47 protein-coding genes, 1 tRNA gene and 2 pseudogenes (1 of these 50 running past the window's edge) are annotated in these 57671 nt (G+C 73.5%); 24 read left to right on the forward strand and 26 right to left on the reverse strand.

The features are described from left to right. The coding region (locus tag ACSNOH_RS07185) for a carbohydrate ABC transporter permease (protein ID WP_436720356.1) at window positions 1-849 on the forward strand (849 nt) is incomplete at its 5' end. A gap of 48 nt (window positions 850-897) precedes the next feature. Further along, window positions 898-2286 carry a GH1 family beta-glucosidase gene (locus tag ACSNOH_RS07190; protein ID WP_436720357.1) on the forward strand — a complete coding sequence of 463 codons (1389 nt, stop codon included), beginning with the start codon at window positions 898-900 and terminating at the stop codon, window positions 2284-2286. A gap of 79 nt (window positions 2287-2365) precedes the next feature. Here ACSNOH_RS07190 and ACSNOH_RS07195 read toward each other — a convergent pair whose 3' ends face one another. Both ACSNOH_RS07195 and ACSNOH_RS07200 read right to left on the reverse strand, forming a co-directional pair. Continuing rightward, window positions 2366-3235, reverse strand: coding sequence for a spermidine synthase (locus tag ACSNOH_RS07195; RefSeq protein WP_436720358.1), 870 nt, complete (start codon window positions 3233-3235; stop codon window positions 2366-2368). 44 nt (window positions 3236-3279) lie between these two features. Beyond that, a complete protein-coding gene (locus tag ACSNOH_RS07200; protein WP_436720359.1) occupies window positions 3280-3726 on the reverse strand; it encodes a hypothetical protein in 447 nt (148 codons plus the stop codon). A 221-nt stretch (window positions 3727-3947) separates the two neighbouring features. On the opposite strand from ACSNOH_RS07200, the gene ACSNOH_RS07205 reads away from it, so the two are divergent. Next, window positions 3948-5276, forward strand: coding sequence for a tetratricopeptide repeat protein (locus ACSNOH_RS07205; RefSeq protein ID WP_436720360.1), 1329 nt, complete (start codon window positions 3948-3950; stop codon window positions 5274-5276). 119 nt (window positions 5277-5395) lie between these two features. Here the strand turns inward: ACSNOH_RS07205 and ACSNOH_RS07210 are convergent. From ACSNOH_RS07210 to ACSNOH_RS07225, 4 genes are all read right to left on the reverse strand, one after another. Then, window positions 5396-5468, reverse strand: a tRNA-His gene (locus tag ACSNOH_RS07210). Window positions 5469-5575: 107 nt separating this feature from the next. Next, a complete protein-coding gene (orn, locus tag ACSNOH_RS07215) occupies window positions 5576-6181 on the reverse strand; it encodes an oligoribonuclease (protein ID WP_436720361.1) in 606 nt (201 codons plus the stop codon). Window positions 6182-6186: 5 nt separating this feature from the next. Further along, window positions 6187-7569 carry a helix-turn-helix domain-containing protein gene (locus ACSNOH_RS07220; RefSeq protein WP_436720362.1) on the reverse strand — a complete coding sequence of 461 codons (1383 nt, stop codon included), beginning with the start codon at window positions 7567-7569 and terminating at the stop codon, window positions 6187-6189. Window positions 7570-8025: 456 nt separating this feature from the next. After that, on the reverse strand, window positions 8026-8358 hold the full coding sequence (locus tag ACSNOH_RS07225; RefSeq protein WP_436720363.1) for a hypothetical protein: 333 nt from the start codon (window positions 8356-8358) through the stop codon (window positions 8026-8028). Window positions 8359-8738: 380 nt separating this feature from the next. Here ACSNOH_RS07225 and ACSNOH_RS07230 point away from each other — a divergent pair, with 380 nt between their 5' ends. Next, entirely contained in the window at window positions 8739-9260 is a 522-nt protein-coding gene (locus ACSNOH_RS07230; protein ID WP_030369762.1) for a universal stress protein, read from the forward strand. Between the two features lie 319 nt (window positions 9261-9579). On the opposite strand, the gene glmS is transcribed toward ACSNOH_RS07230, so the two are convergent. From glmS to ACSNOH_RS07245, 3 genes are all read right to left on the reverse strand, one after another. Further along, window positions 9580-11400 carry a glutamine--fructose-6-phosphate transaminase (isomerizing) gene (gene glmS / locus ACSNOH_RS07235; RefSeq protein WP_436720364.1) on the reverse strand — a complete coding sequence of 607 codons (1821 nt, stop codon included), beginning with the start codon at window positions 11398-11400 and terminating at the stop codon, window positions 9580-9582. A 94-nt stretch (window positions 11401-11494) separates the two neighbouring features. Then, on the reverse strand, window positions 11495-11770 hold the full coding sequence (locus tag ACSNOH_RS07240; RefSeq protein ID WP_058044351.1) for a hypothetical protein: 276 nt from the start codon (window positions 11768-11770) through the stop codon (window positions 11495-11497). A 97-nt stretch (window positions 11771-11867) separates the two neighbouring features. Then, a complete protein-coding gene (locus ACSNOH_RS07245; protein ID WP_436720365.1) occupies window positions 11868-12770 on the reverse strand; it encodes a DUF4429 domain-containing protein in 903 nt (300 codons plus the stop codon). Window positions 12771-12989: 219 nt separating this feature from the next. Here ACSNOH_RS07245 and ACSNOH_RS07250 point away from each other — a divergent pair, with 219 nt between their 5' ends. Beyond that, the gene (locus ACSNOH_RS07250) at window positions 12990-14630 is read left to right on the forward strand and encodes a beta-N-acetylhexosaminidase (protein WP_436720366.1); all 1641 of its coding nucleotides are present in this window, start codon (window positions 12990-12992) and stop codon (window positions 14628-14630) included. A gap of 552 nt (window positions 14631-15182) precedes the next feature. Here the strand turns inward: ACSNOH_RS07250 and ACSNOH_RS07255 are convergent. From ACSNOH_RS07255 to ACSNOH_RS07270, 4 genes are read right to left on the reverse strand one after another with little or no spacing between them, the layout of a single operon-like run. Continuing rightward, window positions 15183-16343, reverse strand: a complete 1161-nt coding sequence (locus ACSNOH_RS07255) for an acyl-CoA dehydrogenase family protein (protein WP_436720400.1) — start codon at window positions 16341-16343, stop codon at window positions 15183-15185. 9 nt (window positions 16344-16352) lie between these two features. Further along, complete coding sequence (locus ACSNOH_RS07260) at window positions 16353-17291, reverse strand: hydroxymethylglutaryl-CoA lyase (protein ID WP_436720367.1); 939 nt, start codon at window positions 17289-17291, stop codon at window positions 16353-16355. Beyond that, on the reverse strand, window positions 17288-19360 hold the full coding sequence (locus tag ACSNOH_RS07265) for a biotin carboxylase N-terminal domain-containing protein (protein WP_436720368.1): 2073 nt from the start codon (window positions 19358-19360) through the stop codon (window positions 17288-17290). Before ACSNOH_RS07265 ends, ACSNOH_RS07260 begins: the two co-directional genes overlap by 4 nt. A gap of 8 nt (window positions 19361-19368) precedes the next feature. Continuing rightward, window positions 19369-21000 carry a carboxyl transferase domain-containing protein gene (locus ACSNOH_RS07270; RefSeq protein ID WP_436720369.1) on the reverse strand — a complete coding sequence of 544 codons (1632 nt, stop codon included), beginning with the start codon at window positions 20998-21000 and terminating at the stop codon, window positions 19369-19371. A gap of 119 nt (window positions 21001-21119) precedes the next feature. Between ACSNOH_RS07270 and ACSNOH_RS07275 the strand changes: the two genes are divergently transcribed. The 4 genes from ACSNOH_RS07275 to ACSNOH_RS07290 all read left to right on the forward strand — a co-directional run bounded on the left by ACSNOH_RS07275 (window position 21120) and on the right by ACSNOH_RS07290 (window position 24366). Continuing rightward, window positions 21120-21758 carry an SACE_7040 family transcriptional regulator gene (locus ACSNOH_RS07275; RefSeq protein ID WP_436720370.1) on the forward strand — a complete coding sequence of 213 codons (639 nt, stop codon included), beginning with the start codon at window positions 21120-21122 and terminating at the stop codon, window positions 21756-21758. A 171-nt stretch (window positions 21759-21929) separates the two neighbouring features. Further along, the gene (locus tag ACSNOH_RS07280; protein ID WP_436720371.1) at window positions 21930-23087 is read left to right on the forward strand and encodes an acyl-CoA dehydrogenase family protein; all 1158 of its coding nucleotides are present in this window, start codon (window positions 21930-21932) and stop codon (window positions 23085-23087) included. A gap of 23 nt (window positions 23088-23110) precedes the next feature. Further along, window positions 23111-24034 (forward strand): acyl-CoA thioesterase II, encoded by a 924-nt coding sequence (gene tesB, locus ACSNOH_RS07285; RefSeq protein WP_436720372.1) that lies wholly within the window; start codon window positions 23111-23113, stop codon window positions 24032-24034. Between the two features lie 86 nt (window positions 24035-24120). Further along, window positions 24121-24366 (forward strand): hypothetical protein, encoded by a 246-nt coding sequence (locus tag ACSNOH_RS07290; protein WP_436720373.1) that lies wholly within the window; start codon window positions 24121-24123, stop codon window positions 24364-24366. Here the strand turns inward: ACSNOH_RS07290 and ACSNOH_RS07295 are convergent. Next, window positions 24363-25151: a phosphatase gene (locus ACSNOH_RS07295; RefSeq protein WP_436720374.1), complete on the reverse strand. Its 789-nt coding sequence runs from the start codon at window positions 25149-25151 to the stop codon at window positions 24363-24365. The genes ACSNOH_RS07290 and ACSNOH_RS07295 overlap by 4 nt on opposite strands. Window positions 25152-25330: 179 nt before the next feature. Here ACSNOH_RS07295 and speB point away from each other — a divergent pair, with 179 nt between their 5' ends. The 5 genes from speB (at window position 25331) to ACSNOH_RS07320 (ending at window position 34276) form a co-directional block, all read left to right on the forward strand. Next, on the forward strand, window positions 25331-26302 hold the full coding sequence (gene speB, locus ACSNOH_RS07300; protein ID WP_436720375.1) for an agmatinase: 972 nt from the start codon (window positions 25331-25333) through the stop codon (window positions 26300-26302). 320 nt (window positions 26303-26622) lie between these two features. Next, complete coding sequence (gene kdpB, locus ACSNOH_RS07305; protein ID WP_436720401.1) at window positions 26623-28605, forward strand: potassium-transporting ATPase subunit KdpB; 1983 nt, start codon at window positions 26623-26625, stop codon at window positions 28603-28605. A 116-nt stretch (window positions 28606-28721) separates the two neighbouring features. Further along, window positions 28722-29804: an esterase-like activity of phytase family protein gene (locus tag ACSNOH_RS07310; protein WP_436720376.1), complete on the forward strand. Its 1083-nt coding sequence runs from the start codon at window positions 28722-28724 to the stop codon at window positions 29802-29804. 115 nt (window positions 29805-29919) lie between these two features. Beyond that, window positions 29920-33618 carry an ABC transporter ATP-binding protein gene (locus ACSNOH_RS07315; RefSeq protein WP_436720377.1) on the forward strand — a complete coding sequence of 1233 codons (3699 nt, stop codon included), beginning with the start codon at window positions 29920-29922 and terminating at the stop codon, window positions 33616-33618. A 76-nt stretch (window positions 33619-33694) separates the two neighbouring features. Then, complete coding sequence (locus tag ACSNOH_RS07320; RefSeq protein ID WP_436720378.1) at window positions 33695-34276, forward strand: dihydrofolate reductase family protein; 582 nt, start codon at window positions 33695-33697, stop codon at window positions 34274-34276. Here ACSNOH_RS07320 and ACSNOH_RS07325 read toward each other — a convergent pair. Continuing rightward, the gene (locus ACSNOH_RS07325; protein ID WP_436720379.1) at window positions 34260-34658 is read right to left on the reverse strand and encodes a winged helix-turn-helix transcriptional regulator; all 399 of its coding nucleotides are present in this window, start codon (window positions 34656-34658) and stop codon (window positions 34260-34262) included. The two genes, ACSNOH_RS07320 and ACSNOH_RS07325, sit on opposite strands and share 17 nt — an antisense overlap. 161 nt (window positions 34659-34819) lie before the next feature. Between ACSNOH_RS07325 and ACSNOH_RS07330 the strand changes: the two genes are divergently transcribed. Further along, window positions 34820-35785: an NADP-dependent oxidoreductase gene (locus ACSNOH_RS07330; protein WP_436720380.1), complete on the forward strand. Its 966-nt coding sequence runs from the start codon at window positions 34820-34822 to the stop codon at window positions 35783-35785. A 72-nt stretch (window positions 35786-35857) separates the two neighbouring features. Next, a complete protein-coding gene (locus ACSNOH_RS07335; protein WP_436720381.1) occupies window positions 35858-37282 on the forward strand; it encodes a S28 family serine protease in 1425 nt (474 codons plus the stop codon). 22 nt (window positions 37283-37304) lie between these two features. Here ACSNOH_RS07335 and ACSNOH_RS07340 read toward each other — a convergent pair whose 3' ends face one another. The 3 genes from ACSNOH_RS07340 to ACSNOH_RS07350 form a co-directional block, all read right to left on the reverse strand. Beyond that, window positions 37305-37925 carry a hypothetical protein gene (locus tag ACSNOH_RS07340; protein ID WP_436720382.1) on the reverse strand — a complete coding sequence of 207 codons (621 nt, stop codon included), beginning with the start codon at window positions 37923-37925 and terminating at the stop codon, window positions 37305-37307. A 361-nt stretch (window positions 37926-38286) separates the two neighbouring features. Continuing rightward, window positions 38287-38907 carry a TetR/AcrR family transcriptional regulator gene (locus ACSNOH_RS07345; protein WP_436720383.1) on the reverse strand — a complete coding sequence of 207 codons (621 nt, stop codon included), beginning with the start codon at window positions 38905-38907 and terminating at the stop codon, window positions 38287-38289. 72 nt (window positions 38908-38979) lie between these two features. Continuing rightward, on the reverse strand, window positions 38980-39885 hold the full coding sequence (locus ACSNOH_RS07350; protein ID WP_436720384.1) for a LysR family transcriptional regulator: 906 nt from the start codon (window positions 39883-39885) through the stop codon (window positions 38980-38982). Between the two features lie 90 nt (window positions 39886-39975). Between ACSNOH_RS07350 and ACSNOH_RS07355 the strand changes: the two genes are divergently transcribed. Then, window positions 39976-40950: an EamA family transporter gene (locus ACSNOH_RS07355; protein ID WP_436720385.1), complete on the forward strand. Its 975-nt coding sequence runs from the start codon at window positions 39976-39978 to the stop codon at window positions 40948-40950. On the opposite strand, the pseudogene ACSNOH_RS07360 reads toward ACSNOH_RS07355, so the two are convergent. After that, window positions 40832-41614, reverse strand: a pseudogene (locus ACSNOH_RS07360) (sugar phosphate isomerase/epimerase family protein); the annotation flags it as partial. The gene ACSNOH_RS07355 and the pseudogene ACSNOH_RS07360 sit on opposite strands and share 119 nt — an antisense overlap. Window positions 41615-42004: 390 nt before the next feature. Between ACSNOH_RS07360 and recD2 the strand changes: the two are divergent. Both recD2 and ACSNOH_RS07370 read left to right on the forward strand, forming a co-directional pair. Then, window positions 42005-44233 carry an SF1B family DNA helicase RecD2 gene (gene recD2, locus ACSNOH_RS07365; protein WP_436720386.1) on the forward strand — a complete coding sequence of 743 codons (2229 nt, stop codon included), beginning with the start codon at window positions 42005-42007 and terminating at the stop codon, window positions 44231-44233. A gap of 265 nt (window positions 44234-44498) precedes the next feature. Further along, window positions 44499-45785 (forward strand): citrate synthase, encoded by a 1287-nt coding sequence (locus tag ACSNOH_RS07370; RefSeq protein WP_436720387.1) that lies wholly within the window; start codon window positions 44499-44501, stop codon window positions 45783-45785. 506 nt (window positions 45786-46291) lie between these two features. Here the strand turns inward: ACSNOH_RS07370 and ACSNOH_RS07375 are convergent. The 5 genes from ACSNOH_RS07375 to ACSNOH_RS07395 form a co-directional block, all read right to left on the reverse strand. Then, window positions 46292-46558 carry a heavy-metal-associated domain-containing protein gene (locus ACSNOH_RS07375; protein WP_436720388.1) on the reverse strand — a complete coding sequence of 89 codons (267 nt, stop codon included), beginning with the start codon at window positions 46556-46558 and terminating at the stop codon, window positions 46292-46294. A gap of 127 nt (window positions 46559-46685) precedes the next feature. Beyond that, complete coding sequence (locus ACSNOH_RS07380) at window positions 46686-46892, reverse strand: helix-turn-helix transcriptional regulator (RefSeq protein WP_194960169.1); 207 nt, start codon at window positions 46890-46892, stop codon at window positions 46686-46688. Window positions 46893-47098: 206 nt separating this feature from the next. After that, complete coding sequence (locus ACSNOH_RS07385) at window positions 47099-48109, reverse strand: Gfo/Idh/MocA family protein (protein WP_436720389.1); 1011 nt, start codon at window positions 48107-48109, stop codon at window positions 47099-47101. Between the two features lie 97 nt (window positions 48110-48206). Continuing rightward, entirely contained in the window at window positions 48207-49280 is a 1074-nt protein-coding gene (locus ACSNOH_RS07390) for a Gfo/Idh/MocA family protein (protein ID WP_436720390.1), read from the reverse strand. A gap of 18 nt (window positions 49281-49298) precedes the next feature. Beyond that, window positions 49299-50219: a sugar phosphate isomerase/epimerase family protein gene (locus tag ACSNOH_RS07395; protein WP_436720391.1), complete on the reverse strand. Its 921-nt coding sequence runs from the start codon at window positions 50217-50219 to the stop codon at window positions 49299-49301. Window positions 50220-50402: 183 nt separating this feature from the next. Here ACSNOH_RS07395 and iolC point away from each other — a divergent pair. The 3 genes and pseudogenes from iolC to ACSNOH_RS07410 form a co-directional block, all read left to right on the forward strand. Next, window positions 50403-51404: pseudogene (iolC, locus tag ACSNOH_RS07400) on the forward strand (5-dehydro-2-deoxygluconokinase); the annotation flags it as partial. 425 nt (window positions 51405-51829) lie between these two features. Beyond that, a complete protein-coding gene (locus ACSNOH_RS07405; protein WP_436720392.1) occupies window positions 51830-52708 on the forward strand; it encodes a Cgl0159 family (beta/alpha)8-fold protein in 879 nt (292 codons plus the stop codon). A gap of 105 nt (window positions 52709-52813) precedes the next feature. Beyond that, window positions 52814-53494 carry a ScbR family autoregulator-binding transcription factor gene (locus ACSNOH_RS07410; protein ID WP_436720393.1) on the forward strand — a complete coding sequence of 227 codons (681 nt, stop codon included), beginning with the start codon at window positions 52814-52816 and terminating at the stop codon, window positions 53492-53494. Between the two features lie 31 nt (window positions 53495-53525). Here the strand turns inward: ACSNOH_RS07410 and ACSNOH_RS07415 are convergent, their stop codons facing one another. Continuing rightward, a complete protein-coding gene (locus tag ACSNOH_RS07415; RefSeq protein ID WP_436720394.1) occupies window positions 53526-54728 on the reverse strand; it encodes a sensor histidine kinase in 1203 nt (400 codons plus the stop codon). Between the two features lie 191 nt (window positions 54729-54919). Continuing rightward, entirely contained in the window at window positions 54920-55612 is a 693-nt protein-coding gene (locus ACSNOH_RS07420) for a ScbR family autoregulator-binding transcription factor (RefSeq protein ID WP_436720395.1), read from the reverse strand. 447 nt (window positions 55613-56059) lie between these two features. Between ACSNOH_RS07420 and ACSNOH_RS07425 the strand changes: the two genes are divergently transcribed. Together ACSNOH_RS07425 and ACSNOH_RS07430 are read left to right on the forward strand one after the other, a co-directional pair. Then, window positions 56060-56944 (forward strand): response regulator transcription factor, encoded by an 885-nt coding sequence (locus ACSNOH_RS07425; RefSeq protein ID WP_436720396.1) that lies wholly within the window; start codon window positions 56060-56062, stop codon window positions 56942-56944. Between the two features lie 249 nt (window positions 56945-57193). Then, window positions 57194-57671, forward strand: partial view of an acyltransferase domain-containing protein gene (locus tag ACSNOH_RS07430; protein ID WP_436720397.1) — the start only. It continues 1070 nt past the right edge of the window; 478 of the gene's 1548 nt are visible here — the first part of the coding sequence; the start codon lies at window positions 57194-57196; the stop codon falls past the right edge of the window.

Below are 57671 nucleotides of genomic sequence, written 5' to 3' on the forward strand. Positions count from 1 at the left end.
ACCCCCGCCACCGCCCGCACCCGCGCCGGCCGCCAGCTGCACGGCGGCCCCCTGACCTACGCCGTGCTCGCCGTCTTCACCGCGGGCTCGCTCTTCCCCCTCGTGTGGACGGCCGTCACCGCCTCGCGCGACAACATGCGCCTCGCGAAGACCCCGCCGCCCTTCTGGTTCGGCACCCGGCTCGCCGAGAACGCCGCCACCGCGTGGACCGAGGCCAACATGGGCCTCGCCCTCCTCAACACCCTGCTCGTCGCCGGCACCGTCGCCCTCGGCACGGTGCTCTTCTGCACCGTCGCCGGATTCGCCTTCGCCAAGCTGAAGTTCCGCTTCAGCGGCGCACTGCTGCTCCTGACGATCGGCACCATGATGGTCCCGCCGCAGCTCAGCGTCGTGCCCCTGTTCATGGTCGTCGCCGAGCTCAAGTGGACCAACGAGCTCCAGTCGGTGATCCTGCCCACCCTCGTCAGCGCCTTCGGCGTCTTCTTCATGCGCCAGTACCTGCTGGAGGCGCTCCCGGGCGAGCTCGTCGAGGCCGCCCGCGTCGACGGCGCCAGCAGCCTGCGCATCATCTGGCACGTCGTCTTCCCCGTCGCCCGGCCCGCGATGGCCGTGCTCGCCATGCTCTCCTTCGTCCAGGCCTGGAACGACTTCTTCTGGCCGATCATCGCCCTCACCCAGGAGAACCCCACCGTGCAGGTGGCCCTCACGGGCCTCGGCCGCGGCTACGTCCCCGACCAGGCCGTGATCATGGCCGGGGCGCTGCTGGGCACCCTTCCGCTGCTGCTCGCCTTCACCCTCTTCGGCAAACAGATCGTCGGCGGCATCATGCGGGGCGCCGTCAAGGGCTGACCTCCGCGCCGCTCCCTTCACCTCGCCCCCACCTCCAGGGAGACCCCGATGACCGTGAACTTCCCGCCCGGCTTCCTCTGGGGCACCGCCACCGCCGCCTACCAGGTCGAGGGCGCGCCGCACGCGGCCGGCCGCACCCCCTCCATCTGGGACACCTTCTCCCACACCCCCGGCAGGACCCTCGCCGGCGACACCGGCGACACGGCCACCGACCACTACCACCGCCACCGCGACGACGTCCGCCTGATGGCGGACCTCGGCATCGGCGCCTACCGCTTCTCCGTCTCCTGGCCGCGCGTCCAGCCCTCCGGCCGCGGCCACCCCAACCAGCCGGGCCTGGACTTCTACCGCGCCCTCGTCGACGACCTGCTCGGAGCCGGCATCCGCCCCGTCCTGACCCTCTACCACTGGGACCTCCCGCAGGAGCTGGAGACGGCGGGCGGCTGGCCCGAGCGCGGCACCGCCCACCGCTTCGCCGACTACGCCCAGCTCGTCGCCGAGGCCCTCGGCGACCGCGTCGACATGTGGATCACCCTCAACGAGCCCTGGTGCAGCGCCTTCCTCGGCTACGGCTCCGGCGTGCACGCCCCCGGCCGCACCGACGACCTGGCCGCCCTGCGCGCCGCGCACCACCTCAACCTCGCCCACGGCCTGGGCGCCCAGGCCCTGCGCGCGGCCCTGCCCGCGAACGGTCAGGTGGCCGTGACCCTCAACCCGGGGGCCGTGCGCGCCTTCACCGACTCCCCGCAGGACGTCGACGCCCAGCGCCGCATCGATGCCCTGGCCACCCGTATCTTCACCGGGCCCATGCTGCACGGCGCATACCCCGAGGACCTGCTCGCCGACACGGCGGGCATCACCGACTGGTCGTTCGTGCACGACGGCGACCCGGGCACCATCAAGCACCCCCTCGACTGGCTGGGCATCAACTACTACACCCCCACAGTGGTAGCAGCCGCCACTGACAACGGCCCCTCGGCAGGGCCCCCGGAGCCCTCGCCGTGGCCGGGCGCCGCCGGCGTCGCCTTCCACCGCCCGCCCGGCAAGCGGACCGCCATGGACTGGTCCGTCGACCCCACCGGCCTGTACGACCTGCTGGTCCGCTTCGCCCGCGAGGTCCCCGGCCTGCCCCTGGTGGTCACCGAGAACGGGGCCGCGTACGACGACAAGCCCGACGGCGACGGCACTGTGCACGACCCCGAGCGCATCGCCTATCTGCACGCCCACCTGGAGGCCGTCCGGCGGGCGATCGCCGACGGCGCCGACGTGCGCGGCTACTTCCTCTGGTCGCTGCTCGACAACTTCGAATGGGCCTACGGCTACAGCAAGCGCTTCGGCGCGGTCCACGTCGACTACGCCACCCAGGCCCGTACGCCCAAGTCCAGCGCCCGCTGGTACTCCCAAGTCGCCCGGACGGGCCAGCTGCCGCCCTACTAGCGGGCTCTCAACGGGCTCTCAACGGGCTCTCAGCGAGCTCTCAGAGGGCTCTCAGTGGGCTCTCAGAGGGCCGGGACGGTCATTCGAAGACCGACGGCGGAGGCTCCGGCGACGGCCGGGCGCTCGCGTCCGTGACCGGCGCCGCGCCGCCCGTGAAGTCCGCCAGAGCCCGGCCGTGTTCGACCCGCCCCTGGTGCGGGTCGGACGCGGCCCTGCGGGTCAGCTCGGCGACCGGCAGGGCGCGGTCGGAGGCGAGCAGCACGGCGTTGCCGAAGCGGCGCCCGCGCAGCACCGCCGGGTCGGCGGTCAGGCAGAGCTCGGGGAAGACGGTCCCGACGGTCGCGATCTGGGACTTCACGTACGCGAGCGGCGGGCCGTCGGCGAGGTTCGCCGCGTAGAAGCCGCCCGGCCGCAGCGCCCGCCGCACCTCGGCGGCGAACTCTGTGCTGGTCAGGTGCGCCGGCGTGCGGGCGCCGCCGAACACGTCGGCGATGATCAGGTCGGCCCAGCCGTCCGGCACCTTGGCCAGCCCCTCGCGGGCGTCGCAGCCGCGCACCCGGATCCGCCAGCCGCCGTCCAGCGGCAGCTCGCGCCGTACGAACTGCACCAGCGGCGCGTCGATCTCCACGATCTGCTGGGTCGAGCGGGGGCGCGTCGCGGCGACGTACCGGGCGAGGGTGAAGGCGCCGCCGCCCAGGTGGACCGCCTGGACGGGCTTGCCGGGCGGCGCGGCGAGGTCGGCGATGTGCCCGAGCCGGCGCTGGTAGGCGAAGTCCAGATACGTGGGGTCGTCGAGATCCACGTGGGACTGGGGCGCGCCGTCGATCAGGAGGGTGAAGCCCCGGGGGCGGTCGCGGTCGGGCACGAGCTCGGCGAGCCCGCCGGCGACCTGCTCCGCGACCGGTTCGGCGGCGCGGCCGCGCCCTTGCTTCTTCCTGACCTTGCCCACCGGGCAAGTATCGCGCAGGGGCGGGCGGCCCCGGCCGGCGCCGGCTAGCGGCAGCGGTCGACCGCGGCGATCGTCCGGGCGGCCTCACCGAGGGCGGCGCGCAGCACCGCCGGGTCCGTGGCGGCGGAGAAGGCGGCCTCCGGGGCGACGAGCCAGCCGGCGCCGGTGAGGAGGTGGCCCTCGGGGACGGCGCGCAGCCCGCGGCCGTGGGTCTGGGTGCAGGCGCTGCCCGGCACGTCCCAGGCGTCGGCGGTGCCGGGGGGCACCAGGAAGCCGAGGGTGTCGCACTCGTCGTCGTGCAGGACGGGGCCGACGCCGTCGCGCAGCCGGAGGATGTCGACGGCCTCCAGGCCCTGCCGGGCGGGCACGGTGACCAGGTCGCACGGCCCGGCGTCGGGCCCGAGGCCCGCCGCGCGGGGGGCGCAGGGAGACGGGCTGCGGTCCTGACGCGGCTGGTGCAGGGCCGTCGTCCGCGAGCTGCTGCTGTCCACTCCGGCCTCCACCAAGGGAAACCCCTCCTCCGCCGTGCCACTACGCTCCGCGTCGAGCGTGCTCGAAGGGTTCAACGCGCGAAGGGCGTCAACGGCAACGGGCACATGCCGTCACAAAGGATGGCACTTCATGGCGGATCGCGGGCGGGATATCCGTTTTGCAGCGAAACGGGGGGCCGAACGGGGGGAGCGGACCGGCGATTGCCGGTACGGTCGCGCCCATGGTGTCGCCCCACGCGCCGAACGAGGCGTTCCGGCAGCTGCGGGGCGCCCGTTCGGCGGCCGAGTTCGCGGCGGCCGTTCGGCGGGCGGCCCGCGAGATCGGCGAGCAGGTCTCGTGCGACGCGCGCTACATCGGCCGCGTCGAGTCCGGGGAGATCCGCTGCCCCAACTACGCCTACGAACGGGTGTTCCGGCACATGTTCCCCGGCTGCGAGCCGGAGGACATGGGCTTCGTCCCGCGCGAGGTGGTCCGCGGGCGGGGCGCGCGCGGCAAGGGCAGCGCCGCCGCCGGCCCCGCCGACCCCTCCGAGCAGCCCAAGGAGAGCGACGTGTTGCGGCGCGCCTTCATGACCGGCAGTACGGCGGCCGCGGTCGCCGCGGCCTCCCTGGGGGCCGCCTCCCCGGCCGCCTCCGCGGGGCGCGCCCCGCGCCGCGCCGGCGAGGCCGAGGCGTCCGCCGTCGAGCAGGCCGTGCGCCGCATCCGGCTGCTGGACGACCGGCACGGCGCCGACGACCTCTACCGCCGCGCCACGCGCCCGCTGCGGATCGCCTACGAGCTCCTCGACGCCGGCCCGCGCCGCCAGTCCGTCGCCGACCGCCTGCAGTCCGGTGCGGGCGAACTCTCGCTGTCCGTGGGCTGGCTGGCCCACGACTCGGGCCGCTTCTCCGACGCCCGCTCGCACTACGCCGAGGCGCTCGCCACGGCCCGGGTCGCCGGTGACGCCGCCCTGGAGGCCCACGCCTTCTGCAACACCGCCTTCCTCGCGCGCGATGCGGGCCGCCCGCGAGAGGCCGTGCGCGCCGCGCAGGCCGCCCAGGGCGCGGCCAAGGCGCTGTCCTCCGCGCGGCTGATGTCCCTGCTGGCCCTGCGGGAGGCCGGCGGCTGGGCCGGGCTCGGCGACCGCACCGCCTGCGAGGCCGCCCTGCTGCGGGCCCGGTCGCTCTTCGCCCGCGGCCCGGCCGACGCGGACCCGGAGTGGATGAGCTTCTTCGGCGAGGCCGAACTGGAGGGGCTGGAAGCCCAGTGCCGGTCGGCGCTCGGCGACTGGCGGCGGGCCGCCGGGCACGCGCGGCGCGCCGTCGACCTCCAGGACGCCCACTTCGCCCGCAACATCGCGCTCTTCACCGCGCAGCTCGCGGGCGACCTGGCCCGGGGCGGCGCGCCGGACGCGGCGGCCGCCGCCGGGGAGCGCGCGCTGGACCTGCTGGCCGAGGTCCGCTCGACGCGGATCCGGACGATGCTCGCAGGCACAGCCCGGGTGCTCGCCGGGCGGTACGGGGGCACGCCGTCGGTCGCGTCCTTCCTGGAGCGACACGCCGCGGAGTGACGCCGGACGGCCTACAAGCGGCCCCCGGCCGTCCCGCGTCCGCCCCGCATCCGTCCTCGCATACGACAAGGGCCCCGGGGGGGGGGGGTCCGCTTCCGCGGACGGGGGCCCTCTGCCAGGGTGAGTAACGGGACTCGAACCCGCGACATCCTGGACCACAACCAGGTGCTCTACCAGCTGAGCTATACCCACCATGACCGGTGACTTGTGGTGTGTTTCCCACCGGCCGAGAAAAAGCTTACACGGTCTTCAGGGGTGCTCGCTCCCAGCTTTCGCCGAGCCGGGAGCGAGCTACGTCACTATCCCTGAGCAGGAAGGACGTGCTTGGCCGCGACGGCCTTCGCCGTGTCGGAGTCCGGACCGGGCTGCGGCACGAAGATCGCCTCGCGGTAGTAGCGCAGCTCGGCGATCGATTCGCGGATGTCGGCGAGCGCCCGGTGGTTGCCGCTCTTCTTGGGGCTTGCGAAGTAGGCCCGCGGATACCAGCGGCGGGCCAGCTCCTTCACCGAGGACACGTCGACGATCCGGTAGTGCAGGTGGGACTCCAGGGCGGGCATGTCCCGCGCGAGGAAACCGCGGTCGGTGCCGACCGAGTTCCCGCACAGCGGGGCCTTGCCCGGCTCCGGGACGTGCTCGCGGACGTAGGCGAGGACCTGCTGCTCGGCGTCCTCCAGGGTGGTGCCCTTCTCCAGCTCCGCGAGCAGCCCGGAAGCCGTGTGCATCTGGCGCACCACCTCGGGCATGGTGACGAGGGCCTCGGCGGGCGGGCGGACGACGATGTCCACGCCGTCGCCGAGGATGTTCAGCTCCGAGTCGGTCACCAGGGCGGCCACCTCGATGAGCGCGTCGTCCGACAGCGAGAGCCCGGTCATCTCGCAGTCGATCCACACCATGCGATCGTTCATGTCCCTCACCCTACGGGGCGTTCCCGCTGGCCGGGCAGGCGTGGGGTGTAGAGGTCCGACTCCGGCTTGCCCGGATCCGTGGCATTCACCCCATATCCACCGCTATGGCCGGTCGATACGCCCGGAACGCCCGGATGGCTGCCGTGCGGACCGTGGCCCGGATGCCCGCCGTGCGACGGCGGCGGGCCGCCGAGCACCCCGCCCGCGCCGGAGGCGGCGTGGGCCGGGGCCATGGCCGCCCGCCGGAGCGCCATCACCGACGGCTCCCCGGTCCGCTGCTCGCCGATCTCCGGCCGGTCGAACCGGTCGGCGCGCTCCCGCTCCGTACGCCCCTCGCGCTCGGCCCGCTCGGGGCGGTCGGCCGAGCCGCTCTGGGGCCTGCGCGCGCGGTACGCGGCCCGGTAGGCGGCGGGGGAGGACCCCAGCTGCCGGCGGAAGTGCCCGCGCAGCGCCACCGGGGAGCGGAACCCGCAGCGGCCGGCGACCTCGTCCACCGAATAGTCGGAGGTCTCCAGCAGCCGCTGTGCCTGGAGCACCCGCTGGGTGATCAGCCACTGCAGGGGCGCGCTCCCGGTGAGCGAGCGGAACCGCCGGTCGAAGGTCCGGCGGGACATGTACGCGCGGGCGGCGAGCGTCTCCACGTCGAACTGCTCGTGGAGGTGCTCCAGCGCCCAGGCGACGACCTCGGCGAGCGGGTCGGCGCCGATCTCCTCCGGTAAAGACCTGTCGAGGTAGCGCTCCTGCCCGCCGCTGCGGCGCGGCGGGACGACGAGCCGGCGGGCCAGCGCCCCGGCCGCGTCGGCTCCGTGGTCGGTGCGGACGATGTGCAGGCACAGGTCGATGCCTGCCGCGGTGCCCGCGGAGGTCAGTACGTCGCCGTCGTCCACGAAGAGCTCCCGCGGGTCCACGTGGACCGACGGATAGCGCTTGGCGAGCGTGGGCGCGTACATCCAGTGGGTGGTGGCGGGCCTGCCGTCGAGCAGCCCCGCCGCGGCCAGTACGAAGGCCCCGGTGCACAGCCCCACGATGCGGGCGCCCTCCTCGTGGGCACGGCGCAGTGCGTCGAGTGCGGCGGTGGGCGGCGGCTGGGTGATCGACCGCCAGGCCGGTACGACGACGGTGCCGGCCCGGGAGAGCGCCTCCAGGCCGTACGGTGCGGTCAATTCCAGACCGCCGGTTGTTCGCAATGGCACATCCTCGCCCGCGCACACCAGCAAGCGGTAGCGAGGGACTCCGGCATCCTGTCGGTCGATGCCGAACACGGAGAGCGGAATGGAGCTTTCGAAGATGGGGCCGCCGCTGAAGAGCAGCACTGCGACGATCTCCCGGCGGCGGCGTCCGGAGAGCTTGCGCGTGGTCTCCGGTACGGTCGTGGAGTCCTGGCTCATGGCGCTAAGCCCCCCTCGGCGGTCGAGTCCTCTCGGTCCTGCACGTTTCCCCTCGGTCCTGAACGGTTCCCCCGCCGGTCATGGCCAAGATCGAATCTACTGCGTCGAATGCAGACGCAGTGACCAGTTCACCACTCGGCTCTAAGTCGACATGGCAACTTGGCGCGAAGCGTTCGATCACGAAGCGTTGCACTTGCAGGCCTCGGTGAAAAGTACGCCTCTCGCCCATGCCCAATCCCCGTAGGGTGCAACCGCCCTCCGCGGTCCTTTCCTTGCTGGTCGACCGGCTGTTAGGGGGGTCTCAAGCCAAGCTACGGGGTTCGGACTGAAGTTGGCTGAAAAGTGGTGGGTCCAGGTGTGCGAAAGTGTCAAACAGCCCTCGGGAGCCCCTCGCACGGCCTCCGTTTCGACCCCGCGAGGCCCCGTCCGGTCCGGGGCGCGCGGCGGTCCGGAGGGTCAGTCGACCGGTGCCGCGCCGCCGGGGTGACGCCCGCCGCGGTGCGCCCCCGCACCCGTACGGCCGTGCCGCCCGCGGTGCGGGGCCGACTGCTCCGCGAGCGCCTTGGCCGCGCTGCGCTCCGACTGGCGCAGCAGGGCCCGGCAGGCGCAGGTGACGGCGAGCAGCCCGGCCGCCGTGCCCGCGGCGCCGCCGAAGGACTGGCCGCAGATCAGCAGGGTCACGGGGACGAGCACGCAGCTGAAGGCGGCCCAGCGGACCACGTCGCTCACCGGATCGGGGGAGTCCTGCCGCGGCGCGTCGGCGCGGGCGTGGTCACGGCTTCCGGGCACGGAGCGGCTCCCTGGGGGCGGCGGGCTGGCGGTGGTACAACGCCCGGCCGGGGCCCTCGGTCACTGCGCCGAGCGCATCGGGAGTACGCCGGGAGCGCGGCCGGGGCATTGCGCTACGCGCCGCCCTCGTGCATGCTCCGGGGAACGCCCGCCCGCCTTGCGGCCCACCGGCGGTCCGGGCGGGCACCGCGTGCCACGCCCGTGCGACCCCTGGCTCCGAGCCGCCGGTCGGCCCCTGGGCAGGCGGCGAGTGTCGCCGTACCCTGGTGGGTAAGTGATTGAAAAGATGAATCCCGGACGGATTTTGCCTCCAAGATCCGACCCCGGGGGAGCAACCGCCGATCTCCCTCCGCCCGAGGACACCCTTCGCCGAGATACCGATGGCCGGTCACGAATTCTCCGAACCTGCGGACCGCAAGCGGGTCGCCGATCACGCGGCGCACCCCGAAGCGGCGGAAGAAACACGCCATTCCTGCGATCCGGCGTTCCAGCACGGCGTCGTGGTGGGCTTCGACGGCTCCACGTCCAGCGAGCGAGCGCTTGCGTATGCAATCGGGATGGCCCGGCGCTCCGGCTCCGGACTGATCATCGTCCATGTGGCCAACCGGCTGCCGACCACCGTCTGGGCGGGCTGCGAGCCGCCCGTCTTCGTGGACGTCCCCGATCACCGCACCGAGGTCCTGGGCCTGGAACTGGCCTGTGCGGACTATCTGTCGGAGGTCCCGTGGATCCTCGTCGAGCGCGGCGGCGACATCTGCCACGAGCTGGAGGAGGTCGGCCGGGAGTACGCGGCCGACGCGATCGTCGTCGGTTCGACGCACGGCCTGGTCGGCCGGATCTTCGGCTCGGTGGCGGGCCGGCTGGCCCGGCGGGCCCAGCGTCCCGTCGTCGTTATTCCGTAGCCCGTTTCCTCACCCTGCAGGGGTGATGACTCCTGCCCCGGACTTGACGGCCCGTGAATCTACCCGCGCGTAGGGGGTGGATCGCGCCGTGCGGACGGGTAGGAACCGCCCGACGGCGTGCTGCCGTACGGGAGGTGACGGTTCCCGGAAGCGGCGGCATCCCCCGCCGGCGCGAGGGCGAGTGCCGGCGCATGGGAAAGCGGCCTTCCCGCGCGCGTGGTGGCACGTGCGGGAAGGCCGTTCCTCTCGGACCTGTCGCGGACAGGTGCGGACAGGTACGAGAGCGCGGGGCCCGGGCCGCGGCCCGGGCGCGGGGTAACTACTCGACGGTGACGGACTTCGCCAGGTTGCGCGGCTTGTCGATGTCGCGGCCCATGGCCTTGGCCGTGTAGTAGGCGAAGAGCTGCAGCGGGATGCCCATCAGGATGGGGTCCAGCTCGTCCTCGTTCTTCGGCACGACGATGGTGTGGTCGGCCTTCTCCTGCTCCTGGTGCGCGACGGCGAGGATGCGGCCGCTGCGGGCCTTGATCTCCTCCAGCGCGGCGCGGTTCTTCTCCAGCAGCTCGTCGTCCGGGACGATCGCGACCGTCGGCATGGCGGGCTCGATCAGGGCCAGCGGGCCGTGCTTGAGCTCGGAGGCGGGGTAGGCCTCGGCGTGGATGTACGAGACCTCCTTGAGCTTCAGCGAGGCCTCGCGGGCCACCGGGTAGCCCCGGACGCGGCCGATGAACATCATCGACTTGGCGTCGGCGTACTCCGCGGCCAGCTTCTCGATCTGCTCCTCGTTCGCCAGGATCTCCTCGATCTGGCCGGGCAGCTTGCGCAGGCCCTCGATGATCCGCTTGCCGTCGGCGACGGACAGGTCGCGGGTGCGGCCGAGGTGCAGGGCGAGCAGGCCGAAGGAGACCACCATGTTGGTGAAGCACTTGGTGGAGACGACGCAGACCTCGGGGCCGGCGTGCACGTAGATGCCGCCGTCGGTCTCGCGGGCGATCGCGGAGCCGACCACGTTGACCAGGCCGAGGACGCGGGCGCCCTTGCGCTTGAGCTCCTGGACGGCGGCGAGCACGTCGTAGGTCTCACCGGACTGGGAGACGGCGATGTAGAGGGTGTCGGGGTCCACGACCGGGTTGCGGTAGCGGAACTCGGAGGCCGGCTCGGCGTCCGCGGGGATGCGGGCCAGCTCCTCGATCATCTGGGCGCCGATCTGGCCGGCGTGGTACGAGGTGCCGCAGCCGAGGATCTTCACCCGGCGCACGGCGCGGGCGTCGCGGGCGTCCAGGTTCAGGCCGCCCAGGTGCACGGTGGAGAAGCGGTCGTCGATGCGGCCGCGCAGCGCGCGGTCCACGGCGTCGGCCTGCTCGTGGATCTCCTTGTGCATGTACGTGTCGTGGCCGCCCATGTCGTACGACTCGGCCTCCCACTCGACGGTGGTCGGCTGGGCCGAGGTGGAGGAGCCCTCGGTGGTGTAGGTGCGGTAGTCGTCGGCGCGCAGGGTGGCCATCTCGCCGTCGTCGAGGGTGACGACCTGGCGGGTGTGGGAGACCAGGGCGGCGACGTCGGAGGAGACGAACATCTCCTTCTCGCCTATGCCCAGCACGACGGGGGAGCCGTTGCGGGCGACGACGATGCGGTCCGGGAAGTCGGCGTGCAGGACGGCGATGCCGTACGTGCCCTCGATGTGCTTGACCGCCTCGCGGACCTTCTCCTCCAGCGTCCCGGCCTCGGAGCGGGCGATCAGGTGCGCCAGGACCTCGGTGTCGGTGTCGGAGACGAAGACGAAGCCCTCGGCCGTCAGCTTGGTGCGCAGGTCGGCGGCGTTGTCGATGATGCCGTTGTGGACGACGGCGACCTTCTCGTCCGCGTCCAGGTGCGGGTGGGCGTTGACGTCGTTCGGCGCGCCGTGGGTGGCCCAGCGGGTGTGGGCGATGCCGGTGGTGCCGTTGAAGCGCTTGGGAAGGCGGGACTCCAGCTCGCGGACGCGGCCCTTGGCCTTGGCGGACTTCAGACCACCGGTCTTGCCGCCGGCGTGCAGCGCGATGCCCGCGGAGTCGTATCCGCGGTACTCCAGGCGCTGCAGACCCTCCAGCAGCAGCGGCGCGACGTCGCGCTTACCGATGTATCCGACGATTCCGCACATATGTGGTGACCCTCCCAGAGAAATGATCAGTGGTGCCCGGCGGCGGCGGGGCGGCGGTGACGGCGCCTGCCCGGCCGGCCCGGCCGTAGACGGTTCAGCCGTAGACGATGCGGCGCAGCTGCCGCAGTGACAGCTCCGGCGGGGCCACCGCACGGTGCGGCAGCTCCGCCGAGATCCGCTCGAAGATCTCCGCGTTGCGCAGCCCGCCGGACTGCAGCTCGCGGTGGCGGCGGCGGACGAAAGCCTCGGTCGTCTCGTCGAAGTACGCCAGGACGTCCAGGACCACCCGGGCGGCCTCGCCGCGCTGGAGCGGCGTGCTGCGCACCAGGTGGTCCACCAGGTCGTCATGGTTCATACGGCGTTCGAGCACCCGTCGATACTGAGGGGTATCGAGGACATTCGCAAGAATCCTGCCCGAAATCGGGCAGGGGTGAGCGGAACGGGAGTGCGAATCGAGTGCGAATCGCCTAGAAACGCTTCAATACGGCTTGTTTCGCCGCGGTGAACTCCTCCTCGGTCAGGACCCCGGCCCGGTGCAGCTCGCCCAGCTCCCTCAGCCGCCGCAGCAGGGCGTCATGATCGGAACCGTCGGCGGCGGCGCCCGGGGCGGTCCCGGCGGCGTCCGGGGCCTTGACGAGGGCCTGCGGGGCGCTGCCCCGCGCCCCGGCGGCGGACGGGTGCGGCAGGCGGGCCACGACCGCGGCGGCCACCATCGCCATCAGCGGGTCCTTCTTGAAGCCGAAGAGCTCGATGGCGTGGGGATCGTGCTTGGGCGGGGCCTTGGTCGGCTCGCGCAGGACGGTGAAGCGGAGGTAGCCGTTCTCCAGGCCCATGGAGGGCATCCACTCCACCGAGCGGACGTCCTGCAGGGCGAGGGACTGCGTGCCCGCGGACTTCTTGCCCTCCTCGGTCTTCCAGTTCCACTCCAGACGGATCCACTCGCCGTCGAAGGTGACCGTGCCGTCGCCCGCGCCGACCGACAGCGGCAGCGTCGGGCCGGGCAGGAGGTAGCGGTCCGAGGGGCCGTCCGGCACCTGGTCCAGGAGGAGGGCGTTGCGCACCTCGTCCACGAAGTACTCCGCGACGCCCGCGCGGTCGGAGTCGACGGTCAGCTGGTACGGGTCGGCGGCGTCGGGCAGCCGGCCGCGCGCGGCCTGCAGCAGGGGATCGGCCCCGTCGCGCAGCCGCAGCCGCAGGCGGCCGCTCTTGCGGCCCGGCTCGTAGGCGATCCCCGCCACGGCCTGCAGAGGAACGGCCAGCTCGCCGAGGGTCTGGCGCATCAGGTGCACGCCGCGCTCACGGCCCGGGACGATCCGTATCGTTTCGCCGTCGAAGGTCCACGTGCCGTCCTTCTGGAGGATCTCAGCCATGGGGGGATTCTCTCAGGCGCGTACGCTCGGGAAGGTGCGGTCCAGGAGCGTGCGCGGGCCTTGACGGGCGGCGGGGGCGGCGATACCCAAGTGGTCGTTCGTACGCGCGAGTTCCCGTGAGCGGCACGCCGAAGGGACTTCCTCTTGAGACGCACGAGCTTGAGACGCACGGGCCTGAGACGCGCGGGTTTGAGGCGCGCGAGCCCGAGGCGCACGGGCTTGAGGCGCGCGAGCCTCAGATGCCTGATCGCCGCCGGGGGCGCCCTGCTGCTCGCCGCGGCGCCCCTTTCCGCCCCGGGGCCGGCCGCCCCCGCGCGGGCCGCGGATCCCGGCCCTGCACCGCTCGGCCGCGTCGTGCCCGCCCCCGCGTCCGTGCGGCCCGGCGGGGACCCGTACGAGATCACCGCCCGCACCGCCGTACGGGTGCCGCCCGGCAACCGCGAGGCCGCGCGGATCGGCCGCTACCTGGCCGGTCTGCTGCGCCCGTCGACGGGCTACCGGGTGCCGGTCGTGGCGGACCCGGGGGAGGAGGACGGGCCGGGGATCCGGCTGGTGCTCGGGGAAGGCTCCCGGGAGGGCGCGGGGGAGGGCGAGGGCGCGGCCGCGGAGGGCTACCGGCTGGCCGTCACCGCCCGCTCCGTGACGATCTCCGCGCGGGAGGGCGCGGGGCTCTTCCACGGCGTCCAGACGCTCCGGCAGCTGCTGCCCGCCCGCGTCGAGAGCACCGTCCGGCAGGCCGGGCCCTGGACCGTGGCGGGCGGCGTCATCACCGACGCGCCGCGCTACGGATACCGCGGCGCGATGCTCGACGTCGCCCGGCACTTCTTCTCCGTCGGCCAGGTGAAGCGGTACGTCGACCAGCTCGCCCTCTACAAGTACAACGTCCTCCACCTGCACCTCTCCGACGACCAGGGCTGGCGGATCGCCATCGGCTCACGGCCCCGGCTGGCCGCGCACGGCGGCAGCACCCAGGTCGGCGGCGGGCCGGGCGGCTTCTACAGCAAGGCCGACTACCGCGAGATCGTCCGCTACGCCGCGAGCCGCTACCTCACCGTGGTGCCCGAGATCGACATGCCCGGGCACACCAACGCGGCCCTCGCCTCGTACGCCGAGCTGAACTGTGACGGCGTCGCGCGCCCCCTCTACACGGGCACGGAGGTCGGCTTCAGCTCGCTGTGCGTGGCGAAGCCGGAGACGTACGACTTCGTGGAGGACGTCATCGGCGAGCTCGCGGAGCTCACCCCGGGCCCGTACCTGCACATCGGCGGCGACGAGGCGCACGCGACGCCCGCGGCGGACTACGCGGCCTTCATGGAGCGGGTGCAGCCCGTCGTCGCCCGGCACGGCAAGACGGTCATCGGCTGGCACCAGCTGGCCGGGGCGCGGCCCGCGCCGGGGGCGCTGCTGCAGTACTGGGGCTACGGGGGCACCGGGGCCGCCGAGCGCGCCCGGGTCGCCGCCGCGGCGCGGGCGGGTTCGCGGCTGATCCTCTCGCCCGCGGACCGGGCGTACCTGGACATGAAATACACCAAGGACACGCCGCTGGGCCTGCGGTGGGCGGGGCTCGTCGAGGTCCGGCAGTCCTACGACTGGGACCCCGGCGGCTATCTGGCGGGCGTGCCGGCGGAGGCCGTGGCGGGCGTCGAGGCGCCGCTGTGGACGGAGACGCTCACCACGAGCGCGCAGCTGGAGTACATGGCCTTCCCCCGGCTGCCGGGCATCGCCGAACTCGGCTGGTCCCCACCGGCGACCCACGACTGGCCGTCGTACCGCGAGCGCCTGGCGGCGCAGGCCCCCCGATGGGACGCGCTGGGCATCGCGTACTACCGCTCACCACAGGTGCAGTGGCCGACGCGGTGAAGGTGGCGCGGGGCGCCTCTTAAATCCGGGCTGCGCCCGGCGGGTCCCGGCGGTGCCGTACGAGCTGCAGGTGCGCCCGGCACCGCCGAGCCGCGCCGTCTCGGCTGATCGCCGCTGCGGCGGAGTGAAGGGGCCGAGGCCGGCCCTTCACTCGGGCCTCTTCGCCCGGAGTGCGCCCAGCGGGCCAGGGACGCCCGCGTCCCTGATTCCGCCGCGGGTTCCGGCGGTGCCGTACCGGGCTGTAGGTGCGCCCGGCACCGCCGAGCCGCGCCGTCTCGGCTGATCGCCGCTGCGGCGGGAGGAAGGGGCCGAGGCCGCCCCTTCGCCCCGGCCCCTTCGCCCGGGCTGCGCCCGGCGGGCCAGGGACGCTGGCGTCCCTGATTCCGCCGCGGCGGTGATCAACCCCCGCGGCGGGTCCCGGCGGTGCCGTACGAGCTGCAGGTGCGCCCGGCACCGCCGAGCCGCGCCGTCTCGGCTGATCGCCGCTGCGGCGGGGTGAAGGGGCCGAGGCCGCCCCTTCACTCGGGCCGCACCCCGCGCGTGGCCGCAGGCCTAGCCCGCGAAGCCGAGTTCGCGGGCGATCAGCATCCGCTGCACCTCACTCGTGCCCTCCCCGATCTCCAGGATCTTGGAGTCGCGCCACATCCGGGCCACCGGATACTCGTTCATAAAGCCGTAGCCGCCGTGGATCTGCGTCGCCTCGCGGGCGTTGGTCACCGCGATCTCCGACGAGTACAGCTTGGCCAGGGCGGCCTCCTTCTTGAACGGCTCGCCGTGCACCAGCCGGGACGCCGCGTCGCGCCAGGCGAGCCGCGCCGTGTGCGCCCGCATCTCCATGTCGGCCAGCTTGAACTGGATGGCCTGGTTGTCGCCGATCGGCCGGCCGAACGCCTGCCGCTCCTTGGCGTACTTCACGGACTCGTCCACGCAGCCCTGCGCCAGCCCCGTGGCCAGCGCCGAGATCGCGATCCGGCCCTCGTCCAGTATCCGCAGGAACTGGGCGTAGCCGCGGCCCTCCTCGCCGACCAGGTTCGCCTTGGGGACGCGGACGTCGGAGAAGGACAGCTCGCGGGTGTCGGAGGCGTTCCAGCCGACCTTGGAGTAGGGGGCGGCGACGGTGAAGCCGGGCGTGCCGGAGGGCACGATGATCGAGGAGATCCGCGGCTTGCCCTCGGGCGTACGGCCGGTGACCGCGGTGACCGTGACCAGGCCGGTGATGTCCGTGCCGGAGTTGGTGATGAAGCACTTGGTGCCGTTGATCACCCACTCGCCGGTGGCCTCGTCCAGCCGGGCCGTGGTGCGCGTGCCGCCCGCGTCCGAGCCGCACTCGGGCTCGGTCAGGCCGAAGGCGCCCAGGATCTCGCCGGAGCACATCTTCGGCAGCCAGGTCCGCTTCTGCTCCTCCGTGCCGAAGCGGAAGATCGGCATCGCGCCGAGCGAGACGCCGGCCTCCAGGGTGATGGCGACCGACGAGTCGACCCGGGCCAGCTCCTCCAGGGCCAGGCCGAGGGCGAGGTAGTCGCCGCCCATGCCGCCGTACTCCTCGGGGAACGGCAGCCCGAAGAGCCCCATGCGGCCCATCTCCCGCACGATCTCGTACGGGAACTCGTGGCGCTCGTAGAAGTCGCCGATCTTGGGGGCGACCACGTCGTGTGCGAACTCCTCCACCGTGCGGCGGAGTTCCTCGTGCTCGGGGGTGAGGCGGTGGTCCAGCGGCATGGCTCAGGGCTCCTGATGGGAGAGGGCGCGGACGGTACGGGAGGGGCTGGGCCGCCCCAGGTGCTCGGCCATCCACACGCTCGTGGCGGTGAGCAGGCCGAGGTCGACCCCGGTGTCGATACCGAGGCCGTGGAGCATCCAGACGAGGTCTTCGGTGGCGAGGTTGCCCGTGGCGCTCTTGGCGTACGGGCAGCCGCCGAGGCCGCCGGCGGAGGCGTCGACGGTGGTGACGCCGTGCCGCAGGGCGGCCAGGGTGTTGGCCAGGGCCTGGCCGTAGGTGTCGTGGAAGTGGACGGCGAGCCGGCCGGTCTCCACGCCCGCGCCGTTCAGGGCGGTCAGCAGGGCGGTGACGTGGCCGGGCGTGGCCACGCCGATCGTGTCGCCCAGGCTCAGCTCGTCGCAGCCGAGGTCCAGCAGGCGGCGGGCGGTCCGGACGACCTGCTCCAGGGGGACGGCGCCCTCCCAGGGGTCGCCGAAGCACATGGACAGATAGCCGCGGACCGCGAGGCCCGCCCCGCGCGCCTCGGCCACGACCGGCGCGAACATCTCCAGCGACTCGTCGACCGTGCGGTTGAGGTTCGCCTTGGCGAAGGACTCCGTGGCGCTGCCGAAGACGGCGACCTCGCGGGCGCCGAGGGCCAGGGCGCGCTCCAGGCCGCGGGCGTTGGGCACGAGGACGGGCAGCCGGGCGGGCACGCCGTCCAGCAGGGGCAGCAGCTGCTCGGCGTCCGCGAGCTGCGGCACCCACTTGGGGTGCACGAAGCTGGTGGCCTCGACGGTGCCGAGGCCGGCCGCGGCGAGGCGGCGGATGAACTCCGCCTTCACCTCGACCGGGACGATCGCCTTCTCGTTCTGCAGGCCGTCGCGCGGGCCCACTTCGTGGATCCGGACGCGGGCCGGGAGGCCGGGCTCGGGCACGGCCATGGGCAGTCCGCTGATCATGATTCCTCCGCGGGGGCGGTGGCGGCGGGGGTGACGACGGCCAGCACCTGGTCCATGGCGACGGTGGCGCCGGGCGTCACGTCCAGCTCGGCGACGGTGCCGTCGTGCGGGGCGGAGATGACGTGCTCCATCTTCATGGCCTCCACCACGAGGAGGCTCTGCCCGGCGCTGACGAAGTCGCCCACGGCCGCCTTGACGACGGTGACGGTGCCGGGCATGGGGGCGGTGAGGGTGTCCACCCCGCCGGCCCCGGCCCCGCCGGCCGCGCCTTCGACGGGGTCGTGGTCGCGCAGATGCCAGGCGTCGCCGTCGCGGCCCAGCCGGATGCCGTCGGGGCCGGGGGCGGCGGTGAAGGAGTGGGTGACGCCGTGGAGTTCGAGGGTGACGGCGCCGCCGGCCGCGGCCCGGTCCCCGGGGGCGGTGAGCAGCCTCGCGCTGCAGGGCGCACCGGGGAGGGCGTCCGCGGCGGGGGGCGGCAGCAGCACCTGTGCGTCCGAGACGCTGCCGCGCACCCGGACCGTCACCGGCTCGTGGCCCGGCACCCGCAGGTGGTGCGCCGTCCAGGCGGGCTCGCCGCCGAGGCGCCAGCCCGACGGGGCCGAGAAGGGGTCCACCCAGCCGTCGGCCGCGGGCTCCAGCTCCTGCTGCCGGAGCAGCGCCGCCGCTGCGTACACCTCGTCCGGGACGGAGGCCTGTACGAGCGACGCCGCGTCGCGGTCCACCAGGCCCGTGTCCAGCCGGCCCGCCACCACGTCCGGGTGCGCCAGCAGCCGCCGCAGGAAGCCGGCGTTGGTGTCGACGCCGAGGACGACCGTGTCCGCGAGGGCGGCCCGCAGGCGGCGCAGGGCCGTGGCCCGGTCCGGGCCGTGGGCGATGACCTTGGCGAGCATGGGGTCGTAGGACGTGCCGACGTCCGTGCCCTCCGACAGGCCCGAGTCGACGCGGACGCCGGCGCCCTCCGGCTCGCGCAGCAGCCGCACGGTGCCCGCCGAGGGCAGGAAGTCGACGCGGTCGCCGCCGGCGCTCACGCGCGCGGTCTCGGCGCAGATGCGGGCCTCGACGGCGTGCCCGGTGAGGGTCACGTCCTCCTGGCGGACGGTCAGCTTCTCGCCCGCGGCGACGCGGATCTGCCAGGCGACGAGGTCGAGGCCGGTGATCAGCTCGGTGACGGGGTGCTCGACCTGGAGGCGGGTGTTCATCTCCATGAAGTAGTACGAGGCGGGGTCGTCGCCCGGCACGATGAACTCGACGGTGCCCGCGCCCGTGTAGCCGCAGGAGCGGGCGGCCTGGACGGCCGCCTCGCCCATGGCGGCGCGCGTGGCCTCGTCGAGGAACGGCGAGGGCGCCTCCTCGATGATCTTCTGGTGGCGGCGCTGCAGGGAGCACTCGCGCTCGCCCAGGTGGATCACGTGGCCGTGGCCGTCGGCGAGGACCTGGATCTCGATGTGGCGGGGCCGGTCGACCCAGCGCTCGACGAGCAGGGTGTCGTCGCCGAAGGAGCCGCGGGCCTCGCGCCGGGCGGCGGCGATCTCCTCGTCGAGCCGGGCCGCGTCGCGGACGAGGCGCATGCCCTTGCCGCCGCCGCCCGCGGAGGGCTTGAGCAGGACGGGCATGCCGACGCCGAGGGCGGCGGCCGCGAGCTCCGCGTCGGTCAGGCCGCTGCCGGAGGAGCCGGGCACCACGGGCACGCCCGCGGCCCGCACGGTCTCCTTGGCGCGGATCTTGTCGCCCATGAGCTCGACGGCCCCGGCGGGCGGGCCGATGAAGGCGAGCCCGGCGCCGGCGCAGGCGCGGGCGAAGGCGGCGTTCTCGGCGAGGAAGCCGTAGCCGGGGTGGACGGCCTGGGCGCCGGTGCGGGCGGCGGCCTCCAGGAGGCGCGGTATCGACAGATAGCTCTCCGCGGCGGCGGCCGGGCCGATCCGCACGGCGGTGTCGGCCTCGCGGACGTGCCGGGCGTCCGCGTCGGCGTCGCTGAAGACGGCCACCGAACGGATGCCGAGGGCGCGCAGCGTGCGGATGACCCGTACGGCGATCTCGCCGCGGTTGGCGACAAGGACAGTCTCGAACATGCTCCGCCTCACATCCGGAAGACGCCGTAGCCGGGCGCGGTGGGGTCCTTCTCGGGCAGGGGGGCGTTGGCGCAGGCCGTCAGCGCCAGGCCCAGCACCTGCCGGGTCTCCAGGGGGTCGATGACGCCGTCGTCCCACAGCCGTGCGGTGGCGTAGTAGGCGCTGCCCTGGGTCTCGTACTGCTCGCGGACGGGGGCCCGGAACGCTTCCTCCTCCTCGGCGCTCCAGGACTCGCCGCGGGCTTCCAGCTGATCGCGCTTGACGGTGGCGAGGACGGAGGCCGCCTGCTCGCCGCCCATGACGGAGATCTTGGCGTTGGGCCACATCCACAGGAAGCGCGGCGAATAGGCGCGGCCGCACATGGAGTAGTTGCCCGCGCCGTAGGAGCCGCCGATGACGACGGTGAGCTTGGGGACGCGGGCGCAGGCCACGGCCGTGACCATCTTGGCGCCGTGCTTGGCGATGCCGCCCGCCTCGTACTGCCGGCCGACCATGAAGCCGGAGATGTTCTGCAGGAAGACCAGGGGGATGCCGCGCTGGTCGCACAGCTCGATGAAGTGGGCGCCCTTCTGGGCGGATTCGGAGAAGAGGATGCCGTTGTTGGCGACGATGCCGACGGGGTGGCCGTGGATCCGCGCGAAGCCGGTCACCAGCGTCTGCCCGAACTCCGCCTTGAACTCGGCGAACCGCGAGCCGTCGACGACACGGGCGATGACCTCGCGTACGTCGTAAGGGGTGCGGGAGTCCACCGGCACGGCGCCGTAGAGGCCCGCGGGGTCGACGGCGGGCTCCTCGACGGGCTCGGTCCGCCAGGGGAGCGCGCCGCGGGCGGGCAGCGTCGACACGATCGTGCGGACGATGCGCAGGGCGTGGGCGTCGTCCTCGGCGAGGTGGTCGGTGACGCCTGACACCTTCGAGTGAACCTCGCCGCCGCCGAGCTCCTCGGCGGTGACGACCTCGCCCGTGGCGGCCTTCACCAGCGGCGGCCCGCCCAGGAAGATCGTGCCCTGGCCGCGGACGATCACCGCCTCGTCGCTCATCGCCGGGACGTAGGCGCCGCCGGCGGTGCAGGAGCCGAGGACCGCGGCGATCTGCGGGATGCCCGCGCCGGACATCCGCGCCTGGTTGTAGAAGATCCGGCCGAAGTGGTCGCGGTCGGGGAAGACCTCGTCCTGCATGGGCAGGAAGGCGCCGCCCGAATCCACCAGATACAGGCACGGCAGCCTGTTCTCCAGGGCGATCTCCTGGGCGCGCAGGTGCTTCTTGACCGTCATCGGGTAGTACGTGCCGCCCTTGACGGTGGCGTCGTTGGCGACGATCACCACCTCGCGGCCGGAGACCCGCCCGATGCCGGAGACGACGCCCGCGGCGGGCGCGGCCCCGCCGTACATCCCCTCGGCGGCCAGCGGCGCGAGCTCCAGGAAGGGCGAGCCGGGATCCAGCAGGGCATCCACCCGGTCGCGCGGCAGGAGCTTGCCGCGGGCCGTGTGCCGCTCCCTGGCCTTCGCCCCGCCGCCCAGCCGGGCCGCGGCCAGCCGCTCCCGCAGCTCCGCGGACAGCTCGCGGTGCGCCGCCTCGTTCACCCGCCAGGCGTCGGAGGCCGGATCGGCGGCGCTCCCCAGCGCCGGTGCCTGCTGCATGTGCTCGAGCTCCCTTGCTCGGGCGCGCTTGCGCGGCCCGTGAATCCACTCGGTTAATGAGCGTTAACACGTTTCCTTCAGGTTAACGACCACTAACGCCGCTGTCTAGAATCACTTTCGTGAACGACGCGCCAACCCGCACCCCGGCCCAGGCCGCCCCCACCCGCCGCGAGCAGATCCTCAGCGAGGCGGCCCGCCTCTTCGCCGAGCGCGGCTTCCACGGCGTGGGGGTCGACGAGATAGGGGCGGCCGTCGGGATCAGCGGCCCCGGCCTCTACCGGCACTTCGCCGGCAAGGACGCGATGCTCGCCGAGCTCCTGGTCGGCATCAGCGAGCGGCTCTTCGCGGGCGGGCGGCGCCGCGTCATCGACGCCACGTCGGCGGGCGAGGGCCCGGCCGCCGTCCTCGGCTCCCTCATCGACGGTCACATCGACTTCGCCCTGGACGACCGGGCGCTGATCACCCTCCACGACCGCGAGCTGGGCCAGCTGCGCGACAGCGACCGCAAGCAGGTGCGCTCGCTGCAGCGGCAGTACGTGGAGCTGTGGGTCGACGTCGTCCGCCGCCTGCACCCCGAGTCGTACGAGGCGGAGGTCCGCGCCGCCGTCCACGCCGTCTTCGGCCTGCTCAACTCCACCCCGCACCTCGGCCGGCCCGGCGCCCTGCCCGGCCGCGAGGCCACCGCGGCCCTGCTGCGCCGGCTGGCCCACGGGGCCTTCGCGGCGCTGTCGGACGGGGGAGCGCGGCCGCAGGCGTAGGTGCGGCTGCCGCCGCCGTCGCCCGGCCGGAAACGCCGCGCCGGGCCGTCACCCGTACGGCCCAGCCGGCTCTGGACAGCTCTGGTGACTGCCCGGTAGCTTCGGCTGAGCAAGCGCTTGGCCAGGCATGAGCCCGGGGTTCCCGGGCCCGCACGAGGGGAATGGCAGCCAATGCGTCGCACGGTGTACAACGAGGACCACGAGGCCTTCCGCGGCACGATCCGCGACTTCATCGCCACCGAGGTCGTGCCCGTCTACGACGAGTGGCGGGAGGCCGGAGCCGTCCCGCGCGAGTTCTACAAGAAGCTCGGCGACCTCGGCGTCTTCGGCATCGAGGTGCCCGAGGAGTACGGCGGCGCGGGCGAGCGCGGCTTCAAGTTCCACGCCGTCATCACCGAGGAGTGCGCCCGCGCGGGCGTCAGCTTCGGGGGCAGCAGCGTGCACACGGCGCTGTGCCTGCCCTACCTCCTCAAGTACGCCACCGAGGAGCAGAAGCGGCGCTGGCTGCCGCCCTTCGTCTCCGGCGACATGATGACCGCCATCGCCATGACCGAGCCCGGCACCGGCTCCGACCTGGCCGGAATGAAGACGACGGCGAAGCTGTCCGAGGACGGCACGCACTACGTCCTCAACGGCGCCAAGACCTTCATCACCGGCGGCGTCCAGGCCGACCGGGTGCTCGTCTGCGCCCGCACCGCCCCCGCGTCCCCCGAGGACCGGCGCGCCGGGATCTCCATCCTCGCCGTCGACACCACCTCCGAGGGGTACGCGGTCGGCCGCAAGCTGGAGAAGCTCGGCCTCAAGACCTCCGACACCGCCGAACTGTCCTTCACGGACGTCAAGGTGCCCGTCGGGGACCTCCTCGGAGAGGAGGGCAAGGCCTTCGGCTACCTGGGGCAGAACCTGCCGCAGGAGCGGCTCGGCATCGCCGTCGCCGCCTACGCCCAGGCCGCCGCGGCCGTCGCGTTCGCCAAGGACTACGTGCAGGACCGGACGGTCTTCGGCACGTCCGTCGCGTCCTTCCAGAACACCAAGTTCGTGCTCGCCGACTGCAAGGCCGACGTCGACGCCATGGAGGCGGTCGTGGACCGCGCCCTGGACGCCCACGAGGCGGGTGAACTGACCGCCGCCGACGCCGCGTCCGCCAAGCTCTTCACCACCGAGCGGGCCGCCGTCGTCATCGACAAGTGCCTGCAGCTCCACGGCGGTTACGGCTACATGATGGAGTACCCCATCGCCCGCCTGTACGCGGACACGCGCGTCAGCCGCATCTACGGCGGCACCAGCGAAGTCATGCGCTCCATCATCGCCAAGTCCATGGGCCTGTAAGGCCGGTAAGACCCGGAACCCCAATGAACGAGCCCCTTACATCACACATACCGGCGGCCGGGCCGCGCACCCCGCTGGACGAGCTCCTCGCCCTCCTCGACCTCGAACCCATCGAGCAGGACATCTTCCGCGGCCGCACCGGCCGTGCCGTCCTCGTCCCGCGCGTCTTCGGCGGGCAGGTCGCGGCTCAGGCCCTCGTCGCCGCGGGGCGCACCGTCCCCGCCGACCGCCCGCCGCACTCCCTGCACTCCTACTTCCTGCGCCCCGGCGATCCCGCCGTGCCCATCGTCTACACCGTCGACCGCATCCGCGACGGCGGCTCCTTCACCACGCGCCGCGTGGTGGCCGTGCAGCACGGGCAGCCGATCTTCCACCTCTCCGCGTCCTTCCAGCGCCACGAGGAGGGCCTGGAGCACCAGGAGGCCATGCCGGCCGCGCCCGCCCCCGAGACGCTCCCCACGGCCGCGGACACGCTGCGGCGTTACGCCCCGCTCCTCGGCGGCCCGGGCGTCGTCGACCGGATCCTGGACGCCCGCTCGGCGGTCGACCTGCGGTACGCGGACGAGCCGCCGTTCGGCAGCGTGGGCGAGCCGCGCGAGCCGAAGTCGCAGGTTTGGTTCCGTACGAACGGCAAACTGGCGGACGATCCGCTGCTCCACATCTGCCTGGCCACCTACGTCTCCGACATGACGCTCCTCGACTCCGTCCTGCTGGCCCACGGCCGCGGCGGCTGGGCCGTCGGCGACGTCGTCGGCGCGAGCCTGGACCACGCGATGTGGTTCCACCGGCCCTTCCGCGCGGACGAGTGGCTGCTCTACGACCAGGAAAGCCCCACATCCCAGAACGGCCGCGGCCTGGCCAGGGGCCGCATCTTCACTGAGAGCGGCCAACTGGCGGTGTCGGTGATCCAGGAGGGTGTGGTGCGCGTACCTCGCTCGCGGGCGTGAGGGGGCGGGCCGCCGTGGGCCGTCCCCCGGCCGACCGGCCGGTAACATCGGTGAGTTGACGCAACCGGTGTGAGGGAGGGGCCCGGATGGCACGCGCGGCCGCACGGATGGGGACGGCGCCGAGGATCCTGCTGATGGCCGGAGGCGCCGTGAGCGTCGTCCTCGGCGTCCTCGTGGCCTTCCTCTGGCACAGCTCGGTCATCGAAGCGACGGGCGTGCCCCGGCTGGTGGGCTTCGTCGTCTTCAGAGGGGCCGAGGCCGCGCTGCTCTGGGGCGGCGCCTGGCTCTGCGTGCGCGGCTGGAACGGCGGCCCGGGCCCCGCCGAGGGCTAGGCCCCCACGGTGAGGCCCGCCGCGGTCAGCAGGTACGCCGTCATCGGCTCGTAGAAGCGCGGGTCCACCACGTGGTCGTCCATCGGGACCGCCACCTGCAGCGTGCCCTCCGCCTCCGCGAGGAACAGCGCCGGGTCGTTGGAGTCGGCGTAGCCCACCGCGTCGATGCCGCGCTGCGCCGCGCAGCCGGCCCAGCCGTGGTCGGCGACGACGAGGTCCGGCAGGGGGCGGCCCTCCCGCAGGAGGCCGTCGAGGACGGCGGTCATCGGGTTGGGGGAGTGCGTGTGCCAGAGCGTCGCCCCGCCTTCGTAGACCGCCACGTCCGCGAACTGCACGACGCAGCCCTCGTCCGCGCCCAGCCCGCCCGGGATCCGGACGATCTCGCAGCCCGCGGCCCGCAGCGCCGCCGCGGTCGTGCGGTGCACGTCCAGCAGGGCGCCGGGGTGGCCGGTCGCGAAGAGCACCCGCTGCCGGCTCTCCGCCGCCTTGCGCAGCACGTTCGCCATGCGGTCCAGGGCGTCGGCGGTCAGCTCGGGGTCGATGTGGTCCTGGCCCGCCCGGTGGTTCAGGTCGTCGCTGACGCCGCAGCGCTCCGCCATGACGGCGAGCACGTCCTGCTCGTCCGTCCAGCGGTCGCCCAGCTCCAGCCCGAGCCAGTAGCGGCGGTCGCCGTTCGCGAGCTTGCGGTAGTGGTCGAGGTTGTTCTCGCGCGGGGTCGCCACCGCGCCGGCGATGCGCGTACGGACGAGGTGGTCGATCAGTTCGCTGCGGGTCGGTGTCGGCATGCCGCTCATTGTCTCCCCCGGTGACTGCGGTGCTGGACGTGGTGTCCATATGGCGGCCCCGGACCCACTGATACGTACATGTGCGGATTCCGCCGCCCTGCCTACCCTCGGGTACGTCCACCGCAGCCGCCCCGACGTTGGTTCGACCGTAACGCGTCCGTGATTCGAGAGGCTCCAGCATGAGCACCCCCGCCCCCCGTGAACCGCGCGGCCCCGTCGACTCCTCCCGCATCCCGCGCTACGCGGGCCCCGCGACCTTCGCCCGCCTGCCGCGCCTGGACGAGGTCGGCACGGCGGACGTGGCCGTGGTCGGCGTGCCCTTCGACACCGGCGTCTCCTACCGCCCGGGCGCCCGCTTCGGCGGCAACGCGATCCGCGAGGCCTCCCGCCTGCTGCGCCCGTACAACCCGGCCCAGGACGCCTCGCCCTTCGCCCTCGCGCAGGTCGCCGACGCCGGTGACATCGCCGCGAACCCGTTCAACATCGACGAGGCCGTCGAGACCATCGAGGCCGCCGCGGACGACATCCTCGGCACCGGCGCCCGCATGATGACGCTGGGCGGCGACCACACGATCGCTCTGCCCCTGCTGCGCTCGGTCGCCAAGAAGCACGGCCCCGTCGCCCTGCTGCACTTCGACGCGCACCTCGACACCTGGGACACCTACTTCGGCGCCGAGTACACCCACGGCACCCCGTTCCGCCGGGCCGTCGAGGAGGGCATCCTCGACACCGAGGCGCTGTCCCACGTCGGCACGCGCGGCCCGCTGTACGGCAAGAAGGACCTGACGGACGACGAGAAGATGGGCTTCGGCATCGTCACCTCGGCCGACGTCATGCGCCGCGGCGTGGACGAGATCGCCGACCAGCTGCGCCAGCGCGTCGGCGACCGCCCGCTGTACATCTCCATCGACATCGACGTCCTGGACCCGGCCCACGCCCCCGGCACCGGCACCCCGGAGGCCGGCGGCCTGACCTCCCGCGAGCTGCTGGAGATCCTGCGCGGCCTGTCGTCCTGCAACCTGGTCTCCGCGGACCTGGTCGAGGTCGCCCCGGCCTACGACCACGCCGAGATCACGTCGGTGGCCGCGTCCCACGCCGCGTACGAGCTGACGACGATCATGTCGCGGCAGATCGCCGCGGCGCGCGGCTGACGCCGTCTCCGGCCTTTCCGGGGCCGTGCGGCCGGCGTCAAAGGTGCGTAAGGCCGGACGGGCGGTCCGACAAGGCCGCGTAAGGATCCGGTGACGGACCGTGCCCGGACGGTTGGCTGAGGTGATCACCCACCTCCCTCCCGTCGAAGGCCACCCCGTTGACCCTGCACCTCCTCCCCGAACAGGACGTCGCCGCCACCAGCCCCGTCCCGCCCGCCGCCGGGCGGAGACGGCACCGGCGGGTGGCCGGCGGCGCCGTCGACCTCCGCCTGCTGGCGGCCTCCCTCCCGGACGCCTTCCGCAAGCTGCACCCCCGGGTCATGGTCAGGCACCCGGTGCTGTTCGTGGTCGAGGCCGGCTCCGTCCTCACGACCCTCTCCGCGCTCCTCGACCCGTCCGCCTTCACCTGGCTCATCAGCGTCTGGCTGTGGCTGACCGTGCTCTTCGCCAACCTGGCCGAGGCCGTCGCCGAGGGCCGCGGCAAGGCCCAGGCCGAGACGCTGCGCCGCACCCGCGACACCACCGTCGCCCGCCGGCTGCGCTCGTGGCGGGTCGGCATGGACCGGCGCGACTGGTACGAGGAGCGCGTGGTCGCCGCGGACCTGCGCCCGCAGGACTTCGTCGTCGTGGAGGCGGGCGGGACCGTGCCCGGCGACGGCGAGGTCGTGGAGGGCGTCGCCTCGGTGGACGAGTCGGCCATCACGGGGGAGTCCGCCCCGGTGATCCGCGAGGCCGGCGGCGACCGCTCGGGCGTCACCGGCGGCACGGCGGTGCTCTCCGACCGGATCGTCGTCCGCATCACCTCGCGCCCGGGCCACACCTTCCTCGACCGCATGATCGCCCTGGTCGAGGGCACCAGCCGGCAGAAGACGCCCAACGAGCTGGCCCTGAACATCCTGCTCGCCTCCCTGACCGTGATCTTCATCCTGGCGGTGGTGTCGCTGCAGCCGATGGCGGGCTGGTCCGGCGCCCCGCAGACCATCACCGTTCTCGTCGCACTTCTCGTCACTCTCATCCCCACGACCATCGGCGCCCTGCTGTCGGCCATCGGCATCGCCGGCATGGACCGCCTCGTGCAGCGCAACGTCCTCGCCCTCTCCGGGCGCGCCGTCGAGGCCGCCGGGGACGTCAACACGCTCCTGCTGGACAAGACCGGGACCATCACCCTGGGCAACCGCCGGGCGGCCGGCTTCGTGCCCGTCAGGGGCGTCCCGCACAAGCTGCTGGCCGACGCCGCGCAGCTCGCCTCCCTGGCCGACGAGACGCCCGAGGGCCGCTCCATCGTCACCCTCGCCCAGCAGTACGGGATCCACCACGGCGACGGGGACTTCACCCACGGCCGCTTCGTGCCCTTCTCCGCGCAGACGCGGATGAGCGGGGCGGACTTCGCCTACGAGGGCGAGTTCTGCCGCATCCGCAAGGGCGCCGGCAGCGCGGTCGTGGAGTGGGTGACGCGCCGCGGCGGCGACGTCCCCACCGAGGCCCGCTGGATCGCGGACTCCATCGCGGCCGGCGGCGGCACCCCGCTGCTCGTCGCCCTGGAGGACGCCGCCGGCTGCCGTGTCCTCGGCGCCGTCCACCTCAAGGACGTCGTCAAGCCCGGCATCGCCGAGCGCTTCGCCGAACTGCGCTCCATGGGCATCAGGACCGTCATGGTCACCGGTGACAACCCGCTCACCGCCAAGGCCATCGCCGCCGAGGCCGGCGTGGACGACTACATCGCCGAGGCGACCCCCGAGGACAAGCTCGCCCGCATCCGCGAGGAGCAGGCCGGCGGCAAGCTCGTGGCGATGACGGGCGACGGCACGAACGACGCCCCGGCACTCGCGCAGGCGGACGTGGGCGTGGCCATGAACACCGGCACCTCGGCCGCCAAGGAGGCCGGGAACATGGTGGACCTGGACTCCAACCCGACCAAGCTCATCGAGATCGTCGAGATCGGCAAGCAGCTGCTCATCACCCGCGGCGCGCTCACCACGTTCTCCATCTGCAACGACGTCGCCAAGTACTTCGCGATCGTGCCGGCCATGTTCGGCGGCGTGGCCGGCTACGAGGGCCTGGAGAAGCTCAACGTCATGGGCCTGCACAGCCCGACCTCGGCCATCGCCTCCGCCATCATCTTCAACGCCCTGGTCATCGTCGCCCTGATCCCCCTCGCCCTGCGCGGCGTCCGCTACGCCCCCTCCAGCGCGCACGCCCTGCTGCGCCGCAACCTCGGCCTGTACGGGGTGGGCGGGCTGATCGCGCCCTTCGCCGGCATCAAACTCATCGACCTGCTGCTGCAGTTCGTGCCGGGCCTGTGACGGGCGGAGCGGTCGCGCCGTGTTCTCCCGTACGTTCGGGCGAATCAACTCCCGCGCCGCTCCCGGCGGCCTACGGTGGGCGCAGTCGTCCACCGCCGCCCCAGGAGGCCCGCCCCGTGCGTACCCGATCCGCGCTCGCCGCCGCAGCTGCCGCCCTGGCCGCGGCCACGTGCCTGACCCCGGCGACGACCGCCGCCGCGGCGTCCGGGCAGCCGTACGCGCACGCGCACGCGTGCTCCTCCTCCGTGCGGATCGAGGGCTTCTCCGACGCCCTGGACAAGAAGACGTTCCAGGGAGCGTTCGTGGGCAACCTCTCGGCGCTCGCGGCCGGCGAGGACGGCACCGTCGCCGCGCTCTCCGATCGCTCCCAGCTGTTCTCCCTGGACGTGCGGCACAAGGGCCACGGCGCGCCGTCCGCGACGCCGGTGCGGGTCACGGACCTCGCCGACGAGAAGGGCGGCCCCCTGGACTCCGAGGGCCTCGCCGTCGACCGGGACGGCACCCGGCTGGTCACCTCCGAGACCGAGCCCTCCGTGCGCCGTTACGACAGGGACGGCAAGCTGCTGGGCCGGCTGCCGGTGCCCGCCGCGCTGCGGGTCGCACCGGCAGGGCGCGCCGCGCCCAACCAGACCTTCGAAGGCCTGACCCTCCAGCCCGGCGGGCGCACCCTGATCGCCTCCATGGAGCAGTCCCTCGCCGGGGACGGCCGGGACGCCGCCGGCCGGCCGCTCGTGCGCCTGCAGAGCTGGCAGCGGCACGGCGGGCAGGAGTTCGCCCTCGGCCCGCAGTACGCCTACCCGGCCGACGAGGGTCTCGGCGTCGCCGAGATCACCGCGGCCGGGGACGGCCGCCTCCTCGTCCTGGAGCGCGGCTTCACGGCGGGCACCGGCAACACCGTACGGCTCTACCTCGCCGACCCGCGCCGCGCGAGCGACGTCACCGCCGTCACGAACCTGCCGGGCGGCGCCGCCGTGCGGCCCGCGGGCAAGCGGCTCCTCGCCGACCTCGGCGCCTGCCCGTCCCTGGGCGCGGCCGCGCGCCAGCCGCAGCGGAACCCGCTCCTGGACAACATCGAGGGCCTCGCCGTCACCAAGCGGAGCGGAGGAGTCCTCCGCCTGCTGCTGGTGAGCGACGACAACCAGAACCCTGTGCAGACCACCCGCCTCTACGCGCTCACGGTGCGCCTGCCGCGGCCGTAGGGCCGCCGCGCACCCCGGCCTCCTGCCCGTCCCGTGTTGCGGCGGGATGAAATCCGCAGTCCAGGGCGTTGGGCCCTCCGTCAGCAGGACGAGAGCGGCAGCGCAGGAGGCACGGGTGGCAGCGGCGAAGGACACGACAGGTCAAGGATGGGCCAGGCGGCTCGCCGGCTACTGCTGGCGCTACCGCGGCACGGTGCTCCTCGCCCTCGGCTCCTCGCTCGCCGGCATGGCCGTCATGGCCCTGGTGCCACTGATACCCAAGCTGATCATCGACGACGTGATCGGCTCCCACCAGCGCCCCCTGGCCCCCTGGGCGGCGCTCCTCATAGCCGCCGCCGTAGTCGTCTACGGCCTGACGTACGTCCGCCGCTACTACGGCGGCCGGCTCGCCCTCGACGTCCAGCACGACCTGCGGACCGAGATGCACGCCGCGATCACGAGGCTCGACGGGCGCCGCCAGGACGAGCTGTCCACCGGACAGGTCGTCGGCCGCGCCACCAGCGACCTCCAGCTCATCCAGAGCCTGCTGTTCATGCTGCCGATGATGATCGGCAACCTCATGCTCTTCGCCATCTCGCTCGTCGTGATGGTGTCCCTCTCCCCGCTCCTGACCGTCGTCGCCCTGGCCGTCGCCCCCGCGCTGTGGATCCTCGCCAAGCACAGCCGCACCCGGCTCTTCCCCGCCACCTGGTACGCCCAGGGACAGGCCGCGGCCGTCGCCGGCGTCGTGGACGGCGCCGTCACCGGCGTCCGCGTCGTCAAGGGCTTCGGCCAGGAGGCGCAGGAGACCGCCAAGCTCCGCGAGGCGAGCCGCAGGCTCTTCGCCGGCCGCCTGCGCACCGTGCGCCTCAACTCCCGCTACACCCCGGCCCTGCAGGCCGTCCCCGCCCTCGGCCAGGTCGCCATGCTGGCCCTCGGCGGCTGGATGGCCACCCGCGGCCAGATCACCCTCGGCACGTTCGTCGCCTTCTCGACCTACCTCGCGCAGCTCGTCGGCCCCGTGCGGATGCTCACCATGGTCCTCACCGTCGGCCAGCAGGCCCGCGCCGGCGTCGAGCGCGTCCTCGAACTCATCGACACCGAACCGGTCGTCCAGGAGCGCCCGGACGCGCGCGAGCTGCCCGCGGACGCCCCCGCCACGGTCGAGTTCGACAAGGTCTCCTTCGGCTACGACCCCGCCCGGTCCGTCCTCGACGGCTTCTCGCTGCGCATCGAGCCCGGTGAGACGGTGGCCGTCGTCGGCGCCTCCGGCAGCGGCAAGTCCACCGTCTCGCTGCTGCTGCCGCGCTTCTACGACGTCACCGGCGGCGCCGTGCGGGTCGGCGGCCACGACGTCCGCGACCTCACCCTGTCCTCCCTGCGCGCCGCCATCGGCCTCGTGCCCGAGGACAGCTTCCTGTTCTCCGACACCATCCGCGAGAACATCGCCTACGGGCACCCGGACGCCACCGACGAGCAGATCCGCGCGGCCGCGCGCGCCGCCCAGGCGGACGGTTTCATCAGCGAACTCCCCGACGGCTACGACACGTCCGTCGGCGAACAGGGCCTGACCCTCTCCGGCGGCCAGCGCCAGCGCATCGCCCTCGCCCGCGCGATCCTCACCGACCCGCGCCTGCTCCTCCTGGACGACGCGACGTCCGCGGTCGACGCGCGCGTGGAGCACGAGATCCACGAGGCGCTGCGCGGCGTCATGGCGGGCCGCACGACCCTGCTCATCGCCCACCGCGCCTCGACGCTGGCGCTCGCCGACCGGATCGCCGTGCTGGACGGCGGCCGGCTCGTGGACGTCGGCACGGCGCAGGAGCTGGAGGAGCGCTGCGAGCGCTACCGCTCGCTGCTGACCGACCCGGGCGAGCTCGCGGGCGTCACCAAGGACCCCGCCGGGCTGACGGCCGCGGCGGCTCCCGCGGGAGCCGCCGTGAACGGCGTCACTCCCTCCCTGTGGGTGCGCAAGGACGAGCCCTCCGGCTCCGCCGACGGCGTCACGGGGATGCCCGCCACGCCCGAACTGCTCGCCAAGGTGGCCGCGCTGCCGCCCGCGAACGACACCCCGGACGTGGACGAGGAGCGGGCGGCGCGCCCCGAGGAGGCGTACGGGCTGCGGCAGCTGCTGCGCGGCTTCGGCGCGCCGCTCGCCCTCAGCCTGCTGCTCGTGGCGGTCGACGCCCTCGCCGGCCTGCTGCTGCCCGTCCTGATCCGGCACGGCATCGACAAGGGCGTCCAGCAGCTCGCCCTGGGAGCGGTCTGGGCGGCCTCGGGGCTGGCCCTGCTCGTCGTGGCGGGCCAGTGGGCCGCCCAGGTCGCGGAGACCCGGCTGACCGGCCGCACGGGCGAGCGCATCCTCTACGCGCTGCGCGTGAAGATCTTCGCCCAGCTGCAGCGGCTGGGGCTCGACTACTACGAGCGCGAGCTCACCGGCAAGATCATGACGCGGATGACGACGGACGTGGACGCCCTGTCGACGTTCCTGCAGACCGGTCTGGTCACCGCCGTCGTCTCCGTCCTCACCTTCTTCGGCATCCTCGTCGCCCTCCTCGTCATCGACGTGGAGCTCGCCCTCGTCGTCTTCGCGACGCTGCCGCTGCTGGTCGCCGGGACCGCCGTCTTCCGCCGGCAGAGCGTCAAGGCGTACGAGCTGGCGCGCGAGCGCGTCGGGCTCGTCAACGCGGACCTGCAGGAGAGCGTCGCGGGCCTGCGCATCGTCCAGGCCTTCCGGCGGGAGGAGTCGGGTGCCCGCCGGTTCGCCGAGCGCAGCCGCTCCTACCGGCAGGCGCGGGTGCGCGGCCAGTGGCTGATATCGGTCTACTTCCCGTTCGTGCAGCTGCTGTCGTCCGTGGCCGCCGCCGCGGTCCTCATCGTGGGCGCGGGCCGGGTCGGCGACGGCACGCTGACGGCGGGCGCGCTGGTGGCCTACCTGCTCTACATCGACCTGTTCTTCGCCCCCGTCCAGCAGCTGTCGCAGGTCTTCGACGGCTACCAGCAGGCGACCGTCTCGCTCGGCCGCGTGCAGGGCCTGCTGCGGGAGCCGACGACCACGCCGGTCGCGCAGCGGCCGCGCCCCGTGGGCGAGCTCAGCGGCGAGATCGTCTTCGACGACGTCGCCTTCCACTACGGCGACGGCGAGCACGCCCTGTCCGGCATCCGGCTGACCATCCCGGCCGGTCAGACCGTCGCGTTCGTCGGCGAGACCGGCGCCGGCAAGTCGACGCTGGTCAAGCTGGTGGCGCGGTTCTACGACCCGACCAGCGGCGCGGTCCTCGTGGACGGGCACGACCTGCGCGAGCTGGACCCGACCGGCTACCGGCACCGCCTGGGCGTCGTCCCGCAGGAGCCGTACCTCTTCCCCGGCACGGTGCGCGACGCCATCGCCTACGGCCGCCCGGACGCCGGCGACGCCGAGGTGGAGGCCGCCGCGCGGGCGGTCGGCGCGCACGACATGATCGCAACTCTCGAAGGCGGCTACCTGCACGCGGTCACCGAGCGCGGCCGCAACCTCTCCGCCGGCCAGCGCCAGCTGATCGCCCTGGCCCGCGCCGAGCTGGTCGGCCCGGACATCCTGCTGCTGGACGAGGCCACGGCCGCGCTCGACCTCGCCACCGAGGCGCTGGTCAACCAGGCCACGGAGCGGCTGGCCGGGCGCCGCACGACGCTCGTCGTCGCCCACCGGCTGACCACGGCGGCCCGCGCGGACCGGGTGGTGGTCCTCGACCACGGCCGCGTCGCCGAGGACGGCACGCACGCCGAGCTGCTGGCCCGGGAGGGGCGCTACGCGGAGCTGTGGCGGACGTTCACGGGCGAGGCGGTGCCGGCGTAGGCCGCGGGGCTCCCCGCCCGGTACGTTGGCGCCTGCGGCCTCGGACGAGGCGCTCCGTACCGAGCGGGGGGTTGCCGTGCGCAAGCTCACCTACTTCATCGCCACCACCATCGACGGCTTCATCGCGGGCCCGGGCGACCAGTTCGGCTTCATGATGTCGGTCCTGGACGACGACTACGTCGCCGCCCTGGTCGAGAGCTACCCCGACACGGTCTCCGCGCGCGGCCGCGAGGCCGTCGGACTCGGCGCGGAGAACCGCGACTTCGACACCGTCCTGATGGGCCGCAACACCTACGAACCCGGCCTGTCGGCCGGCATGACCAGCCCGTACCCGCACCTGCGGCAGTACGTCGTCTCCAAGTCCCTCGCCACCAGCCCCGACCCGGCCGTCACCGTCTACTCGGGAGACGCGGTGGAGCTGGTCCGCCGCCTCAAGCAGGAGGAGGGCAAGGGCATCTGGCTGTGCGGCGGCGCGAACCTCGCGGGGCAGCTGCGCGAGGAGATCGACGAGATCGTCCTCAAGATCAACCCGTTCGTGGCGGGCAAGGGCATCCCGCTGTTCGCGTCCGAGTTCGCCCCCGAGCGCTACGAGCTCAAGGGGACCCGCACGTTCGGCAACGGCGTCGTCATGGTGACGTACGTCAAGCGCACCGGCTGAGCGCGGCGCGCTCCCGCAGGGCGGTCACTCCGGGCCCGGGCTGCGCGGCGTCGTAGGCGGCACGGGCCCGCTCCACGGTCTGCTGATGGCGCTCGGTCCACCCCTCGATGGCGGCGAGCGGCCCGGCCAGGCTCCGCCCGAGCTCGGTGAGCCCGTACGCCACGCGGACGACGGGCTGGTCGTCCTCGACCGTCCGGTGCACCAGGCCGTCCCGCTCCAGCCCGCGCAGCGTCTGCGTCAGCACCTTGCGGCTCACCGGGCGCATCCGGCGCTCCAGCTCGCCGAAGTAGGCGGGGCCGGCGTCGAGCAGGGTGAGCGTGAGGGCGGACCAGCGGTCGCCGAGCCGGTCGAGGAGGGGGCGGCAAGGGCACAGATCTTCCACGGACGGGGCAACCGGACGGGGCCCGGGCGTATTCCCTGCCGGGCCGGAGGGCCGTTACCTCAAGGTTCCGTCTGGGCGGCGGGCGGAGCGGCGCACAGCATGGTGTGCGCGGCCGAGCAGCCGCAGACAGCCGTCATCCCGCATCGCACAGGAGCAGCACCATGTCCACGCCCACGGCCCGTATGCAGGCAGTCGTCCAGGACCGCTTCGGCGGCCCCGAGGTCCTGCGCCTCGCCGAGGTCGAGCGCCCCGAACCGGGTCCGACCGAGATCCTCGTCCGGGTGCACGCGGCGGGCGTCAACCCGGTGGACGTCAAGACGCGGGCGGGAGAGGGCATCGCCGGCTGGCTCGGCGAGCCGCCGTTCACGCTCGGCTGGGACGTCTCCGGGGTGGTGGAGGCGGTCGGCTTCGGCGTCACGCTGTTCCGGCCGGGCGACGAGGTGTACGGCATGCCGCGCTTCCCGCGCGCGGGCGCGGCGTTCGCCGAGTACGTCACCGCGCCGTCCCGGCACTTCGCGCGCAAGCCGGCGGGCCTGTCCCACGCGCAGGCCGCCGCGCTGCCGCTCGCGGCCCTCACCGCCTGGCAGATCCTCGCCGACACCGCGGACGTACAGGAGGGCCAGAAGGTGCTGGTGCACGCGGCGGCGGGTGGCGTGGGCCACCTCGCCGTGCAGATCGCCAAGGACCGCGGCGCGTACGTGATCGGCACGTCCGGCCCCGCCAAGGCGGACTTCGTCCGCTCCCTCGGCGCCGACGAGGTCGTCGACCACACCGCCGAGCGCTTCGAGGACCGCGTCCGCGGCGCGGACCTGGTGGTGGACTCCATCGGCACCCCCGAGCACCAGCTCCGCTCCCTCGCCGCCCTGCGGCCGGGCGGCCTGCTGGTGGCGGTCCCGTCGGGCGTCGACCCGGAGGCGGCGCGCGTGGCGCAGGAGCGGGGCATCCGGGCCACGGGCATCCTCGTGGAGCCCGACCGCGCGGGCCTGGAGGCGGTCACCGCGCTGGTCGAGTCGGGCCGGCTGCGCGTCGAGGTGGCGGCCGAACTCCCGCTGGCGCAGGCGGCGCAGGCCCACGCGCTGGTGGAGACGGGACGCACGCGCGGCAAGGTGGTCCTGACACTCGCCTGACGAAAAGGGTCTGGTGCGCCGGTCGGCCCCCCGGTAGGTTCGCGGCGGACTTTGCGACCCAGGGGAGGGTGAGTGCGTAAGGCATTCAGATGGCTGCTGGCCCTGACGGTGCTCGCGGGCACCGTCGGCGCCGGCGGCACCGCGACGGCGGCGGCGGACACCGAGCCGGACATCAAGGAACGCGTCCTGAAGATTCCGGGGATGAAGCTGGTCGAGGAGAAGCCCTACGAGGGCTACCGCTACCTCGTCCTCACCTACGACCAGCCGGTCGACCACCGGAACCCGGCCAAGGGAACGTTCCAGCAGCGCTTCACGCTGCTGCACAAGTCGACCGCCCGGCCCACCGTCTTCTTCACCTCCGGCTACGACGTCAACACCAATCCCGGCCGGAGCGAGCCGACCCGCATCGTCGACGGCAACCAGGTGTCGCTGGAGTACCGGTTCTTCACTCCGTCGCGGCCCCAGCCCGCCGACTGGTCGAAGCTCGACATCTACCAGGCGGCCAGTGACCAGCACCGCCTCTACGCGGCCCTCAAGCCGCTCTACGGCAAGAACTGGCTGGCCACCGGCGGCAGCAAGGGCGGCATGACCGCCACGTACTACCGCCGCTTCTTTCCCGATGACATGAACGGCACGGTCGCCTACGTCGCGCCCAACGACGTCGTCAACGACGAGGACTCTGCCTACGACCGGTTCTTCGCGAACGTCGGCGACCAGGCCTGCCGCAACCAGCTGAACTCCGTACAGCGGCAGGCGCTGCTGCGCCGCGGCGAGATCGTCGCCCGCTACCAGAAGTGGGCCGGCGAGAACGGCAAGACGTTCAAGGTCCTCGGCAACGCCGACCGCGCCTACGAGAACGTCGTCCTGGACCTGACCTTCGCGTTCTGGCAGTACCACCTGCAGAGCGACTGCGCGAGCGTTCCCGCCACGAACGCCTCCACCGACCAGCTCTACAAGTTCATCGACGACATCTCGGGCTTCGACGGCTACACCGACCAGGGCCTGGCGCGCTTCACGCCGTACTACTACCAGGCGGGCACCGAGCTCGGCGCGCCCAGCATGAGGAACGCGCACCTGAAGGGCCTGCTGCGCTACCCGGACGCGATCCAGCCGCGCGCCTACGTGCCGCGGGACATCCCGATGACGTTCAAGCGCCACGCGATGGCGGACATCGACCGCTGGGTGCGCGAGGACAGCAAGCGGATGCTCTTCGTCTACGGGCAGAACGACCCGTGGAGCAGCGAACCGTTCCGCCTCGGCCGGAACGCCGCCGCGCGGGACGACTACCGCTTCTACGCGCCCGGCGGCAACCACGGCTCCAACATCGCCCAGCTCGTCGCCGACGAGCGGGCCAAGGCCACGGCCAAGGTCCTGGAGTGGGCGGGCGTCGCCCCGGCGTCCGTGACGGCCGGCGCGTCGCAGGCGAAGCCGCTCGCGACGTACGACGCGAAGCTCGACCAGCCGCTCGTCGACCCGCGCAAGGGCCTTCGCCCCTAAGGGCGGCCGGAGCACCGGGAGGTCAGGACAGGCGGCGGGCGCACCCGACGGGGGCCCCGCCGCCCACCTGTACGTAAAGGTCGGTCGAGGGCGGGCACTCCCGGCGCGCGCCGACCTCCGTCGTGATGCGGTACTCGGGGGCGCGGGCCCCCGAGCCGTCGCAGGCGGTCTCCTTCACGACCCCGTCCCGCTGGGTGTAGAGGCAGTCGCCCGTCACCGTCAGGGGCCCGCCGCCCATGCCCGGGTCGCCCGGGTGCGGCGGCTGGAGGTTGCGCATGCAGGCGTAGCCCTCGGGCGCGCTGCTCTCCTCCGAGGTGCCCCGGTCGAGGGCGTCGATGTGCAGGACGAAGTCCGTCTCGCCGGGGCAGCGCGGGCCGCCGGAGCGGGGGCCGTTGTAGCGGGCGAGGACGCGGGCGGCGGCCTCCGCGCTCCGGCAGGACACCTCGGTGAACGACTGCGCGGAGCGCCCCGCGCACTCCCCGCGGGCCAGGAACGCCGGATCGTGCCCCGCATGGGCGCGGGCCCCGGCGGGGACCGGCCCGGCGGCGGGCCGGCCCGCGCGGCAGCCGCTCAGCGCCGCCGCCGTGCAGGCGGCGGCGAGCACGAGCGCGAGCAGCGCCGCCCGCGGCGCGCGGTGCCGCATGATGCCCCCCCGTCCCCCGGTGCGCTCCAGCCTGGCCCCCCGGGCCCGGCGCACGCCAGACGTGCGGGGCGCGCGGCGGCGGTGGAAACGATGCGTGTGCGGGCGCCTTCCGCCGGGCGTACGCCGGGGCGGGCACTCCTTCGACGCGCCCCGGCCGGGGGCTCTCCTGCCGCCCTGCCCGCCGCCGGCGCAGGTGGAGCAGGGGGCGCGCCGACGACGGCGTGCTGCCCGCCGCAGGCGGCGGAGAGGGAGGTCAGCAACCGGCCGGCGGCGCGGGCCGACACCGCTCTGCGGGGGGTACGACGGCAGCACGAACCTTGGACGGGCGGCGCCCCGGGGCGGTTCCGCACCGGGGCGCGCGTCAGTCGCGCGCGCGCCGTTTCGGGCCGAGGCCGGGCAGCCGGCGGGTCAGCAGCCGCGCGCGCGGCGCCAGCCGCCGGGCCATCGCGAACACCGACTCCGTGCGGGAGCGGTCGCTGTCGATGACGGTGAAGAGGTTGACCCCGAGGTAGAAGGTGATCGCGGCGTTGGCCAGGTCGCGCGGCGGCGTGAGCCGGGCGAGCGGCGTCCCGCCGATGACCCGCTCCAGCGTCTGCTCGACGAAGGCGATCCACGGCTCCGCCCGGTCCCGGATCTCCTCGCGCAGCTCCGGCTTGGCGACGGCCGCGGCGACGAGCTCGGAGAACATGGTCAGGTGCCCGGCCTCGATGTCGCTGCGGTAGACGCGAGTGCCCGCGTCCACGAGGTCCTCCAGCGTGCGGGCGCCCGCGACGGCCTCGGTGAGCAGCTCCATGCGCTCGGCGGAGGAGCGGTCGAGCGCGGCGAACAGCAGCGGGTCGACGCCCCCGAAGTGATAGAAGACCAGGGCCGAGTTGACGCCCGCCTCCTTGGCGATCGCCCGCGCGCTGGACTTGGCGTAGCCCTGCGTCCGCAGCACGGTGTCCGCAGCCCGGATCAGCCGTTCCTTGGTGTCCACCGTCATGTGCGCAGCCCTCTCGCCGAGGACCACCCCCGGGCGGCTGCATCATACGATTTAAACGGGTGATGCAACGGTTCAGAACGTCCTCAGGGGCCACTGTTCGTGCAGCGTGCGGACGGTTTCGGCAATCGCCGGCCGGCGGGCCGCGCCGGTGCGCCACAGGGCGGAGAGCCGCCGTACGGGCACCGGTTCCAGCGGCACGGCCCGCACGCCCTCCGGCAGCGGCCCCCGCCCCAGGCGCGGCATGAGGGTGATCCCCAGACCCGCGGCCACCAGCGCGACGTGGGTGTGGTTCTCAGCGGCCTGGTAGGCGAGGTCCGGCTCGTGCCCGGCGGCGCGGAGCGTGCGCACCAGCCAGTCGTGGCAGACGGTGCCCGGCGGCTGGCAGATCCAGCGCTGGTGCGGCAGGTCGCTCCGGTCGAGCACGGCACGCCCGGCCAGCGGATGACCCTCCGGCACCAGGACGTCGCACCCGTCCTCGCCGATCAGCACCCGCTCCAGGCCCTCCGGCGGGGCCAGCGGGGCGATGTCCCAGTCGTGGACGACGGCGATGTCGATGACGCTCTGGGCGACCAGGTCGGTCGACAGGTGCGGATCGACCTCCAGCAGACGGGCGTCCAGCGCGGGGTGGTCACGCGCGAGACGGGCCAGCACCCCGGGCAGCAGACCGCGCGCGGCCGACGGGAACGCCCCGACGACCAGCCGGCCCGCCGGCTGCCCGCGCCGCTCCTCCAGCTCCGTCTCCGCCCGCTCGACCAGCGCCAGCAACTGCTGAGCCGTCGCCGCCAGATGCCGCCCCTCGTCGGTCAGCGCGACACCGCGCCCGCGCCGCTCCAGCAGCGTCGTCCGCGTCTCCCGCTCCAGCTTGGTGACGGCCTGTGAGACGGCCGACGGGGTGTACCCCAGAGCCGTGGCCGCCGCGCTCACCGAACCGTGCACCGACACGGCGTGCAGGGCCCGCAGGCGTGCCAGGTCCAGCACCGGTCGCCCCCTTTCGTTTCAGCATTGCTGAATCCCATGATGAAGGAACCTGTGCTGGTGCTACAGGGTCGGGGCGGCGAGGCTTGCCCCATGCGTCCCCTGCACCTCTCCCTCGCCGTTCTCGTCGCCGCCGTCTGGGGCGTCAACTTCGTCGTCATCGACTTCGGCCTCGCCCACTTCCCGCCGCTGCTCTTCTCCGCCCTGCGCTTCCTCGCCGCGGCCGTACCGGCCGTCCTGGTCGTCGGCCGCCCGCACGTGCGGTGGCGCTGGATCGTCGCCGTCGGACTCGTCCTGGGCGTCGGCAAGTTCGGCCTGCTGTTCACCGGCATGCACCTGGGGATGCCCGCCGGCCTGTCCTCGCTCGTCCTGCAGGCCCAGGCCGTCTTCACCGCCCTGCTCGCCACGGCCGTCCTCGGCGAACGCCTCGGGCGCACCCGCGTGCTGGGCATGGGCGTCGCCCTCGCGGGCATCGCCGTGGCGGCCGTCGACGAGGGCACGTCCGGGCCGCTGCTCGGCTTCGCCCTCGTCGTGACCGCGGCCGCCCTGTGGGGCGTCTCCAACGTCATCACCCGCAAGGCGGCGCCGCCCGACGCGCTCAACTTCATGGTCTGGGCGAGCACCGTCCCCGTCCTGCCCCTCCTGCTGCTCTCGCTCCTCTTCGAGGGCCCCCGGGCGGACGCCGAAGCGCTGCGGTCCCTCGACTGGAGCGGTGCCGGAGCGATCCTCTTCGTGGCCTGGGTCTCCACCGTCCTCGGCTTCGGCGCCTGGGGCTTCCTGCTGCGCACCTACGACGCCTCGGCCGTCGCGCCCTTCAGCCTCCTGGTGCCCGTCTTCGGCATGTCGTCGGCGGCGCTTTTCCTCGGCGAGGGGGTGAGCCCGCTGCGCTGGGGCGCGGCGGTGCTGCTGGTGTCCGGGGTGGGCGTCACGGCGCTGGCGGGGCGGCGGCGAGCAGGCGGCGCAAGTACTCCGCGCCCGGCCCGGCCAGTTGCCCGAAGTCTGCCGCCGCAGGATGCCAGCGCTTCTCGTACTCCCAGCACAGCCAGCCGTCCCAGCCCGACGCCGTGAGCGCCCGTACGCAGTCGCCCAGCGGCAGCACCCCGGCCCCCAGCGGCAGCGGCGCCGTGTCCTGTGCCGAGGCGACGTCCTTCACCTGGACGTAGCCCAGGTGCGGCGCGAGCACCGGCAGGCTCACGGCGGGGGACTCCCCGCCCAGCCAGGTGTGCAGGACGTCCCACAGGGCGCCGATGTGCGCGTGCCCCACGGTGCCCAGGATCCGGGCGGCGTCCGCGGCCCGCCGGTGCGAGTCGTGCGTCTCCAGCAGCACGTGCACGCCCCGGTCCGCGGCCAGCGGCGCCACCGCGCCCAGCCGCCGGGCCGCCGTCGCGTCCGCCTCCTCCGCCGGCAGGCCGTCACCGCCCGGGAAGACCCGCACGTGACGGGCCCCCAGGTCGGCCGCCAGGCCGACGAGCCCGCTCAGCTCGCGCAGCACGGCCGCATCGTCACCGGCGGCGGCCACCCGTGCGTAGCCCGCCACCGCCAGGATCTCGACGCCCGCCCCGGCGAACTCCGCGGCCGCCGCCTCCCGCTCCCGCGGCCCGCAGGCGGGGTGCACGGGCTCCTCCGGGTGGGCCCGCAGCTCGACGCCGTCCCAGCCGTGCGCGCGGGCCAGCCGCACCACCTCCGGCAGGGGCAGGCCGGGCACTCCGAGCGTGGAAAAAGCGAGCTTCATGGGAAACGGGTTCCCCCGGGACGGGCGGGAGATGCTCCCCGTACGGCAGAAGAGGTCCTCACAGAGACCCTGGACCGTTACCGACGGTACGTGCTGCCTCCACCGCCCGTGTCCGAGAACCCCGAAATCGCACAAGGGGTAACGGAACGATAACTCCTTGAAAGCGCTGCAACCCTTTGCCGCCCGGGTGGGTCGTACAAGGCATCGGGCTTCCTGGGGAGGGATCCGGGGGGATTCTGAGGAAGCCGGTTTTGGGGGGAACGCGAGGGGGCCCGGTCGTCGGACCGGGCCCCCTCGACATCGCGGCCCCTTCGGCCTCGCTGCGCGGCCCCGGGCGCCGGTTATCCACAGCCTCGAACCGTTGTCGGAGCCTGCCGGTACCGTCGGTGCATGGTCCAGATGGCAGTCGTCGAAGGTGTCCTGGAGCGGATCACCTACGCCAACGAGGAGAGCGGCTATACGGTCGCGCGCGTCGACACCGGCCGCGGCGGCGGCGACCTTCTCACGGTGGTCGGCTCGCTCCTCGGCGCGCAGCCGGGGGAGTCGCTGCGGCTGGAGGGCCGCTGGGGCTCCCACCCGCAGTACGGACGCCAGTTCACCGTCGAGAACTACACCACCGTCCTGCCCGCCACCGTCCAGGGCATCCGCCGCTATCTCGGCTCCGGCCTGATCAAGGGCATCGGCCCGCGCATCGCCGACCGCATCACCGAGCACTTCGGCACGGACACGCTCGACGTCATCGAGAGCGACCCGGGCCGCCTCATCGAGGTCCCCGGCCTCGGCCCGAAGCGCACGAAGCTCATCGGCGCCGCCTGGGAGGAGCAGAAGGCCATCAAGGAGGTCATGGTCTTCCTCCAGGGCGTCGGGGTCTCCACCTCCATCGCCGTGCGCATCTACAAGAAGTACGGGGACGCCTCCATCTCCGTCACCCGCAACCAGCCCTACCGGCTGGCCGCCGACGTGTGGGGCATCGGCTTCCTCACCGCCGACCGCATCGCCCAGGCCGTGGGCATCCCGCACGACAGCCCGGAGCGGGTCAAGGCCGGGCTGCAGTACGCCCTTTCCCAGTCCACCGACCAGGGGCACTGCTACCTCCCCGAGGAGCGGCTGATCGCCGACGCCGTGAAGCTCCTCCAGGTCGACACCGGGCTCGTCATCGACTGCCTCGCCGAACTGGCCGCCCCGGAAGCGGGGGAAGGCGCGGAGAGCGCCGCGGGGGTGGTCCGCGAGCAGGTCCCCGGCCCCGAGGGCGGGCAGCCCGTCACCGCCGTCTACCTCATCCCCTTCCACCGCGCCGAACTCTCCCTGGCCGGGCAGCTGAAGCGGCTGCTGGGGGCCGGCGCCGACCGGCTCGCCGCCTTCCAGGACGTCGACTGGGAGCGGGCCCTGACCTGGCTCGCGGGGCGCACGGGCGCGCAGCTCGCCCTCGAGCAGCGGGATGCGGTCCGGCTCGCGCTCACCAGCAAGGTCGCCGTGCTCACCGGCGGGCCGGGCTGCGGCAAGTCCTTCACCGTCCGCTCCGTGGTCGAACTGGCCCGGGCCAAAGGGGCCAAGGTCGTGCTCGCGGCCCCCACCGGGCGGGCCGCCAAGCGGCTCTCCGAGCTCACGGGCGCCGAGGCGTCCACCGTCCACCGGCTCCTGGAGCTCAAGCCCGGCGGCGACGCCGCCTACGACAAGGACCGCCCCCTCGACGCCGACCTGGTGGTCGTGGACGAGGCGTCCATGCTCGACCTGCTGCTGGCCAACAAGCTCGTGAAGGCCGTGCCGCCGGGCGCCCACCTGCTCCTCGTCGGCGACGTGGACCAACTGCCCTCCGTGGGCGCCGGGGAGGTGCTGCGCGACCTCCTGGCCCCCGGCAGCCCCGTCCCCGCCGTCCGGCTCACCCGCATCTTCCGGCAGGCACAGCAGTCCGGTGTCGTCACCAATGCACACCGCATCAACTCCGGGGCGCAGCCCATCACTCAGGGGATGACGGATTTCTTCCTCTTCGCCGAGGAGGACACCGAGGAGGCCGGCCGGCTCACCGTGGACGTCGCGGCCCGGCGCATCCCCGCGAAGTTCGGCCTCGACCCGCGCCGGGACGTGCAGGTGCTGGCCCCGATGCACCGCGGCCCGGCGGGGGCCGGCACCCTCAACGGTCTGCTGCAGCAGGCGATCACGCCCGCCCGGCCCGATCTGCCCGAGCGCCGCTTCGGCGGCCGGGTCTTCCGCGTCGGCGACAAGGTCACCCAGGTGCGCAACAACTACGAAAAGGGGCAGAACGGAGTCTTCAACGGCACGGTGGGCGTCGTCACCGGCCTCGACGTCGTCGAGCAGCGGCTCACCGTGCGCACCGACGAGGACGAGGAGGTGGGCTACGACTTCGACGAACTCGACGAGCTCGCCCACGCCTACGCCGTGACCATCCACCGCTCGCAGGGCAGCGAATACCCGGCCGTGGTGATCCCGGTCACCACCGGTGCCTGGATGATGCTGCAGCGCAATCTCCTTTATACCGCGGTAACCCGGGCAAAACGGCTGGTGGTGCTGGTGGGGTCGCGGAAGGCGCTCGGGCAGGCCGTGCGGACCCTCTCCGCAGGCAGGAGGTGCACGGCGCTCGATCACCGGCTGGGAATGTGAGGGCGTTCGGGGAGGTTTTGTGAAGGGCCGGACGGCCCCCCTGGCGGGCCGAACCGGCCCCGGAGAGCGTGGATCCGGGGTGGGATTCGTCTCTCATCGGTTTACCAACCGGGGCGAAGGGGGCAGTATGGCCAGGCTGGGCGGCACTGAGTGCCGTCTTTAGGCCCTATGGCCGACCCCGAGTGCACGACCATCGTCCAAATGGGGGAAGGTAGGGGTAGTCAGGGCACCTCGAAGAAGAGGCACAACGTCGGTGAGGGATGACGTGAGCGACAACTCTGTAGTACTGCGGTACGGGGACGGCGAATACACCTACCCGGTGGTCGGCAGCACCGTCGGCGACAAGGGCTTCGATATCGGCAAGCTCCGCGCCGAGACCGGTCTGGTGACCCTGGACTCCGGTTATGGCAACACCGCCGCCTACAAATCCGCGATCACCTACCTCGACGGTGAGCAGGGCATCCTGCGCTACCGGGGCTACCCGATCGAGCAGCTCGCCGAGCGCAGCTCCTTCCTCGAGACCGCCTTCCTGCTGATCAACGGCGAGCTGCCCTCGGGCGACGAGCTGGCGACCTTCAAGGGCGAGATCACCCAGCACACCCTGCTGCACGAGGACGTCAAGCGCTTCTTCGACGGCTTCCCGCGGGACGCGCACCCGATGGCGATGCTCTCCTCCGTGGTCAGCGCGCTGTCGACCTTCTACCAGGACAGCCACAACCCGTTCGACGAGCAGCAGCGCCACCTCTCCACGATCCGGCTGCTGGCCAAGCTCCCGACGATCGCGGCCTACGCGTACAAGAAGTCGATCGGCCACCCGATCGTCTACCCGCGCAACGACCTCGGCTACGTCGAGAACTTCCTGCGCATGACCTTCTCGGTGCCCGCCGCCGAGTACGAGCTGGACCCGGTCGTCGTCAGCGCCCTGGACAAGCTGCTGATCCTGCACGCCGACCACGAGCAGAACTGCTCCACGTCGACCGTGCGCCTGGTGGGCTCCTCGCAGGCCAACCTCTTCGCGTCGATCTCCGCCGGCATCAACGCCCTGTGGGGCCCGCTGCACGGCGGCGCCAACCAGGCCGTGCTGGAGATGCTGGAAGGCATCCAGAAGTCCGGCGGCGACGTGGACTCCTTCATCCGCAAGGTGAAGAACAAGGAGGACGGCGTCCGCCTGATGGGCTTCGGCCACCGCGTCTACAAGAGCTTCGACCCCCGGGCGAAGATCATCAAGGCGGCGGCGCACGACGTCCTCTCGGCGCTCGGCAAGTCCGACGAGCTGCTCGACATCGCGCTGAAGCTGGAAGAGCACGCGCTCTCCGACGACTACTTCGTCTCGCGCAACCTCTACCCGAACGTGGACTTCTACACGGGTCTGATCTACCGGGCCATGGGCTTCCCCAGCGAGATGTTCACCGTGCTCTTCGCCCTCGGCCGGCTGCCCGGCTGGATCGCGCAGTGGCACGAGATGATCAAGGAGCCGGGTTCCCGGATCGGCCGCCCGCGCCAGATCTACACCGGCGTCGTCGAGCGGGACCTCCCGGTCGAGCGCGCCTGACGTCTGCCGCTCGGTGCCGGGCGCCGCGCCTCGCGCGCGGCCGTCCGGCCCCGTAGCCGACAAAAGCCCTGAGAGCCGCCATGGCTCTCAGGGCTTTTCGCATGGGCCTGGAAAAGCGCCCCGCCTCCGATCCCCCCACGGGTCGGAGCGGGGCGCTTCCCGTTCCCCGGTACGGATTCCCCCCACGGGATCCGGCCGGGAGCCTCGGTGCGCGCAGCCGACGCGATCTGCCGGGACGCGTACGTACGGGAGGGCCGCTCAAAGCTCCCCGGGTACGTGCCCCGGCCACGCGTGGCCGGTACCGTCCCCCAAGACGATCCAGCACTGCCCGGTTAGACCCACGACCCCCCGCAATGGTTACGTTGCCATTGCTGTGATCTAGGTCTCCTGCCATAACGGGCGCAGCGGGGCAAGATCCCAATTGTGTGGGTGTTGTGTCACTTATGTGGGTTACGTGTCGGACTGGGGTGCGGTCCGCGCGGGGGGTGTTGCGGTGACCGCGGGGCTCAGACGCGGCCGGTGAGCTCGTAGCCCGCCTCGTCCACGGCGGCGCGGACGGCCTCCTCGTCCAGCGGGCCCGCGGAGACGACGGTGACCAGGCCGTCGGCGGCCACGGCCTTGACGGACGTGACGCCGGCCACGGCGGAGAGCTCCTCCTTCACGGCGGACTCGCAGTGGCCGCAGGTCATGCCGGTCACGCGGTAGACGGTGGTGACGTCGGTGGTGGGCTGGGCGCTCATGGCGGTTCTCCTCGGGAAGATCGGATGTGACACCGTGCGGCAACAGCTTACCCCCCGGGGGTATTCCTGTGGAGGGCGGCAAGGGGCCCCGGGCCATTGAGGCCCGGGGCCCGGACGGGTGTCGGATCGGTTCTTCGGACGTGTGAGTTCTTCGGACGCGTCAGTTCTTCGGATCGCGGCGGGCACGGTTGCCCGGGCGGCTCGCCACCCAGGCGCGGACCGTGTCCGCGTACCAGTAGGGCTTGCCGCCCTCGGTGTGGTCGGGCTTGGGCAGCAGCCCGTGCTTCCGGTAGGTCCGCACGGTATCGGTCTGCACGCCGATGTGCGCTGCGATCTCCTTGTAGGACCAGAGTCGACGGTCGGTCATCTCGCGCCTCTCCGCTGCGCCGCAGCGACGGAGGGGGATCCGTCGGGGGAGCTGCGGCGCGGCCTTGTCGATCACCACGACTTTCGTTCGTTGAACGCGCAGAGTGATCGCCGGTGAGGCGCCGTCGTCCGGCTGTGACGGAAGGACGGTGAGAACGTGACGCCTGTGACAGGTGTATGACCCCGTGTACGGTCCGGTGACGGGCGTCAGGCCGGGGGCGTGACGGTGAGGCGCACCGGGCGGTTCTCCCGCCGGGACGTCTCGCACGCCTCGGCCACCAGGAGGGCGTGCAGCCCCTCGCGGGCAGGGCACGGGTTGGGCGCCTCGCCGCGGGCCGCCAGGAGGAAGGCGGCCAGCTCGGCGCGGTACGCGTCCGCGAACCGCTCCAGGAAGCCGGTCCAGGGGCGCGCGGGCGGGGGCGGCCCGGAGGGCTCCGCCGAGGTCGCGGGCGTACGGGCGTCCAGGCCGACGACCCACTGGTCGAGCTCGCCCGACAGCTCCGTGCGGACGTCGTAGCCCGCGCCGTTGCAGCGGGTCGCCGTCGCCGTGACGAGGGTGCCGTCGTCGAGGGTGAGGAGGGCGGCGGCGGTGTCCACGTCGCCCGCCTCCTCGAAGAGCGCCGCGGACGCCCCGCCGGCCGCTCCGCGGGCGTACACCTCCGTCACCTCGCGTCCCGTCAGCCACCGGACGGCGTCGAAGTCGTGCACCAGGCAGTCCCGGAACAGCCCGCCGGACTGCGCCAGGAACGCGGCGGGCGGGGGCGCGGGGTCCGAGGTGACGGCACGGATCGTGTGCACGCGGCCCAGGCGGCCCGCGCGCAGGGCGGCGCGGGCCGCGCGGAAACCGGCGTCGAAGCGCCGCTGGAACCCCAGCTGCAGCAGCGTGCCCGCCGCGTCGGCCTCGCGGAGCGCGCGCAGCGTGCCGGGGACGTCCAGGGCGACGGGTTTCTCGCAGAACGCGGGCAGGCCGGCGCGGGCGGCCCGCGCGATGAGACCGGGGTGCGCCGCGGTGGTCGCCGCGATCACGACCGCGTCGACGCGCCCGTCGAACACGGCCCCGGGGGAGGGGGCGGCCCGCGCCCCGGTGCGGGCGGCGAGGGCTGCGGCGCGGGCGGGATCGGCGTCCGCGACGACGACGCACTCGACCCCGTCGAGTGCTGCGAGGACGGCAGCATGATGCGCCCCGATCCGCCCGGCCCCGACGACTCCGATCCGCATGACTGACTCCATCCTGTAACCGGGCGGCCGTCCGGCCGAGGCCCCGCCGGTCCTCGCTGGTCCTCGCCGGTCCTCGCCGCAGACGGGGGGCGGTGGGTCATGTGTACAGCGGGGGGCGCGGGGGGAGGGTCAGTTCCTCGCGGGCGCCCGTCGACTGGGCCCGGACGCCCGCCTCGCAGACCGCCGCCGCCGCGTACCCGTCCCACACGCTCGGCCCCTCCGTCTCCCCGCGCCGCGTCGCGTCCACCCAGTGCTGGACCTCGCGGTCGTACGCCTCGCGGAAGCGGTCCACGTAGTCCTGGGCGACGGCGCCGCCCCAGCGCCCCGCGGCGTTGACGTACAGGCCGTGCGCGTCGCCCAGCCGCGCGCTGCCGCGCTCGCCCACCGCCTCGCACTGCACCTGGTAGCCGAACCCGCAGTTGACGAAGACCTCGACATCGGCCACGGCGCCGCCGGAGGTCTCCAGCAGGACCAGCTGAGGGTCGCTCAGGCCACCGGGCGCGGCCGGCGACGGGGCCGGCTTCACCACGCTCACCGCCGTGATCTCCTGCCCCAGCAGCCACCGCGTGGCGTCGATCTCGTGCACCACAGAGTCGTTGATCATCATCGCCTCGGTGAAGCCCGGCGGCGTGGCCACGTTCCGGTGCCGGCAGTGGAGCATCAGCGGGCGCCCGAGCCCGCCGCCGTCGAGCAGCGCCTTCAGCTGCAGGTACTCCGTGTCGTAGCGGCGCATGAAGCCCACCTGCGCCCGCCGGTGCCCGAGCCGGACCTCGGCCTCCATCACCCGCAGCGCGGACTCCGCCCCGGGCGTGAGCGGCTTCTCGCACAGCACGGGCAGGTCCCGCGCGAAGGCGGCCAGCAGCGCCGCCTCGTGCGCGGGGCCGGGCGAGGCGATGAGCACGGCGTCGACGTCTCCGGCGTCCATCGCGGCGGCGGCATCCGTGTACGCGGTGCAGCCGGGGATGCCGTCCGCGATCCGTTCGGCGCGCTCGCCGTCGACGTCTATGACCGCGCTGACCCGCGCCCCGCTGATGACCCGGTCGAGGCGCCGGACGTGGTCCGAGCCCATGCGCCCCGTGCCGATGACCGCGACGCCGAGGACGGCTCCGCCTGCGCCTGCGCCTGTGCCTGTGCCTGCGCCCGTGCCTTCGCCCGTGCCTTCGTGCTTCATCGTGAAAGTCTCCCGGTCTCAGAGGCCGCAACCGCGCAGGAAGCGCCGCGTGCGCCGGGCGATCGGCAAGGGGCGGTCCGGCGGGCACGGGTACATGTCCTGTTCCACGATGGCGAACAGGTCCGCGTCCAGCCGGGAGGCCGCGGCGAGGACGGGCTCCAGCGCCGGAACGCCCCGCGGCGGCTCGCACATGACGCCCTGCCGGACGGCGGGCCCGAACGCCGTCCCTTTGGCCCGGACGTCCGCGAGGACCTCCGGGTCCACCTGCTTGAGGTGGAGGTAGCCGATCCGCTCCCCGTACGTCTCGATGAGCCGGACGCTGTCGCCGCCGCAGTACGCGTAGTGCCCGGTGTCCAGGCACAGGCCGACCAGTGACGCGTCGGTCGCGTCGAGGAACCGCTCGACGTGCGCCTCGGTGTCGATGTGGGTGTCCGCGTGCGGGTGGACGACGATGCGGAGCCCGTAGCGCTCGCGGACCTCGCGGGCGAGCCGCTCCGTGCCGCCGGCGAGGTGCCGCCACTGATCCGCGGTCAGCTCGGGCTCCTCCAGGAGCTCGGCGGTCTTGTCGTCGCGCCAGAAGGACGGGATGACGACGAGGTGCCGCGCCCCCATCGCGGCGGTGAGCTCCGCGACGGGCGCGACGTGCGCCCACGTCGCCTCCCAGGTGCCCGGCCCGCGGTGCAGCGCGGTGAAGACCGTGCCCGCGGAGACCTTGAGGCCGCGCCGCTGCGTCTCGTCGCGCAGGCGGGACGGGTCGGTCGGCAGGTAGCCGTACGGGCCCAGCTCGATCCACTCGTAGCCCGCGTCGGCGACCTCGTCCAGGAACCGCCGCCAGGGCAGCTGCGCCGGATCGTCGGCGAACCAGACGCCCCAGGAGTCGGGGGCGGAGCCGACCCGGATGCGGTGCGGGGAGGGGGCGTTCGCGTCGGGAGCGGGCATGGGCGGCTCTCCTCGGGCGAGGGGCTTGGTTGCCCGTAGCCTCCCCGCAGGGCGGGGGAGTGTCAAGGTTACGTCCTTACATACGGACGTCACGTCAAGATGCCTTCCGTTTGCGTCCGTATGTAAGGACAATGGCCGGAGTCGAGCCGAGCCGAGCCGAGTCGTCCGTCAGGAAGGCCTCGCATGTCTTTCGATCCTTCCGGCCCTGTCAGCCCTTTTGACGTGGTCACCATGGGCCGGGTCGGCGTGGACCTGTACCCGCTGCGGACCGGCGTGCCGCTGGCCGAGGCCGAGACCTTCGGCAGGTTCCTGGGCGGCTCGGCCGCGAACGTCGCGGTCGCCGCGGCGCGGCTCGGCCGGCGCGCGGCGCTCATCAGCCGCACCGGCGCGGACCCCTTCGGCGACTTCCTCCACGACGCGCTGCGCGGCTTCGGCGTGGACGACCGGTGGGTGACCCCCGTCGCCGCGTACCAGACGCCCCTGACGTTCTGCGAGATCTTCCCGCCGGACGACTTCCCGCTCTACTTCTACCGCCGACCCAAGGCGCCCGACCTGGAGATCCGGGCCGACGAGCTCGACCTCGGCGCGATCCGGGCCGCGCGGATCTTCTGGGCGACCGGCACCGGCCTGTGCGAGGAGCCCAGCCGGGCCGCGACGCTGGCCGCGCTCGCCGCGCGGGCGCGGCGCGGCGTCACGGTCCTGGACCTGGACTGGCGGCCGGTGTTCTGGGGCGGCGAGGGCGGCGCGTCGGGGGACGGCGGGCGTACGGGGCCGGCCGCCATGGCCGCCGCCCGGCCGCACTACGCCGCGGCCCTCGCGCACGCCACCGTCGCCGTCGGCAACGCCGACGAGTGCGAGGTCGCCACGGGCGAGCGCGATCCGTGGCGCGCGGCGCGGGCGCTGCTCGCCACGGGGGTCGAACTCGCCGTGGTCAAACGGGGGCCGGAGGGCGTCCTCGCGGTCCACCGCGACGGGACGACGGTGCAGGCGCCGCCCGTAGAGGTGGAGGTCGTCAACGGGCTCGGCGCGGGCGACGCGTTCGGCGGCGCCCTGTGCCACGGGCTGCTGTCCGGCTGGCCTCTGGACCGGACCCTCCGCTTCGCGAACGCGGCGGGGGCGGTGGTGGCTTCGCGCTTGTCGTGCTCGTCCGCCATGCCGACGGGTCAGGAGGTGGAGGCCCTCCTGACCCGCGCTTCCGGAACGTCCGGGGTGGCCGCGACGTCCGGGGTGGCCGGGACGGCCGAGGCGCCCGGGCCCGCCGGGACGCCGGGCGCCTCCGGCGAGGGCCCTGGTACGGGGGTCGGCCCGTCTTGTACGGTGACCGCCGTTTCCGGCACGGAGTCTCGCCTCGCTGGCGGCGATTCGTTGCCGTCCGGCGTGGAGGGTCGTCCCTCCGGCGAGCACCCCGGTACGGGGACCGGCCAGTCTTGTACGACGGCCGCCGTTTCCGGTACGGGGTCCCGCCTCGCTGGCGGCGATTCGCCGCCCTCCGGCGTGGAGGGTCGCCCGTCCGGCGTGAACCCCGGTACGGGGACCAGCCCCTCCGGCGAAAACCCCCGCTCCGGGACCCGCCCCTCCGGCCAGGAGGCCCCGGCTGAAGGCCGGTTCTCGTGAAGGTGGGGATCGGGGAGCTTGCCCGGATTCGGAGCCGGCATCCTGAGGCCATTGCCGAGGCCGCCGCGCGGCGGCCTCGGCGGCCTCTCGTCGGGGAGAGCGGGCGGCTGATGGTGATCGCGGCGGACCATCCCGCCCGCGGGGCCCTCGCCGCCGGTGACCGGCCGTTCGCCATGGCCGCCCGGCCCGACCTGCTGGAGCGGCTGTGCCTCGCCCTGTCGCGGCCCGGCGTCGACGGGGTGCTGGCCTCCGCCGACGTCCTGGACGACCTGCTGCTGCTCGGCGCGCTGGAGAACAAGGTCGTCATCGGCTCCATGAACCGCGGCGGGCTCGCCGGCGCGGCCTTCGAGCTGGACGACCGCTTCACCGGCCCGCGCCCCGAGGACCTGGCCGCGCTCGGCTTCGACGCCGGAAAGCTGCTCCTGCGCATCGACCCCGGCGACCCCGGCTCGCTCAGGACCCTGCACGCGGCCGCCCGCACCGTCGACGAGATGGCCGCCCGCCGGCTGCCGGTCTTCGTCGAGCCGTTCCTCTGCCGGCGGTCGGGCGGGCGCGTCGTCAACGACCTCGGCGCCGACGCCGTCACGACGGCGATCGCCATCGCCTCCGGGCTGGGCGGGACGTCCGCGTACACGTGGCTGAAGGTGCCGGTGACGGAGGACCCCGCGGACATGGCACGGGTGATGGAGACCTCGGCGCTGCCGGCCGTCCTGCTCGGCGGCGACACCGGCGCGAACCAGGACGCCGCGTACGAGCGCTGGCGGTCGGCGCTGCGCCTGCCGACGGTGCAGGGGCTGGTGGCGGGCCGCTCCCTCCTCTACCCGGCGGACGGGGACGTCGCCCGGGCCGTGGACACGGCGGTGAGCCTGCTGTGACGTCTCGCGTGTAAGACCCGCCACGACGCCGCATGTACGATACGTACTCCACGGTTTGTATTTCGGAAGGCGCTCGGCACGACGCCACTCAGCACGGAGGTTCACGTGGCGAAGCAGGAGCGGGCGGTCCGCACGCGCCGTCTGATCCTGGAAGCGGCCGGCGCCGTCTTCGACGAGTTCGGGTACGAGTCCACGACCATCGCGCAGATCCTCGCGCGGGCGGGCGTGACCAAGGGCGCCCTGTACTTCCACTTCGCCTCCAAGGAGGAGCTGGCCCGCGGCGTCCTGGACCAGGCGCTCACCCTGGAGGGCGTCCTGCCCCAGGAGTCGAGGCTGCAGGAGTGGGTCGACGTGGGCATGGTCCTCGCGCACCGCCTGCCCCGCGAGCCCCTGCTGAGCGCCTCCATCCGGCTCTCCGCCGACCGCAAGGCCCGCGACCTGTTCGGCACGTCCTGGCCCGCCTGGATCGACTTCATCGCGGGGCAGCTGACCGAGGCGAAGGCGCAGGGCGAGGTCCTGCCCCACGTGGACCCCGGCGCGACGGCCACCCTCTTCGTCGGGGCGTGGACGGGCGTGGAGATCCTCGCCACCGCCCACGGCGAGGGCGGCGCCCTGGAGAAGCGCATCTCCCATCTCTACGACATGTTCCTGCCCGGCATCGCCGTCCCGGGCACGCTGCGGAACCTGGACACCGCCCCCGACCGCGGGGCCCGCGTCTGGCAGGCCCACCAGGACCAGCAACAGGCCCACCAAGACCAGCGAGCAGCCGCCGCAGCCACCACCTGAGCGGCCCCGCCCGCTCCGGCGCCCGGCTCGCTCAGGCCCGCGCCAGCAGCGGTACGTGAATGCTCACCCGGGTCCCCTCTCCCGGCGTGCTCTCCACCGCGACCCGGCCGCCGATGTCCTCGATGCGCTCGCGCACCCACCGCAGGCCCCCCGCCGCCGGTGCGCACATGACGCGCGTCGCGTCGAAGCCGGGGCCGGCGTCCTCCACGCGGGCGTGGGCCCACCGCCGCGTCACTCGCGTCGTCACCGCCACCGCCGTGCCCGGGGCGTGCACGAAGCTGTTGCACAGGCATTCGCGCACGGACCAGAACAGCTCGCGCCGGGAGGCGTCCGACAGCAGCGACTCGTCGCCCGTGGCGGCCACGGACACCGGCGTCCCGGGCGAGACCTGCGCGGCGAACTCCTCCACGGCGCGTGCCAGCGGCGGCAGTTCGGCCGCCAGGCGGAGCTCGCCCACCAGCTCCCGCGACCGCCCGAGCGCCTCGCGCACGAGGTCGCCGGCCCTGCCGGCCTCCCCGGCGCCGGGCGACTCCAGGTGGCGCAGGGCCAGGGCGAGCGAGGTGCCGAGCTGGTCGTGGATCTCCCGGGCCAGCCGCCGGCGCTCGCGCCAGACCCCGTCGTCCCGGCCCGCGGCGGCACCGCCGCCGAGCAGCCGGACGACCCGTGCCGCACGGCGCGCGGTTCCCGCCCCCCGCGGGTCGCCGGCCGCCAGCACCTCCTGGAGCGCACACTCCAGCAGCAGGCCCGCGGCCGCTTCCGGGATCCGGGTGTCCGCGCGCATCGCCGCCGGGGCCCGCCAGGCGTCCGCGGGCGCCCGGCCGCCCCGCTCGGCGGCGGCTTCCGCCGCGGCCAGCACGCACCGGGCGTGCAGGACGAGGGAGGTACGCAGCGTGGGCGCGTCGCACCCGAGGTCCTGCAGGACGCCGGGCAGGGCCGCTTCGTAGCGGCGCATCACCGCGGCCGTGTCCACGCCGAGGGCGCTCCCGGCCGCGGGCCGCCGCCGGCCGGGCACCATGGGCACCACGACCGGCCCGGGGCCTGACTGCCGCACCCCGTGCGTCCCGTGCGTCCCGTGCGTCCCGTGCGTCCCATGGGAGCCGTGGGAGCCGAGGGAGGAGACGGCCGAACGGCCCAGGCCCTCCTGCAGGGCCGTCGTGAAGCCGTTGCCGACCACGGCCTCCAGCAGGGCGAACCCCGACCGGCCGCGTCCCGCTGAGCTGTCCGCGATTCCCACATGTCCCCCCACGTGTGCGTCGTTCCGACCTCAGGGACGCTAACAAACCGGTCAGCCTGTTTGTCAACAGCTTCCGTGAAGGCGGCGTGAAGTTCGTGGGGGAGGCGTGAGCCCATCACGCCCGGCGTCTGTTTGCCGCCTCAGCCGCCTCAGCCCACAGTCGCCTCGCCCGCCTCAGCCCCTCAGTCGCCTCAGCCCTTCCCCGTCTCCCGCGCCCCGCCCTCCGGGCAGCCGGGCGCGGCGGCGGTGCTGCCGGCGGCGCTGAGCGCGCACTCGGTTCCCGCCGGCTCCAGCCGGGCCAGGGCCTCGGGTGCGGCAAGCCGGGGAAGCAGCGCGCGCCACAGGCTGGACAGTGTGGGGCGGGAGAGCCACTCGCGGTCGCGCCGCGCGAGCCCCTCGAAGCCGATCGTCGCTCCGATGATGGTCGCCGTCATGTCCTCGGCCGGGGCGTCCGCGAGGAGCGTTCCCTCCTGCGCGGCCCGCGCCAGGTACCGGCGCACGCACTCCAGCCACTCCTGCAGCAGATCGGTCTCGGAGGCGTGCGCGGTGCGCGCGTTGAGGTGGAAGCCGGCCCGTACGACGACGTCCCAGCACAACTGCTGGGCGAAGGCGTGCGAGGTGTTCACCAGGGCCTGCAGCGCGCAGGGGCTGCGGCGGTGGACGCGGCGGGCGACGGCGTGCAGGATGCGGGCGGCTTCCGCCTCCACCGCCGCGGCCATGGCGGCCTTGGTGTCGAAGTGGAAGTGCAGCGCGCCCGTGCTCACGCCGGCGCCGGCGCTGATGCCGGCGAGCTTGGCCCGGGTGTAGCCGTGCTGGTCGAACGCCTGGGCCGCGGAGCGGATCAGGGCGTGACGGGTGTTCATGGCCCGTACCTGCTTGGTCATGGCCGGCCCTTGGAGCGGTGCGTTCCGGTGGGGCGCGCGGAACCGCGCGCATCCGCGCTGAGCTGCGCGAACGTACGAACATGGAGGGGGGACAACGTCATGGAACCATGAAACCAACTAACTGGTTTTATTTCTAGCTCAGCGCTGTCCGAATACATGAGATATGGCCCTGTTTCTCAGGGTAATTAATCGGATTCTCCCCCTGGTCGGCATGCGTCCCGGTCGGCCGATCCGCGCCGCAGACGCCCCTGCTCGGGGCCGGTTACCCAGGGAAAACCCGCTGCTGACGGCAGATCAGGCTGCCGATGGAAGGCCGCTGCGCCGTAGTCGGGGGCGGCCTCGCGGCGATGGTCAAGACCTTTGACAAACCAGCAGTCCGGTTTGTAATCTCGCGTTGAACGGTCGGCTTAGCGGCCCCAGCGCCGCGCGAAAGTGCAGGAGCAGTGGATGAACCAGCAAGCCCTCACCACGTCTCTCGACCCCCACATACGCCGCGCGTCACGATCAGCGCGCCTGCCCCGGCCGCGCTCCGGCTCCGGCGCCGCGGCCGGCCAGGGCGTGCGGAACGGCCGGACCGAAGCCCCCGGGGCCGAGGACACCGTGCGCGTCCTGGTGGTCGAGAGCGACGCCCGAGCCGCCGAGACCCTGGTCCAGGGGCTCCGCCGGCACGGATACGACACCGCCGTCGCCGGCACCGGCAGCAAGGCCCTGGAGGTCTACGGCGACGCGGACCTCGTCCTCCTCGACCTCGAACTGCCCGACCTCGACGGCCTGGAGATCTGCCGCGCCGTAAGAGCCGCCAGTGACGTGCCCGTCATCGCCGTCACCGCCCGCGCCAGCGAGCTCGACCGGGTCCTCGGCCTGCAGGCCGGCGCCGACGACTACGTCGTCAAGCCGTACGGCTTCCGCGAGCTGATGGCCCGCATGGAGGCCGTCATGCGCCGCGCGCGCCCCGGCCGCGACCGCTCCGCCTCCGTCATCACCGCCGGCCCGCTCACCATCGACGCGGGAACGCGCGAAATACGCCTCGGCGGCCGCCGCATCGAGGTGACCCGCAAGGAATTCGACCTCCTCCACCTCCTCGCCTCGCAGCCGAAGAAGGTCGTCTCCCGCAAGGAACTGATGACGCAGGTCTGGGACGACACCTGCTCCCGGCCCGGGCGCACCATCGACACCCATGTCAGCGGCCTGCGCGGCAAGCTCGGTTCGGCCGACTGGATCATCACCGTGCGCGGCGTTGGATTCCGCTTCGGATACCTCGGCGACACCGCCCAGCATTTCACGGAAAACGTCCAGGAGGTGCAGCGTGGCACGGCTCTGACGATCGCCTGACACAGTTCACCAAGGTCTGATGGGGGATACCTTGACGGTAAGTCAGCAATTCCAGATGCTTTTCGCACGGCAACGCTGCCGCAGCGACGGGGAACGGGACGTCACACGAGGACTTCCCGGCCGCCCCGCCTTCCGGCCACCCGCTCCCGCCCCGCGCACCGCTGTGCGTGCCGCGGCCCCGGCGCTTCGCACGCCGGCCGTGGCGACCACGGTGCCCGCGGCGCCCCAGCCGTTCGCCCGCACGCTGCCATGACGCGCACCGCGGGCCCGCACCCGGCCGACGACCTGGAACTTCCCGACGACACCGCGAGGCAGACCGCCATGGACCACGCACCCTCCGGCGCCACCGCACCGGAGCGCCCCGTACCGCCCGAAGCAGCCCCCGCCCCGCTGCCCCTCGTCCTCTCCGCCGGCTCCGAGGAGGAACTGCGCACGCGCGCCGCGGCCCTGCGCGACCTCCTGGCCGGCACGGCCGGCCCCCTCGGCACGGCAGGCCCCCTCGGCACGGCCGGCCCCGCCGATCTCGACGGCGCCGCCGAAAATGCCGACGCCCCGGACCCGGCGGCCGTGGCCCTCGCCCTGTCCTCCCGCGCCGGTGACGGCCCCCACCGCGCCGTCCTCCTCACCGGCGGCCGCGACGACGCCCTGAGCGGCCTGGACGCCCTCGCCGCCGGCACCGCCGCCCCCGGCCTCGCGACCGGCACGGCCCAGGACGGCGCCCTCGCCT

The sequence above is a fragment of the Streptomyces sp. URMC 127 genome, from assembly GCF_051386535.1.
Classification (GTDB): Bacteria; Actinomycetota; Actinomycetes; order Streptomycetales; family Streptomycetaceae; genus Streptomyces.

Bases quoted from the DNA above. Each gene is read 5' to 3' on its own strand.
- ACSNOH_RS07190 (WP_436720357.1), top strand. From the start codon at position 898: ATGACCGTGAACTTCCCGCCCGGCTTCCTCTGGGGCACCGCCACCGCC.
- ACSNOH_RS07205 (WP_436720360.1), top strand. From the start codon at position 3,948: ATGGTGTCGCCCCACGCGCCGAACGAGGCGTTCCGGCAGCTGCGGGGC.
- orn (WP_436720361.1), bottom strand. From the start codon at position 6,181: ATGAACGATCGCATGGTGTGGATCGACTGCGAGATGACCGGGCTCTCG.
- ACSNOH_RS07220 (WP_436720362.1), bottom strand. From the start codon at position 7,569: ATGAGCCAGGACTCCACGACCGTACCGGAGACCACGCGCAAGCTCTCC.
- ACSNOH_RS07230 (WP_030369762.1), top strand. From the start codon at position 8,739: ATGGCCGGTCACGAATTCTCCGAACCTGCGGACCGCAAGCGGGTCGCC.
- glmS (WP_436720364.1), bottom strand. From the start codon at position 11,400: ATGTGCGGAATCGTCGGATACATCGGTAAGCGCGACGTCGCGCCGCTG.
- ACSNOH_RS07245 (WP_436720365.1), bottom strand. From the start codon at position 12,770: ATGGCTGAGATCCTCCAGAAGGACGGCACGTGGACCTTCGACGGCGAA.
- ACSNOH_RS07260 (WP_436720367.1), bottom strand. From the start codon at position 17,291: ATGATCAGCGGACTGCCCATGGCCGTGCCCGAGCCCGGCCTCCCGGCC.
- ACSNOH_RS07265 (WP_436720368.1), bottom strand. From the start codon at position 19,360: ATGTTCGAGACTGTCCTTGTCGCCAACCGCGGCGAGATCGCCGTACGG.
- ACSNOH_RS07270 (WP_436720369.1), bottom strand. From the start codon at position 21,000: ATGCAGCAGGCACCGGCGCTGGGGAGCGCCGCCGATCCGGCCTCCGAC.
- ACSNOH_RS07280 (WP_436720371.1), top strand. From the start codon at position 21,930: ATGCGTCGCACGGTGTACAACGAGGACCACGAGGCCTTCCGCGGCACG.
- tesB (WP_436720372.1), top strand. From the start codon at position 23,111: ATGAACGAGCCCCTTACATCACACATACCGGCGGCCGGGCCGCGCACC.
- ACSNOH_RS07290 (WP_436720373.1), top strand. From the start codon at position 24,121: ATGGCACGCGCGGCCGCACGGATGGGGACGGCGCCGAGGATCCTGCTG.
- ACSNOH_RS07295 (WP_436720374.1), bottom strand. From the start codon at position 25,151: ATGCCGACACCGACCCGCAGCGAACTGATCGACCACCTCGTCCGTACG.
- speB (WP_436720375.1), top strand. From the start codon at position 25,331: ATGAGCACCCCCGCCCCCCGTGAACCGCGCGGCCCCGTCGACTCCTCC.
- kdpB (WP_436720401.1), top strand. From the start codon at position 26,623: ATGGTCAGGCACCCGGTGCTGTTCGTGGTCGAGGCCGGCTCCGTCCTC.
- ACSNOH_RS07330 (WP_436720380.1), top strand. From the start codon at position 34,820: ATGTCCACGCCCACGGCCCGTATGCAGGCAGTCGTCCAGGACCGCTTC.
- ACSNOH_RS07340 (WP_436720382.1), bottom strand. From the start codon at position 37,925: ATGCGGCACCGCGCGCCGCGGGCGGCGCTGCTCGCGCTCGTGCTCGCC.
- ACSNOH_RS07345 (WP_436720383.1), bottom strand. From the start codon at position 38,907: ATGACGGTGGACACCAAGGAACGGCTGATCCGGGCTGCGGACACCGTG.
- ACSNOH_RS07355 (WP_436720385.1), top strand. From the start codon at position 39,976: ATGCGTCCCCTGCACCTCTCCCTCGCCGTTCTCGTCGCCGCCGTCTGG.
- recD2 (WP_436720386.1), top strand. From the start codon at position 42,005: ATGGTCCAGATGGCAGTCGTCGAAGGTGTCCTGGAGCGGATCACCTAC.
- ACSNOH_RS07380 (WP_194960169.1), bottom strand. From the start codon at position 46,892: ATGACCGACCGTCGACTCTGGTCCTACAAGGAGATCGCAGCGCACATC.
- ACSNOH_RS07385 (WP_436720389.1), bottom strand. From the start codon at position 48,109: ATGCGGATCGGAGTCGTCGGGGCCGGGCGGATCGGGGCGCATCATGCT.
- ACSNOH_RS07390 (WP_436720390.1), bottom strand. From the start codon at position 49,280: ATGAAGCACGAAGGCACGGGCGAAGGCACGGGCGCAGGCACAGGCACA.
- ACSNOH_RS07395 (WP_436720391.1), bottom strand. From the start codon at position 50,219: ATGCCCGCTCCCGACGCGAACGCCCCCTCCCCGCACCGCATCCGGGTC.
- ACSNOH_RS07420 (WP_436720395.1), bottom strand. From the start codon at position 55,612: ATGACCAAGCAGGTACGGGCCATGAACACCCGTCACGCCCTGATCCGC.
- ACSNOH_RS07425 (WP_436720396.1), top strand. From the start codon at position 56,060: ATGAACCAGCAAGCCCTCACCACGTCTCTCGACCCCCACATACGCCGC.